This is a genomic window from Bradyrhizobium sp. i1.15.2, assembly GCF_040548425.1.
Lineage (GTDB): Bacteria > Pseudomonadota > Alphaproteobacteria > Rhizobiales > Xanthobacteraceae > Bradyrhizobium > Bradyrhizobium canariense.
The window spans coordinates 55,772-109,919 of sequence record NZ_JBEPRQ010000004.1 but is presented as its reverse complement, the minus strand read 5'-3'; the positions used below and the strand labels follow the sequence as shown (position 1 = coordinate 109,919).

Below are 54,148 nucleotides of genomic sequence, written 5' to 3'. Positions count from 1 at the left end.
ACGCCATCGCGGCAGCCGCGATCGAGATCGCCGATCTCATCGCGACGGGAGACCTTGCGGACGCATCGGGCCTGACCACCGGCCGTAACAGCGACGGTGACGTCCAGCGCGATCTCGACGTGCAGGCCGACGCGATCCTGCGCCGCTGCCTCGGCAAGCTGCCGATCGCGGCACTGGCATCAGAGGAGATGCGCGAACCTCAGATCGGCGACCGCGCGGCGAAGATCTGCGTCGCGATCGATCCGCTCGACGGCTCCTCCAACATCGACATCAACATGACCGTGGGCACGATCTTCTCGATCCTGCCCGCGCCCGATGATCTCACGCTCGCCTTCCATCAGCGCGGCTCGGCGCAGCTCGCGGCGGGGTTCGTCACCTATGGTCCGCAGACCTCGCTGGTGCTGACGCTTGGCGAGGGTGTCGACATCTTCACGCTTGACCGCAAGTCCGGTTGCTTCCGTCTCGCCCGCAGCGCCGTGCAGATCTCCGAGACCTGCGAGGAGTTCGCGATCAACGCCTCGAACCGCCGGCATTGGGAACAGCCGGTGCGCGCCTTCGTCGACGAATGCCTCGCCGGTGTGGAAGGGCAGGCCAATCACAATTTCAACATGCGCTGGGTCGGCTCGCTGGTTGCCGAGGCCTATCGCATCCTCACCCGCGGTGGCGTGTTCCTCTATCCCTCCGATGCACGGCCCGGTTATGGCGACGGCCGCCTGCGCCTCGTCTACGAGGCGCACCCGATGGCTTACATCATCGAGCAGGCCGGCGGCTCGGCTTCGACCGGGCGCGAGCGCATCCTCGAACTCTCGGCGCAGAGCCTGCACCAGCGCGTGCCGCTGATCATGGGCTCGAGCAACGAGGTGCAGCGCGTCGAGGAGCTGCATTGCGATCCCTTGCTGGTCGCCAGCGTCTCCGCACCGCTGTTCGCGCGGCGCGGCTTCTTCCGGCTGTGAGCGAGGCATCCTATGTCCAGGAAGTATCCGATCATCTCCATCACCGGCTCTTCCGGCGCCGGCACCACGTCGGTCAAGAAGACCTTTGAGCAGATCTTCTTCCGCGAGAAGGTCAACGCCGCCTACATCGAAGGCGACGCTTTCCATCGCTATGACCGCGCGGAAATGCGCACGCAGATGGCGAAGGAGGCCGATCGCGGCAACAGGCATTTCAGCCATTTCAGCCCCGAGACCAACCTGTTCGAGGAGCTGGAGCGGGCGTTCCGCGACTATGGCGAGACCGGCACGGCGATGACGCGGCACTACGTCCACGATGCCGAGGAATCCGCGCTGCATGGTGCCGCACCCGGCACCTTCACCGAATGGAAACGACTGCCGGAGAGCTCCGATCTGCTGTTCTACGAAGGCCTGCACGGCGCGGTCGTCACCGACAAGGTCAACGTCGCGCGCTATGCCGACCTCAAGATCGGCGTCGTGCCCGTCATCAATCTCGAATGGATCCAGAAGCTGCATCGCGACCGCAGTGCGCGAGGCTATTCGACCGAGGCCGTCACCGACACCGTTCTGCGGCGGATGCCCGACTACATCCACTACATCTGCCCGCAATTTTCCGAAACCGACATCAACTTCCAGCGCGTGCCCACGGTGGACACCTCCAATCCATTCATCGCGCGCTGGATCCCGACGCCGGATGAATCGATGGTCGTGATTCGCTTCAAGAATCCGCGCGGCATCGACTTCCCCTATCTGCTCTCGATGCTGCCGCAAAGCTGGATGTCCCGCGCCAATTCGATCGTCTGCCCCGGCGCGAAGCTCGATCTCGCCATGCAGCTCATCCTGACGCCGCTGATCATGCAGCTGATCGAGCGCAAGCGAAACCTGAAGTGAACGAGGGGAGGATCCGATGAACATCTCCGTCCACGCCGATGCCGACCTCACGGCGGTCACGCACAACGATCTCGCCAATGCCGTCCGCTTTCTCGCGGTCGATGCCATCGAGACCTCGCAGTCCGGCCATCCCGGCCTGCCCATGGGCATGGCCGATGTCGCGACCGTGCTGTTCTCGCGCTTCCTGAAATTCGACTCGGCTCACCCCAATTGGCCGGACCGCGACCGCTTCGTGCTGTCGGCGGGCCATGGCTCGATGCTGCTCTATGCATTGCTCCATCTCACCGGCGGCGACCTCAGCCTCGATGACATCAAGGCGTTCCGGCAATGGGGCTCGAAGACGCCGGGGCATCCGGAATATGGCCACACGCCGGGCGTCGAGACGACGACCGGTCCGCTGGGGCAGGGGATTGCGACCGCGGTGGGCATGGCCCTCGCCGAGCGCATGGCCAATGCGCGGCATGGCGATGGCCTCGTCGACCACTTTACGTATGTGATCGCCGGCGACGGCTGCCTGATGGAAGGCATCAGCCAGGAAGCGATCTCGCTCGCCGGCCATCTCGGGCTGGGCCGCCTGATCGTGCTGTTCGACGACAATGGCATCTCGATCGACGGCCCGACCTCGCTCGCGACCTCCGACGACCAGCTCGCGCGCTTCGCTGCCTCCGGCTGGTCGGTTCGCCGTGTCGACGGGCACGATCCCGAAGCAGTTGCGCAGGCGATCGCCGAGGAGCGTGAGAGCACAAGACCGTCATTGATCGCCTGCCGCACCATCATCGGCTATGGCGCGCCGGATCGTCAGGGCACCGAGAAGGCGCATGGCGCGCCGCTCGGCACCGAGCAGGCGGCAGCGGCGCGGCGAGCGCTCGGCTGGGACTATCAGCCCTTCGTGGTGCCAATCCCGATCCTGAAAGCATGGCGGATGATCGGGCAGCGCGGGCAGGTCGCGCGTCTCGCCTGGCTCGATCGCTATGAATGCGCGACGCCCGAGCAGCGCGATCTGTTTGTCGAGGGCAAGACGGTTGCCCTGCCGAACGCCTATGCCCAAGCCTCGGCGAAATTGCGCGAACGCTTTGCCACCGAGCGTCCGAAGCTTGCGACGCGGCAGGCGTCGCAACAGGTGCTCGACGGCATCGCAGGGACGATTCCCGGATTTGTCGGCGGCTCGGCGGACCTCACGCATTCGAACCTGACGCATGCCAAGGCGCAGACCCCGGTCAAGCGCGACGCGTTCGCCGGCGATTACATCCATTATGGCATCCGCGAGCACGGCATGGCGGCCGCGATGAACGGCCTCGCGCTGCACGGCGGCTTCATTCCCTATGGCGGCACCTTCCTCGCCTTCTCTGATTACAGCCGGCCGGCGATCCGCCTTGCGGCGTTGATGCGGATCCGCGTCATTCATGTGATGACCCATGACTCCATTGGTCTCGGTGAGGACGGCCCCACGCATCAACCAGTCGAGCATCTCGCAGCGCTTCGCGTCATTCCGAACCTGCTTGTGTTCCGGCCGGCCGACGCGGTTGAGACGCTGGAAGCCTGGGACTGCGCGCTCCAAGCTGAAAATCGTCCCTCCGTGCTGTGCCTGTCCCGTCAGGCCCTGCCGACCTTCCGCAGCGATGTCCGTGGAAGAAACCGCGTCGCACGCGGCGCCTATCTGATTGTTTCGCCGGACGGCGGCCGAGACGTGACGCTCATTGCAACAGGTTCGGAAGTCTCGACTGCGCTGGAAGCGGCTCGCCTGCTTGCCACCGAGCATATCCGCGCGGCCGTGGTCTCCGCACCCTGCTTCGCGTTGTTCGAGGAGCAGCCGGAGGACTACCGCGCTGCCGTGCTCGGCACTGTGCCCCGGGTGGGCATCGAGGCGGCAGTCGCCGGCGATTGGCATCGCTGGATCGGCACTGATGGCGAATTCGTCGGCATGCGCGGCTTCGGTGCCTCGGCGCCTGCACCCGTGCTCTACCGCGAATTCGGCATCACGCCGCAAAGCGTTGCGGAAGCCGCCCGGCGGGCGATGGCCCGCACAGGCAAGCAATAACAGGAGGAATTGTCGTGGCCCGTATCACCCTTCGCCAACTGCTCGACCACGCCGCCAGTCACGGTTACGCGGTGCCGGCGTTCAACATCAATAACATGGAGCAGGGTATCGCGATCATGCAGGCGGCGGCCGAGGTCGATGCGCCCGTCATCATCCAGGCTTCGCGCGGCGCGCGCAGCTATGCCGGCGACCTCATGCTCTCGCACATGATCGACGCGCTGGAGCGGACCTATCCGGACATCCCGCTCTGCATGCACCAGGACCACGGTAACGACGAGGCGACCTGCGCCTCCGCCATCGCGCATGGCTTCACCTCGGTGATGATGGACGGCTCGCTCAAGGCCGACGCCAAGACCGCGGCCGATTACGCCTACAATGTTGCGATCACCAGCCGCGTCGTCGATCTCGCGCATTGGGTCGGCGCTTCCGTTGAAGGCGAACTCGGCGTGCTCGGCTCGCTCGAGCATGGCGGCGGCGAGCAGGAGGATGGCCACGGCGTCGAAGGCACGGTCAGCCATGATCAGTTGCTGACGGATCCCGACCAGGCGGTCGACTTCGTCCGCGCCACCAAGGTCGATGCGCTCGCGATCGCGATGGGCACCTCGCACGGCGCCTACAAGTTCAGCCGCAAGCCGGACGGCGACATTCTGGCGATGCGGGTGGTCGAGGAGATTCATCGCCGGCTGCCGAACACGCATCTCGTGATGCACGGCTCGTCCTCGGTGCCGCAGCCGCTCCAGGACATGTTCAACCAGTTCGGCGGCGAGATGCCGCAGACCTGGGGCGTGCCGGTCGAGGAGATCGTCCGCGGCATCAAGAGCGGCGTGCGCAAGGTCAATATCGACACCGACTGTCGCCTCGCAATGACCGCGGTGTTCCGGAAGGTCGCGGCGCAAACGCGCTCCGAGTTCGATCCGCGCAAATTCCTCAAGCCGGCGATGGATGCGATGCGCGAGCTCTGCCGCGAGCGCTTCGAGCAGTTCGGGACCGCAGGACACGCCAGCCGGATCAAGGTCGTTCCCTTGAGCGAGATGGCGCGGCGCTACCGCGCCGGAGAACTCGATCCGAGCGTCGACGCCCGCGAGCCTGTCGCAGCCTAATCATTCAGAGAGAGAAGAGCAGGAGAGAGCCATGAACGCACACGCAGGAACCGTCCGCGGCAAGGAAAGATATCGATCGGGCGTGATGGAATACAAGCGCATGGGCTATTGGGAGCCTGACTATGTGCCAAAGGACACCGATGTCATCGCGCTGTTCCGCGTCACGCCGCAAGAGGGCGTCGATCCGATCGAGGCGTCGGCCGCTGTCGCCGGCGAATCCTCGACGGCGACCTGGACGGTGGTGTGGACCGATCGCCTGACCGCCGCGGAGAAGTATCGCGCAAAATGCTATCGCGTCGATCCGGTGCCGGGCACGCCGGGCTCGTATTTCGCCTACATCGCCTATGACCTCGACCTGTTCGAGCCGGGCTCGATCGCCAACCTCTCGGCCTCGATCATCGGCAACGTGTTCGGCTTCAAGCCGTTGAAAGCGCTGCGTCTGGAAGACATGCGCTTCCCCGTCGCTTATGTGAAGACGTTCCAGGGACCGGCAACCGGCATCGTGGTCGAGCGCGAGCGGCTCGACAAGTTCGGCAGGCCGCTGCTCGGCGCCACCGTCAAGCCCAAGCTCGGGCTTTCGGGCCGCAATTACGGCCGCGTGGTCTACGAGGCGCTGAAGGGCGGGCTCGACTTCACCAAGGATGACGAGAACATCAACTCGCAGCCGTTCATGCACTGGCGCGACCGCTTCCTCTATTGCATGGAGGCGGTGAACCGCGCGCAGGCGGCCTCCGGCGAGGCGAAGGGCACCTACCTGAACATCACCGCGGGAACGATGGAGGACATGTACGAGCGCGCCGAGTTCGCGAAGGAGCTCGGGTCGTGCATCGTCATGATCGACCTCGTGATCGGCTACACCGCGATCCAGTCGATGGCGAAATGGGCGCGTCGCAACGACATGATCCTGCATCTGCATCGCGCCGGTCACTCGACCTACACGCGGCAGAAGAGCCACGGCGTGTCGTTCCGTGTCATCGCCAAGTGGATGCGGCTTGCCGGCGTCGACCACATCCATGCCGGCACGGTGGTCGGCAAGCTCGAAGGTGATCCGAACACCACGCGCGGCTATTATGATGTTTGCCGCGAGGACTTCAACCCGACCAAACTCGAACACGGCCTGTTCTTCGACCAGTCCTGGGCGAGCCTGAACAAGATGATGCCGGTCGCCTCCGGCGGCATCCATGCCGGCCAGATGCACCAGCTGCTCGACCTGCTCGGCGAGGACGTCGTGCTGCAGTTCGGCGGCGGCACCATCGGCCATCCCATGGGCATCGCGGCCGGCGCGATCGCCAACCGCGTGGCGCTGGAGGCGATGATCCTCGCCCGCAACGAGGGGCGCGACTACGTCCACGAAGGTCCGGAGATCCTGGCCAGGGCGGCCGAGACCTGCACGCCGCTGAAAGCTGCGCTCGAGGTCTGGAAGGACGTGACCTTCAACTATGAATCCACCGACACGCCGGACTTCGTGCCGACCGCGCTCGAAACCGTTTGAGGAGATTTGACATGAAGCTGACCCAAGGCTGCTTCTCGTTCCTGCCCGATCTGACCGACGACCAGATCACCAAGCAGGTGCAGTATTGCCTGACCAACGGTTGGGCGGTGAACATCGAGTTCACCGACGATCCGCATCCCCGCAATACCTATTGGGAGATGTGGGGCCTGCCGATGTTCGATCTCCAGGACGCCGCCGGCGTGATGATGGAGCTCACCGAATGCCGCAGAGTGTATGGCGACCGCTACATCCGTCTCAGCGGCTTCGACTCCAGCCATGGCTGGGAATCGGTGCGGATCTCCTTCATCGTCAACCGCCCGCCGCAGGAGGCCGAGTTCGAGCTGGTGCGGCAGGAGGTGGGTGGACGCGCGATCCGCTACACCACCGTGCGTCGGCAGCCCGCGCACGCGCCAACCTAACTCATTCTCCTCCGCGCGGAGCACTCCCTGCTCCGTTTCCTTGGCGGACCACTGCTTCGCCGCTCCCCCGCGGCGAAGCCCTTTTCTTCGAGGTGCCGATGCTGGATGTTCCCCACGCAATGACCACTGAACCCGGCGAGACCAGTTTCGATCTCCGCAAGGAGGCCGAAGCGGCTGGAATCACCGGCACGCTGCAACAGCTCGAGCAGGAGCTGATCGGATTGAAGCCGGTGAAGAACCGCGTGCGCCAGATCGCGTCGCTCTTGCTGATCGAACGTATCCGGCAGCGTGCGGGACTGGCTTCGTCGCCGCCGACGCTGCACATGTCGTTCACCGGCAATCCCGGCACCGGCAAGACGACCGTCGCGTTGCGCATGGCAAAGATCCTGCACGGCCTCGGCTTCGTGCGGCGCGGGCAGGTGATCTCGGTGACGCGCGACGATCTCGTCGGCCAGTATATCGGCCACACCGCGCCGAAGACCAAGGAGATCCTGAAGAAGGCGATGGGCGGCGTGCTGTTCATCGACGAGGCCTATTATCTGCACCGTCCCGACAACGAGCGCGACTACGGCCAGGAGGCGATCGAGATTCTGCTCCAGGTGATGGAGAACCAGCGCGAAGACCTCGTCGTGATCCTTGCCGGCTATGGCGAGCGAATGACCAGCTTCTTCGCCTCCAATCCCGGCTTCCGCTCGCGCATCGCCCATCACATCGACTTTCCGGACTATGCGGAAGCCGAGCTGCTCGTCATCGCGGAGCTGATGCTGAAGGAACGGGGTTATCGCTTGTCGGCGGCGGCGCGCGAAGCTTTCGAGAAATACATTGCGCTACGCCGGACCCAGCCGTTCTTTTCGAATGCACGCTCGATCCGCAATGCCGTCGACCGCATCCGCCTGCGGCAGGCCGATCGCCTGGTATCCGATCTCGATCGCATGCTCGAGATCGCCGACCTCGAAACGATCGATCCCATGGACGTCCTGGCGAGCCGCGTGTTTAGCGGCGTTGCGGACGCGCAGGGGAGTGCGAAGCCATGACCAGAGAAATCCTCATCGCGCCGTCGATCCTGGCTGCGGATTTCGCCCGCCTCGGCGAGGAGATCGCGGCGATCGACGCTGCGGGTGCCGACTGGATTCATTGCGACGTCATGGATGGGCATTTCGTTCCGAACATCAGTTATGGCGCGGACGTCATCAAGGCGATCCGGCCGCTGACGAAGAAAATATTCGACGTGCATCTCATGATCGCGCCGGCCGATCCCTATCTCGAGGCGTTCGCGAAGGCCGGCGCGGATGTCATCACGGTGCATGCCGAAGCCGGTCCGCACCTCGATCGCTCGCTCCAGGCCATCCGCGCGCTCGGTAAGAAAGCCGGTGTCAGCCTGTGTCCCGCCACTCCCGAAAGCGCGATCGAATATGTGCTCGATCGTCTCGATCTCGTCCTGGTGATGACGGTCAATCCGGGCTTTGGCGGCCAGTCCTTCCTGGAGTCCCAGCTCGAGAAGATCGGGCGTATTCGAAGCATGATCGGCGACCGGTCGATTCGGCTCGAGGTGGACGGCGGCATCACGCGCGACAATGCCGCTGCCGTGGCCGCTGCGGGTGCCGATACGCTTGTGGCGGGCTCCGCCGTGTTTCGCGGCAAGAGCAGCGCAGACTATGCCGGCAACATCGCCGCCATCCGCGCTGCTGCGGAAGCCGGCAGGGTTCCGGAGCTGCAACATAGTTCGGCGCAGACGATCCGGACCGGTGAGCCCGCGCTCATCCGGTAGGCTACCGGATACAGGCGGAGCGAGCCGGTACCCGAATGGGCTGTGCCAGGGCCTGCCACTTTCCACCAGACATATTGAGTCTACGCTGATTGGAACTTTCGGCCCAACACGCGTTTGCCTAGAATCAAGCGGGTCAAGCGCGCGGCGGGCGCAGCAAATCTTTTGCACAACCGCCATCGCCCTGACGCAAATAAGGGCAATAAGCTCTATGAATGCGAGGGAGGGTCTCATGGACAACGTACGTCGCTACCGCGCGCTAGCGTCCCTCTGTCGTCAGCAGGCCGCCTACCGGCCGCTCCAGAGCTGGGAACTGCTCGGTCAGGCCGAACATTTCGAATATCTCGCCGAAGTCGAACTCAAGGCGCATTTCGACGCGTGCAATGCGCAACACGACGAGGACGGCGTCGAGGCCTCGGCGTGGGAGAGGCCCGCCGCGGCGTGACGGGCCAACTCGTTCGAAGACGACCTGAACTTGCCGGTGCCGGCACCGCTCAAGGACGCGGTTGTCAGCCCGAACGACAGGTCTTGTGACCGGCCCGACCTGGTCGTCCCTCGATTAATGCGACATCAGCGTCGGGACCGTCATGGCTTCCAGCATGGCGCGGGTGACGCCGCCGAGGAACCGCTCCTGCAATCGCGAATGGCCGTAGCCGCCCATGACCAGAAGATCGAGGTTCTCATCGGCTGCCAGCGACAGCATGGTCGGCTGAATGTCGGAGCGCGCCGCCGACAGGTTGACGGTGCGGGTCGACAGTCCGCGCCGGCCGAGATGCCTTGCCAGATTGCGCGTCGAGACTTCGTCGGGAACCATATCTGTTTCGTTGATCGCAATGATCACGATCTCCTCGGCGCGAGCCAGGAATGGTGCGGCGTCGCGCATGGCGCGCGCGGCGAGGCGGCTGCCATCCCAGCAGATGCCGATCCGTTTCGCCTTGAACGCTCCATGGAAGGTGTAGGGCAGGAAAAGCACCGGGCCGCCCGCCTGGAACAGGATCTCGCGGGGCACATCGTTGTCGAGTGAGCCTTGCGCCGGATCCGGCTGGAGCACGATGCTGAGATCGTGCAGCCGCGCCATCTCGCCAAGCAACCCGACCGCATCCCCCGGCATCGCCCCGAGTGGGTGGCATGTGTAGGAAATGCCGGCGTTCATCGCTTCGCTCTTGAACACCGCGAGCGCCGCCTCGGCCCGCTCCACTGCGCTTTCGCGCTCCATCTCGAACACCGCCGCCACCGCAGCGCCGCCCTCCATGACGTAGGCCGCACTGGTTGCCACATAACCAACCGCGACTGCGTCGAGATGGGCGTTGAGGCCCGCTGCGAGTGAGATCGAGCCATCGATCACCGGGCGCATCGGCCGCTCGGTAGGGATGTGGACGAGAATGTCTTTGTACATGACGCGCCTCCGATGGACATCATCCGGTAGCTGCAGTCTTTCACGGTGCGCAGCGCCCGCGTTGAGCTGCATCAAACGTGCAGTCTCGACTTTTGGCCGTGTCGCCGGCCTCGGCTACTTTGCCAAGATTTAATCGCGTGGACGGGACGCTGTAAGGTGGCGACCACCATGTTGGGTCCAAGGCGACTTACCCAACATGGACATATCGACATGAACGATCACGTCAATTCCGACACCACCGCGTCCCGCAAGATCCTGAGACCGCGCCGGCTCGCGCTGCTCGGCACCGTGGCCGCGCTTGGCCTGGCCGTGCTGGCGACTGCCCCCGGCTCTTCGCCGTTCAGCGCGAACTCCTTCATTGCGCCCGCCCAGGCCGCGGAGAGCGCCGCGACACCGCCGGGCTTCGGCGACCTCGTCAGCAAGGTCAAACCCGCCGTCATCTCGGTCCGGGTCAGGATCGACCAGGACAACGACAAGAGCGCGATGCTGCAACAGAACCGGATGGATTCGGACGAAGCATCGCCGTTCGACCAGTTCTCACGGCAATTCGGCTTCCGCGGCCCGGGTGGCATGGAAGGCATGCCGCGCCAGCACCGCCAGATGATCACGGGTGAGGGCTCCGGCTTCTTCATCTCCGCGGACGGCTACGCCGTGACCAACAACCACGTCGTCGATCACGCCGAGTCGGTGCAAGTGACGATGGACGACGGCACCATCTACAGCGCGAAAGTGGTCGGCACCGATCCGAAGACGGATCTCGCGCTGATCAAGGTCGAAGGCAAGAAGGATTTTCCGTTCGTCAAATTCTCCGACCAGAAGCCGCGTATCGGCGACTGGGTGGTCGCGGTCGGCAATCCCTTCGGCCTCGGTGGCACCGTGACCGCCGGCATCGTCTCGGCCAGCGGCCGCGACATCGGCAACGGTCCCTATGATGACTTCATCCAGATCGACGCGCCGATCAACAAGGGTAACTCCGGCGGCCCGGCCTTCGACATGAATGGCAACGTGATCGGCGTGAACACTGCGATCTTCTCGCCCTCCGGCGGCTCGGTCGGCATCGGCTTCGACATTCCGGCCTCGACCGCAAAGCTCGTCGTCGCACAGTTGAAGGACAAGGGCGCGGTCACACGCGGCTGGCTCGGCGTGCAGGTGCAGCCGGTGACGTCGGATATCGCCGACAGCCTCGGCCTCAAGGAGGCGCGCGGCGCGATCGTCGACAATCCGCAGGACGGCAGCCCGGCAGCGAAGGCGGGCATCGAGGCGGGCGACGTCATCACCGCCGTCAATGGCACCGCGATCAAGGATTCCCGCGATCTCGCCCGCACCATCGCCACCCTGGCGCCAGGCACGTCCGTGAAGCTCGATGTCGTCCACAAGGGCGACAACAAGACGGTGACACTGGCGCTCGGCGAGTTGCCGAACGAGCGACAGGCTAGAGCCGACGAGGGCAAGTCGCAGCCAGATGCCGGCATGCCGCCGCGTCTCGGCCTCAGCCTGGCTCCGGCCGGGGACGTCCAGGGCGCCGGCCAAAAGGGCGTCGTCGTCACCGAAGTCGATCCGCAAGGGCCGGCCGCGCAACGCGGCATCCAGACCGGCGACGTCATCCTCAATGTGGGCGGCAAGGCCGTCGCCAATATCGGCGATGTCCGTTCGGAGCTGGCGCAGGCGAAATCGTCCGGCAAGCGCAGCGTGCTGCTGCAAGTCAGAAGCGCGCAGGCGACCCGGTTCGTGGCGGTGCCGCTCGCATAAGTCGAACGTCGATCGGCGCAACTCCAAAAAGGCGGCCTACGGGCCGCCTTTCCTGTTCGCCGTCAGGATTTCGGATGCCCGCCGATAACATTCTCGTTAACGGCAGGGAGGATGACCCGGTTCGTCCGAAAAAGCCGTGTTCGTTCATCACAATTACGGATCTCGTATGGACTCGGCGGCAATGAAGCCGCCGACGATTGCAAGCGTGGAACTTCGAACTTGCCGCCGCTGAGCCGGCCGGCAATTCGTATTTGATCGGTGCCGACATGGATCGATTGAAGCTCTCGCTGACGGCTGCGCTGCTCGTGGCGCCGTTCGTGCTGTGGGGCGGAAACGCTCTCGGGCGTGACGACGGCCGCTACGCGGACTCACCTCTCAAGCCGTGGTTCGACGGCCTGCGCAGCCATCTCGGTCCGTGCTGCTCGGATGCGGACGGGTTTGCCGTCGCCGATCCCGATTGGGACTCGCACAATGGACATTATCGCGTGCGGCTCGACGGCGAATGGGTCGAGGTACCGGACGAAGCCGTGATCACCGAGCCGAACCGGGCCGGCCGCACCATGGTGTGGCCGGTGAAGACCGCGTTCGGTGTGTCGATCCGCTGCTTCATGCCGGGCAGCATGATCTGACGGAGGTCAGCGCGACCGTTTGGAGGATTTGCGCTTCGACGTTTTCTTCGAACTCTTCTTGGAAGTTTTCCGAGATGTCTTCTTTGATGTCTTCTTGGACGACTTCCGTTTTGCGGCTTTCTTCGGGACCTTCTTGCCCTTCTTGCGCGCTTTCGACAGGCCGATCGCGATCGCCTGCTTGCGGCTCTTCACGCGTCCGCCTCGACCGCCAGGTCCGCTTTTCGCGGTCCCCTTCTTGTAGCGCTTCATCTCGCCTTCGACATCGCTGCCGGAGCTGCGCGAGTAGCGGCGCTTCTTTGCCTTGCGTGCCATGCATGTTCTCCCTTGGCCTGGGAAAACAATCCGAGACAGGCATAGTTCCGAAAGCGCAAGCAACGTCCCGGATACGCGGCCTAGCCTAGAACGAATCCGCCAGCTCGATCTCCGCTTCCAGCACCTGAATGCGCCGCGCTGCCTCGCTGGAGGACAGATCCCGCGCATATTGCGCGGGTTGATACGCCTCTTCGCTCAGCCGTTTCAGCCGGAGGCCCTGCGCCCGCGTCATCTGCTCGGTGAGGAAAGCTTTGGCGTCGTATTTGCCCTGAACCTGCATATCGCTTCTCCCTTCTGAAATCGTGACTTGACTATATGTTCTTATTTTGTTCTAACAAGTCATGGACAATAGAATTAATGAAATTCGACGTAAAATCAGCGCCTTGAGGCTGGAAATGGCCGATATCGAGGTGTCCGTACGCGAGCTCGTCGAGCGCGATCGGGACTGCACAGAGAAGGCCCTGGCGCAGATGGATCTGCGCCGGAAAATCAATCTGCTGATCGGCGAATGGAAGGCTGCAGGTGGCGGCGATGTCCTGCCGAATGTCCGCGATAGGATGCGCCTTCGTTCCGCGAAGGCAGCAGGTAGTCCTCTGCGCGTGGTCGCGCGCCGCTGAGAGCTTTGGGAGCGCACGGTGGAGGAAGACCCGGATGTGTACCGGATTCTAAAGCTGCGCGCCGAGATTCTCGAACTGGGCTCTGCGATCCGGCAGCTGCAACGCGAGGGGCTCGACGACGCCGCGGCCCAGCTCTTGATCGCCCGCAAGCGGGCACGGCTCGATCATCTGGTGAAATCAGATCCTGCGGGCGTCCACCCTGACATCCTGGGCGGCCATCGTAGCTGAGCCTTGGCGTAACGCGCGTGCGGGGCTCGTCGATACCGCATGTCGACGAAGCGGCCCGAGAAAAAGTTCGTTTGAACACCAAAGCAAAAGGCCCCGCGATCGCGGGGCCTTCATGATTTCGGGGAACACCTACTTGGTGTTGCTCATGCCGCCCTTGTTGTTCGTCATGGTGCCGCCCTGGTCGGAGCCGGGGCCGGAGCCGCCCTGACCGGAGGGATCAGCACCCTTGGAAGACTTGGTGTTGGCGCCCGTGGTGGTCTGCGACGATGACATCGAGGATCCGTGTTTTGCCTTGTGCGACTTGGCCTGCACGGCGAACGGTGCGGCGGCGAGGCCGGTTGCCAACATCACGGCAAGAGCGAGCTTGGTGGTCTTCATATGCGGGAACTCCCTGAGTTGAATTGACGCAGGCAGCCAACTGCCATTGGTCGCAGGAGTTCCGAACAAAGAAGTTCCGGTAAAGCACGCATCCTTCAAGATTGCTTGTCCTCTTCGAGGATGAATACGACCCCGGTCAGTGTTGCGCCGATCGCGAACGTCGTCACCAATGTGAGGGCGAAAACGACAACGGCCTGCCTTCCGCCGTGACTCAGCAAATTGGCGACGCCGGGATTGGACAGCACGAGCAAGAGGCTGAAAGCGAGTCCCAAGGCTGCGCCCATCATCGCGTGCGTCATCAGCTTGACGAGCCCGCTGGGAGAGATCAGGTCCGACGACTTCTTCGCGCGCATGGAACTCTATCCCAATCTCGCAAGCAACGCCTGCGACACGCGCCGGTTCCATCCGCATGAAGGAATCGTTATCGCCCGCTTCATCCGACGTTCATGCCGGGTGGGCGAGAATGACCCTGCAACACGGGAACATTCGATATGGGTAAGGTGGTCTTTCTCTATCGCTCTCTGGCTTATCGCAACGCCGCTGCGGACATCCTCCGCAAAGCGCGCAAACTGCCCCGCGGCGCGGAGCGAAGCGCGGCGCGCCGCTATGCCAAGGCGCTGCGCGATCTCGCCCAAACGGAAGCCTGGCTCGAAGGGCGGGTCGCGCGCGAACCGCAAACGACGCAGCGCAGGAAGAGTGCGGCCTCCGGTTAACCGGACGCGCGCTGCAATTCGGCGGAGCTCGCGGCTTCGAAGTTGCCGGGCGTGGTCGTCGCGGCGGTCTTGCGGACCAGCGGCACCTCGAGCCGGCACAACAGACCCTCGGCGCGCCAATCGAATCGCGCCTGCCCGCCGAGCTGGGACTCGACGCTCGCAAGCAGGCTCCGCGTACCAAAGCCGCGGGATTTCGGCGTCATGACGAGCGGGCCGCCGGATTCCTCCCAGGTGAGCGTGAGCAGCTCGTCCTCGACCTGCCAGCCGATTGCGAGCCGTCCCGTCCGCGTCGAGAGCGCGCCATACTTCGCCGAGTTGGTGAAAAGCTCGTGCAGCGCCAGCGCCAGCGTCTGGGCGGTCGCCGGCAGCAACTGAACTTCGGACCCCGCCAATTTGATCTGGCCGCCGAGGGAATAGGGCGCAAGCTCCTCGTCGATCAGCTTCGAGAGTTCGGCACCCTGCCAGCTCGACAGTGACAGGATCGTATGCACGCGCGCCAGTGCATTGATGCGTCCCTCGACGGCGCTGACATAGGCTTTGACCTCGTCGGCGCGGGTGAGGCGCACGATCGATTGTGCCAGCGCCAGCGCATTCTTGGCGCGATGATCGACTTCCCGCGCCAGCAGAGTCTGCCGTTCCTCGGCGCGCTTGCGTTCGGTGATGTCCACCGTCACGCCGCTGACGCGCATGACCCGACCGCTATCGTCAACCGTGGCGGCGGCCGTGCCTACACACCAGCGCACATCGCCGTCGGGCCGGACAATGCGGAACTCCGTTTCATAGGAGCGTGTGCCCTTGTTGAATTCGGCGATCGCCTTGCGCAACTGATCGACGTCATCCGGATGCAATAGCGCCTGAACGTTGGCCGGGTTCACCTCGAAGCTCTCCGGGCCAACACCAAAGATGCGGTATTGTCCCTCGTCCCACATCCAGTCGCCGGTGATCCAGTCCCAGTCCCAGGAACCCATCTTGCCGGCGGCGATCGCCATGCTGCGCCGCTCTTCGCTCTCGCGCAGCTTTGCAGTGGAATTCTCCAGCTCGGCGGTGCGTGCACGCACGCGGTCCTCGAGATCCTGGTTCAGCCGTTCGAGTTCGCGCGTCTTGCGATAGAGCTCTGCAAACACCTTGACCTTGGCGCGCAGCACCTCCGGCACGACCGGCACCGGGACGTAGTCGACGGCGCCCATCTCGTAGCCGCGCAGGCGGTCGATGTCGCTGACTTGAATGGCCGAGATGAAAATCATTGCGGTCTTCTGGAAGCGCGGGTGCTCGCGGATCATCGCGGCGAGCTCGAAGCCGTCGAGCTCGGGCATGCAGACGTCGACCAGGATCACCGCGATCTCGGTCTTGAGCAGCACCTCCAGAGCCTCGCGACCGGACGAGGCGATCACGAGGTTCTGGCCGAGATCCTTCAGGATCACCTCATAGGCGAGCAGCTTGGCCGGCTGGTCGTCGACGAGGAGGATGTTGACCTTTTCGTGGTCCATACGGGCATCCAACTCAGCGGTGCAGCCACATGCGGATTGCAAGCAGCAATTGATCGGTGTTGACGGGTTTGGCGAGGTAGTCGGACGCGCCGGCCTCGAGGCATTTCTCGCGGTCGCCCTTCATGGCCTTGGCCGTCAACGCGATGATCGGAAGACGGGCGAAGGTCGGATTTTCACGAATGACGCCGATGGTCTGATAGCCATCCATCTGCGGCATCATGATGTCCATCAGCACGATGGCGATCTCCGGGTTGGATTCGACCAAGGTCACCGCCTCGTTGCCGGTCGTGGCCGTCAGCACCTTCATGCCGCGCCGCTCCAGCACGCTCGACAGCGCGAAGATGTTGCGGGCGTCGTCGTCGACGAGCAGGGCTGTCTTGCCGATCAGGTCTTCGTCGGAACTGTTCAGCTTCTCGAGCATGCGCTGCTTCTCGACCGGCAACTCCGTGATCACGCGATGCAGGAACAGCGCGGTCTCGTCAAGCAGGCGCTCCGGCGATTCCACGCCCTTGACCACGATGCTTCGCGCCATGGTGTGGAGCTCCGCATCTTCCTCGGCCGACAGCTCGCGGCCGGTGAAGACGACGACCGGAACGTTCGAGAGCGCCTCGTCGTTGCGGATCTGGTCCAGCACCTCGAAGCCGGTCATGTCGGGCAGGCGCAGGTCGAGCACGACGCAATCACAGGGGGTCTCACGCAGCATCGAGAGCGCGTCGGCACCGGTGCCGGTCGTCACGATCTCGATGTCGTCGTGATGCAGGAGCTCGCGGATCGAGAGCTGCTCGGCCTCGTTGTCTTCGACGATCAGCAGCCGCTTGCGCCGCGGTCGCGCATATTCCTTGATCTGCGTCAGCGCGGCCGAAACGCCCTCGGTCGTCGTCGGTTTGTTGACGAAGGAGAAGGCGCCGCGCGCCAGCGCATGCTGGCGGTCCTCGTCGAGCGTGATGATCTGCACGGGGATGTGGCGGGTCAGCGGATTGTGCTTGAGCTGGCTCAACACGGTCCAGCCGAGCATATCCGGCAGGAATACGTCGAGCGACACGGCCCTCGGCTGGTACTGCTTTGCTAGCTCCAGCGCCTCCGCGCCGCGTGCGGCGACCAGCACCTTGAATCCCTTGTCGCGCGCGAGGTCGACCAGCACACGTGCGTAGTGCGGGTCGTCCTCGACGATCAGGAGGATACTGTCGCCGGGTTCGAGGTTGAGCCGGTCGTCGGGAAGCTGCTCGATGACGCGCTGCGGTTCGGCTGTAGCGGGCTGCAGCGCCGGCGGCTGGCTCTGTTGGGGCGTCGCGCGGGGCGCGAGCGTCGGGCCGGAATATTTCAGCGGCAGGTAAAGCGTGAAGCACGAGCCCTTGCCCGGCAAGCTGCGCAGGTGGATCTCGCCGCCGAGCAGGCTTGCGAGCTCGCGGCTGATCGCAAGGCCGAGGCCGGTGCCGCCATATTTGCGGCTGGTGCCGGCATCCGCTTGCTGGAACGCCTCGAAGATCAGCTTCTGCTTCTCCAGGGGAATGCCGATGCCGGTGTCGGACACTTCGAATGCGATCACGGCCGGCGCCGAATTCAGCACCGGATGATCCGTGCCCCAGCCGCCGACCGCTGCGGCGACCTTCAGGCGCACCTCGCCTTCGGCGGTGAACTTGAAGGCGTTGGAGAGCAGGTTCTTCAAAACCTGCTGCAGGCGCTTGGAATCGGTGACGAGGCTGCGCGCGAGATTCGGATCGACGTCGATCTTGAACGACAAATTGCGGTTCTCCGCCTCGTGACGGAACGGCCGCCCGACCGTCTCGAGCAGGTTCGCGGTCAGGATTTCCTCGGCGTCGACCGTCACCGTACCGGACTCGATCTTGGAGAGATCGAGAATGTCGCTGATGAGATTGAGTAGGTCGGTGCCGGCGCCGTGGATGGTGCGGGCGAATTCGACCTGCTTGCCGGTAAGATTGCCGTCCGGATTGTCGGTGAGCTGCTGGCCGAGGATCAGGATCGAGTTCAGCGGCGTGCGCAGCTCGTGGCTCATATTGGCCAGGAATTCGGACTTGTACTTCGAGGTCAGCGCGAGCTCGGTCGCCTTTTCCTCCAGTGCGCGGCGGGCCTGCTCGATCTCCTGGTTCTTGCGCTCGACTTCGACGTTGCGCTCGGCGAGCTGCTGCGCCTTCTGTTCGAGCTGGTCATTGGTCTGCTGCAATTCGCGCTGCTGGGTCTGGAGTTCGCCGGCGAGCTGCTGCGACTGCTTGAGCAGGCCTTCGGTCTGCATCGTCGCTTCGATCGAGTTGAGCACGATGCCGATCGAGTCCGTGAGCTGCTCCAGGAAGGTCATCTGCGAGGTCGTGAAGGAGGTGAGCGAGGCGAGCTCGATGACCGCCTTGACCTGGCCTTCGAACAGCACCGGCAGCACCACGAGGTTCTTCGGCGCGACGCGAAGCAGCGCCGAATTGATCGGCACCACGTCGGGCGGAATGTCCGCAATTACGCGCGGGCGCCGGTCGAGCGCGCATTGGCCGATCAGGCCGTCGCCGAATGGCAGCACGCGCGGATACGGATAGACGCCGTCGCCGGCATAGGAGGCAAGCAGCAGGAGCCGCGGATTGTCTTCGTTCTCGACCTGATAGATCACGCCGGTATGCGCGTTCACCAGCGGCGACAATTCGGTCAACAGCAGGCGACCGACGGTGGTGAGGTCGCGCTGGCCCTGAAGCATGTTGGTGAATTTCGCCAGATTGGTCTTCAGCCAGTCCTGCTCGGTGTTCACGTCCGTCGTGAGACGGAGGTTGGTGATCATCGTGTTGATGTTGTCTTTCAGCTCCGCGACCTCGCCGCGGGCGTCGACCTGGATCGACCGCGTCAGGTCGCCCTTGGTCACGGCGGTCGCCACTTCCGCGATCGCGCGCACCTGCGAGGTGAGGTTGGCCGCCAGCAAATTGACGTTGCCGGTGAGATCCTTCCAGGTGCCGGCGGCGCCGGGCACGTCGGCCTGACCGCCCAGCCGGCCCTCGACACCGACCTCGCGCGCCACCGACGTCACCTGGTCGGCGAAGGTCGCGAGCGTCTCGGTCATGTTGTTGATGGTGTCGGCGAGTGCGGCGACCTCGCCTTTCGATTTCACGGTGAGGTTCTGCTTGAGGTCGCCGTTGGCGACCGCGGTCACCACCTTGACGATACCGCGGACCTGCTCGGTCAGGTTCGCCGCCATGAAGTTGACGGTGTCGGTGAGATCCTTCCAGGTGCCGGCGACGCCGGGCACCAGGGCCTGGCCGCCGAGTTCGCCTTCGGTGCCGACCTCGCGCGCAACGCGCGTGACTTCGCCGGCGAACGCATTCAGCTGGTCCACCATGGTGTTGATGGTGTTTTTGAGCTCGAGGATTTCGCCCTTCACGTCGACGGTGATCTTGCGCGACAGGTCGCCGCGCGCCACCGCGGTGGTGACTTCGGCGATGTTGCGGACCTGGGTGGTGAGGTTCGCGGCCAGCAGGTTGACGTTGTCGGTGAGGTCCTTCCAGGTGCCGCCTACGCCGGGCACGACGGCCTGGCCGCCGAGCCGCCCCTCGGTGCCGACCTCACGTGCGACGCGCGTCACTTCCGCGGCGAAGGAGCGAAGCTGCTCGACCATGGTGTTCAAGGTGTCCTTGAGCAGCAGAATTTCGCCGCGCACGTCCACCGTGATCTTCTTCGACAGGTCGCCGCCGGCGATCGCGGTCGCGACCTCGGCGATGTTGCGGACCTGCGCCGTCAAGTTCGAGGCCATGAAGTTGACGTTGTCGGTGAGATCCTTCCAGGTGCCGGCAACGCCGGGGACTTCGGCCTGGCCGCCGAGCTTGCCTTCGGTGCCGACCTCGCGCGCGACGCGCGTCACTTCACCGGCGAAGCCGTTGAGCTGGTCCACCATGGTGTTGATGGTGTTCTTCAGCTCCAAAATCTCACCACGGACGTCGACGGTAATCTTGCGCGAGAGGTCGCCGCGCGCCACGGCAGTGGTGACTTCGGCGATGTTGCGGACCTGGGCAGTGAGGTTGCCCGCCATCGAGTTGACGCTGTCGGTGAGGTCTTTCCAGGTGCCGGCGACGCCGGGCACGTTGGCCTGACCGCCGAGCCGGCCTTCGGTGCCGACCTCGCGCGCGACGCGCGTCACTTCACCGGCGAAGCGGTTGAGCTGGTCGACCATCGTGTTCAGCGTGTCCTTGAGCTGAAGGATCTCGCCGCGCACGTCCACGGTGATCTTGCGCGACAAGTCGCCGCCGGCGATCGCAGTCGCGACTTCGGCGATGTTGCGGACCTGGGCGGTGAGGTTGCCCGCCATCGAGTTGACGCTGTCGGTGAGGTCCTTCCAGGTGCCGGCGACGCCGGGCACTTCGGCCTGACCGCCGAGTTTGCCTTCGGTGCCAACTTCGCGCGCGACGCGCGTGACCTCGCCGGCGAAGGCGTTGAGCTGGTCCACCATGGTGTTGAGCGTTTCCTTCAGCTGAAGGATTTCGCCTGACACGTTGACGGTGATCTTCTTCGACAAATCGCCCTTGGCGACCGCGGTCGCGACTTCGGCGATGTTGCGGACCTGGCCGGTCAGGTTCGAGGCCATCGAGTTGACGCTGTCGGTGAGATCCTTCCAGGTACCGGCGACGCCGCGCACCTGGGCCTGGCCGCCGAGCTTGCCTTCGGTGCCGACCTCGCGGGCCACGCGCGTGACTTCACCGGCGAAGGCATTGAGCTGGTCCACCATGGTGTTGATGGTGTCTTTCAGCTCCAGGATTTCGCCGCGGACATCGACCGTGATCTTTTTCGACAGATCGCCGCCCGCGACCGCGGTCGTCACCTCGGCGATGTTGCGGACCTGCGCGGTGAGGTTCGAGGCCATCGAGTTGACGCTCTCGGTCAAGTCCTTCCAGGTGCCGGCGACGCCGAGCACGTTGGCTTGGCCGCCGAGCCGGCCCTCGGTGCCGACCTCGCGCGCGACGCGCGTGACTTCGCCTGCGAAGGCGTTGAGCTGGTCGACCATGGTGTTGAGCGTTTCCTTCAATTGAAGGATTTCGCCCGAGACGTTCACCGTGATCTTCTTCGACAGGTCGCCGCTCGCAATGGCGGTGGCGACATCGGCGATGTTGCGGACCTGCGCGGTGAGGTTCGACGCCATGAAATTGACGTTGTCGGTGAGGTCCTTCCAGGTACCGGCGACGCCCGGCACCTGGGCCTGGCCGCCGAGCTTGCCTTCGGTGCCGACCTCACGCGCTACGCGCGTCACTTCCGAGGCGAACGAGTTGAGCTGGTCCACCATGGTGTTGATGGTGTCCTTCAGCTCCAGGATCTCGCCGCGCACGTCGACCGTGATCTTGCGCGACAGGTCGCCGCGCGCCACGGCGGTGGTGACGTTGGCGATGTTGCGCACCTGTGCGGTGAGGTTGCCGCACATCGCATTGACGCTATCGGTGAGATCCTTCCAGGTGCCGGCGACGCCTGGCACGATGGCCTGCCCGCCAAGCTTGCCGTCGGTGCCGACCTCGCGCGCCACGCGCGTCACTTCCGAGGCAAAGGAACGGAGCTGGTCCACCATCGTGTTGATGGCTTCCTTGAGCTGAAGGATCTCGCCGCGGACGTCGACCGTGATTTTCTTCGAGAGGTCGCCGTTCGCAACTGCGATCGTCACCTCGGCGATGTTGCGAACCTGGTTCGTCAGGTTGTTCGCCATCGAGTTGACGCTCTCGGTCAGATCCTTCCAGACGCCGGTCACCTCAGGTACCTGGGCCTGGCCGCCGAGCTTGCCCTCGGTGCCGACCTCGCGCGCCACGCGCGTCACCTCGGAGGTGAACACGCCGAGCTGCTTGATCATGGTGTTGACGATCGTCGCCGACTGCAGGAATTCGCCGCGCAGGGGACGCCCATCGACGTCGAGCTTGACGGTCTGGAGCAGGTCGCCCTGCGCCACGGCCGCGACCGCGCGCGTCACCTCGCGCGTCGGCCACAGCAAATCGTCGATCAGCGTGTTGACCGAGCCTTCCATGTCGGCCCAGGAGCCGGAGGCCAGCCCAAACTTCACGCGCTGTCGCGTCTTGCCCTCGCGGCCCACGACCTGGCCGACCAGCTCGAGCTGCTGCGCCATGCGCTGATTGGCGGCGATGATGTCATTGAAAGTGTCGGCGAGCTTGCCGTCGATGCCGAGATAGTCGCCGCTCATGCGCACGGAGAAATCGCCGTTGCGCATGGCCTGCAGGGCGAGCAGCAATTCTGCCCGGGAATCGGGCTCCGACATGCCGTTGGTTTTTGGCTTTGGAACGCGACGACCGGAACGTGATGCAGATCCGGGATCGAGGTCGCTCATACTGATTCCCCCGCAGGCGTCGGCCGATTCCCTGGCGAGACGCGGTTTATCAAAATAGAGCGTCAGCCAAATTCGAAATCAAGCGCCAACGTGACGGCGCCAGGAAGTGGAACCTGCTTTGCTCAGCCCGATTAACCTAAGTGCGATCCCTCGGAATGGTTCCATCCAGTTCCAGTATTTCCGGGCCGGCCGTTTGTTTTCAGCGACTTGGTTATCTGCCTTCCGGAACGGAGCGCCGGGCGTGCCGTTAGCCCGCAGATGGAGGGAGAGCGCACATGAAAGCAGGATTTGCCGTCATCGGGACCGTGATGTTGTTGGCCGGATCGGCGTTCGCGCAGGGCGGGGCCCCCAGCGGCCGTGGGGCCGTCACCGGCGATCCCGCCGCAAGCTCCGCCACCCCACGTGCGGACACACCAACCACGGGTACGTCAACCCGGTCTAATCCCAGCGGTAGCGGCACGTCGAGTTCGGGCGGGAAGGATGACAATGGGGATGCCGGCCGCGACAGGATGCCGGAGAGCAACCGCACCGTGCGGCCGGAGAGCCAGCAAAGTCATCCCAGCGACAAGTGAACGGTCTATTTGTCTGCCATAGTGCGCTCGGCGTCCTTGACCTGCGAGCGCAACATCGGGAGTTGCGCGCGCGCGAACGCTGCAAGCGCGGCATTGTCGGGCGCCTTGAGATAGCGTTCGAGCAGGTCGATTACCGACTCATACTCGGGAATCTGTGCTGCATAGAAGCTTCTGACAAAACTCGGTCCGTCCGAAGTTTCGGGCTCGACCAGGCTCGCGCTCGCCGGCGTCGTCTTGGTGACGCGCGGTTCGGTGCCGATCGCTTCCTGAATTGGCTTCAGGGCCTTGTCGCGCCTGGCCGCTTCTTCGGCACGCAGGGCGGCGAGGTTCTTGACCTCGGCATTGCCCTTGAGGTCGGTGCTCTCCAGCAGACCCTGCTGGAAGCGGCTGAAAGTGTAGAGATCACTGATGGTCTCGGTTGCGGTCGGCGTGCGGCCGCCCGGCCTTCGCTCACCGGTGCTGTCGGCAAGCGCTGCCGTGCTGACGAATGCCAAAACGATCGCGAGAAGAATCCGCATGGGATATCCAAGGCGGACGGCGGTCGAAAGTTCCGCAGATGTTACGATCCGGTAAGGGCGGTTGCGACGCGACGGTTCCGTCCCCAATTCATACTGATGAAACAGTCCGAGATCTTCAGGAATAACGCCGACAACTGCCTCCAGCTCGCCGAGAGGGCCGAAGGGCAGCCGGCACACAATCGTTTTCTGCGCATGGCGAATGCGTGGACGGCACTTGCCGACGAGCAGGATTGGCTCGACGGCGAGGTGCCGCCCGTTCCGGCCCGCAGGCTTCAAAAGCAGGACGCGTAACGCTGTCGTTTTCGTGGATCTGCGTGTGAGACTGCTCACGGACAGCAAGCAGGGTCATTCGTAACAGTCGATCGCGTTGATTTCCTATTCCAGGAGGTTTTTGCAATGGCTCCACGTCTGGCTCTTCTTTCGCTCATCCTCGCCTTTGGCGTGTCGGTCGCGTTCGCCACCGTGACGACGGTGCGGCAGGTGCATCACGAAAATGCATCGGCCCCGGTGCACTTGACGCATAGTTAGCAGTCCGATCTCGCGGGCCGGAACCTTCGACGCTCCGGCGCGTAAGCGCTTCGAGACAGCAAAGAGGCGAGAGCTATCATGGCCCATTCCGACCAAGGCATCATCAGAGATCAGCGCGGTGAACAGCAGCCGCGGGACAAGCAGCGCGCGCAGACCGTGCACAAGTCGGAGCCAAAGGGCTCGCCCTCTCGTGAGGCTACGCGCGATCCCAAACTGAACGACAACAGCAAGACGCCCGGCTCCGGCATGGCGCCGGATGATTCCGGCGACGCCCCGAGCGGCTAATTCCATCAGGAACGAATTCGCACGCAAAGAGTCGAGGGATTGCTTCCGGCTGTCATGCCCCCGGTGATCCGGAAGCAATCTCCAAGGACGGCCCTGGCACCCCGTGCTGGGGCCGTTTGCTTGAGCATCAGGCTGGACTAATCCTCGGCGTCGCGCTGCGGATGCGGTTGCGTATGGCCGTCCGGGCCGCGCCCGAAAACCCCGAACCTGCTCGATTTGACATTAGGCCCTGCATCGACAGCGGCGGTGGCCAGGCCGAGCTTGAGGAGCTCGCGCACAGCCGCGGCTCGCGTCGGCATGCGATGTTTGAACCGGAAGTCGTCGACCGCGGCCAGTTCTTCCGGTGACAGCATGACCTGGAGCCGCTCGGCGCGAAGGTCGTTCATGATCAATCACCCAAAATGAGCAAGTTGAGTAGTTTACTCAACGAACTCATTCCACCGCGGTTCCACAAGATGCGGCTATGGCGCCAAGTTAGCCAAAAAATACAACAAAATCAATAAGTTATATGATGCAAGGGCCCTTTGGCAGGTGTATGCTCCCGGCAAATGGGAGAGACCTCATGACGAGCGAAGTCACATTGCCCCGCAAACATGTCGACGAGAGCGCGGCACCCAAGCCGGTGCGCCCCAGCCATCAGAAGGTCATCGAGCAGGTCGAGCGCTGGGCCAACAGTCCGGGCCTTCAACCGCCGAGATTGCAGCCGTCAACGCATGCCAAAGCGGGCTAGCGCTTCGCAAGGGGAGAGCCCTTTGACGATGGCGAATGGGCTGATCGGTGCGATTTGCGGGAGACGATGCGAAGCTTGCGCCTGAGCCACCAGGCCAAGACCGAAACGATGGTCCAGACTATCAACGCGGCAGCGAAAGCGCCCGGAGCGCTCGCGGCCACGGTGAAATGAAAGACGGCGGCGAATGCCAGGAGACCGATGCTTCCCCAGGCGGCGCCAGCCGCGTCGAGCGCGGCGGCCTCTTGCCCGCGGCGCGTGCCGCTGAGGCCGGCCTTCTCCTTGGTGCGGCGTTCATGGCTTTCGACCAGCGTGGCGCTCGCGCAGAAGATGGCGGGAAGCGCAAGGAAAAGTCCGCCGACGGACACACCGAAGCGCGCTCCCAGAACCCCCGTGAGCACGGTCGCCAGGCCACCGAGCAGGAAACGAATGCCGTATTCGTACCAGCGTGTCTGCTTGAGCGCGGAGAGCGACAGCTTGACCGGCATCAGGCCGTACCTCCGAAGCCGGCGAGCAGGCCGAAGGCGACCGCAAGCCACACGATAACAGCGAGGACGGTCGCGGGCAGCGCGGACACACGGTATCTGATCAGCAGATGGCAGACGACGACGCTGTAGCAGCCGAGCGCGACCGCGCCATAGATCATCGTCCAGCTTTCGGCCGCGGCATATCGCGGGCCGTGCTGGACGACGGCGATGCCGAGCGTCGCCAGTGCGACTGACGGTGCCGCGCCGAGCAACCCCGCAAAGCTTTTGGGTTTGAGCATATCGCCCAAGATCGCAAAGGCGGAGACGATGATGCCACCGGCGATGAAGCGCACGAGATATTCGGTCACGGCTTTTCCTGCCGATTGACTTGCTTGCGGAACGATTGCGTCAGTGTCCATGGCCGCAAGAGTCTCTCTACGGCCGCGCCAAGCGCAAAGCCTGCGACCACGTCGCTTGCCCAGTGCGCGAGCACCGCGATCCGTGTCAGCGACAGCGCGATCGCAACCGTGCGCAGCAATCGGCGCGGCGTCTTCGGCAGCAAGCCCGCCGCCGAGGCAAGAGCGCCCATATGGACCGCGTGACCGGACGGGAACGCGTCGCGCGCTCGTCCTGAGACGGGTACTCCATGCCCGTGCCCGCGTATGGTCAGCCGGTCTGGCCTGGTCTGATCGAACACGGATTTCAGGATATGCGGCAGGGCGGCCGTCGCGAGCGACACGGCCAGGACGTGGTTTGCCACGGGCCGCTGTTGCGGCTGCCGAATATGAGTATAGAGCCACCCTATTGCGGCCAGTGCGAGCAGCACGTGCTCGTCAGCGGCCCAGGTCAATGTCTGCGCCGTGTGCTCGACGCCTGAATTGGTGTGATCAGCGATCGTATCCGCGATCGCGGTATCGATCCGGCTGGGTTTGACCTCTACCAATGCCATCGGTCTGCAAGCGTGATGTCCTTTGTGACAGTTTTGTAAAGCCCGAAGACAAAGAAGGTTCCTGGACCCTACCTTGCGGCATCAGCCTGGGGCCGGGCCAAAAGCGCCGTTTACGGCTGTCCCGATCCACCAGCGGACCCATACACCTGGCCGGTCGCATAGCTCGCGTCGGCTGCGGCAAGCTGCACGTAAATGGAGGCCAGTTCGGCGGGCTGGCCGGGACGGCCGAGCGGCGTCATGCCGCCGAATTTTTCGAGCTTCTCCATCGTGGCGCCGCCGGAGACCTGCAGGGGGGTCCAGATCGGGCCCGGTGCGACGCCATTGACCCGGATGCCCTTCGAGGCGAGCTGCTTCGCCAGCGACTTCACGTAATTCATCGTCGCCGCCTTCGTTTGCGCGTAGTCATAGAGATCGGGCGAGGGATCGTAAGCCTGCTCCGATGTCGTGCCAATGATGCACGAGCCGGGCTTTAAATGCGGCAGCGCCGCCTTGATGATCCAGAACGGCGCGTAGATGTTGGTCTTCATGGTCGCGTCGAAGTCTTCCGAGGAGACGTCGAGAATGGACGCACGTGTCTGCTGCCGCGCCGCGTTGCAGACGACGATGTCGAGTCCGCCGAGATCTTGGACGGCCTGCTCGACCAGCTTCTTGCAGAAAGCCTCATCCTTAAGGTCGCCGGGAATCGCGAGACCGATACGCCCTTCCTTCTTGATCAGCGCGATGACGTCCTGCGCATCCGGTTCTTCCGCCGGTAGATAGTTGATGGCGACGTCGGCGCCTTCGCGTGCGTAGGCTATCGCAGCGGCGCGGCCCATACCGGAATCGCCGCCGGTGATCAGCGCTTTGCGGCCGGCGAGCCGGCCGGAGCCCTTGTAGCTGGTCTCGCCGTGATCCGGGGGCGGCTCCATCTTGCCGGCGAGGCCAGGCCAGGGCTGCGATTGCTTCTTGAACGGCGGCTTTGGAAAGCGGGTGACGGGATCGACCAGGTTCTGCTCGGCCATTTTCTGCTCGGCCATGGTCGTGTCTCCTTTCGCTGTGGAAGAGGCCAGCGAAGCGGCAGCAAGCGTTGCGCTCGCCGCTTGGACGACGTGCCGGCGGGATACTGAAGCCTTGTCGTGATGTGTCATGACGATCTCCGCGATCTCGCGATCTCAATGCGCGGAGAGAGGCATCGTTGCAAAACGAGAGGACGCCGACCCGCAAGCTGGCGTCCTCGGAAGATGTTTACTTGGTCTGGCCGACGCTTGGCGCCTTGCCGAGCTCCTTGGCCATGTCGAGATGGTGCTTGAGCGCCGGCAGCGTCTTGCCGGCCCAATCCTTCAGGTCGGAATTGTCGCCGCCCTTGGCGTAACGCTCGAACAGCGAGACCGCGTCCTCGTGGGCGCTGACCTGGTACGAATTGTAATCCGAGCTGAAGTCCCTGCCATTCGCGCTCTTGAGCTTGTCGAGCTTGCTCTGATGCGAGCTGTCGAGCGCTGTCGGAAGGGTCGCCTGCACCTTGCCGCCGGTGACGAGGCCCTTCAGTTCGCTGCTGGTCTTGGTGTGGTCGGTCACCATCTGTTGCGCAAATATCTTTTCCTGCGCGTTGCCTTTCTGCTCGGCAAGTTTGCTCGATTCGATCTCGAACATGTCGCTGATGGCGACTTCCTTGACGAAGTCGGCGGTGGCGGGCGCGACGCCGAGCGCCGAGTTGACGCCGGTTTTCTCGCCGAGCGACTGGGCGAGCGCGGGGCCTGCGAGCAGCACGCAAGCAGCTGCGATAATCATTCGTTTCATGGTCCGATCCCTCCGAATGGGCGCGCAGCCTCTCGCCGCGCGGCGTTGCGCCCACCAACACGCTGCAGCGGCCGGAGTTCCTAACGGCTAATCCGTCGGTCTCCTCCCGCTCCGTGGGTTGATGGGATCCGTCGGCTTGCGCCGAAGCCGTTCGGGCAGGAACGGCTCGGTCGGCGTGGCAGTGGCCTCGGCACGCACGTCTGCATGGCGTTGTGCCCGTTCATGCGGCGTCCGGTTGTCGTTGATCTGCCGCTTCACGTCGAGGCCATCCACGGGATCGTTGACGCCGTGCTGGATATCGCGGAAATCGCTCATGCTTCACCTCATTCACTTCCAGGCAGGATTTTTTCCAACACCTGCCGCGCCGCGCCCTTGATCACTCCGCTCTCGTTGGGATCGCCCTTCATCAGCGCAAGAGAGAAGTTCTTGGCCTGCTGCAAGGTGATGTGCGGCGGCAGCGGCGGCACTTCGGGGTCGGTCTTGACCTCCAGCACCACCGGCATCTCGCTCGCGAGCGCCTGGTCCCAGGCCGAGCCCAGCAGCTGCGGGCTGTCGACATAGATGCCGGAGAGGCCGATCAGCTCGGCAAAGCGCGAATAGGACACGTTCGGGATGCGCTGCGATGCCTCGAATTTCGGATCGCCGTTGATGACGCGCTGCTCCCAGGTCACCTGGTTGAGGTCTTCGTTGTTGAAGACGCAGACGATGAAGCGCGGATCCTTCCACTCGCGCCAATACTTCGCGGCGGTGATCAGTTCGGCCATGTTGTTCATTTGCATCGCGCCGTCGCCGACAAGGGCAATCACCGGGCGGTCGGAATGCGCGTATTTCGCGGCGAGCGCATAGGGCACCGCGGCACCCATCGAGGCGAGGCCGCCTGAGAGCGAGGCCGTCATGCCGCGGCGCATCTTCAGGTCGCGCGCGAACCAGTTGGCGCAGGAGCCGGAATCGCTGGTGACGATGGCGCGGTCGGGCAGGCGCGGAGACAGCTCCCAGGCGACGAGTTGCGGATTGACCGGTGCCGCGGGCTGATGTGCCCGATCATCCAGCGTCTTCCACCATTTCGCGACGTCGTCTTCGATGCCCTGGCGCCAGGCGCCATCGCTCTTGGGTTTCAGTCGCGGCAGCAGGGCGCGCAGCGTCTCGGCGGCGTCGCCGACCAGGCCGACCTCCATGGGAAAGCGGATCGACATCATGCTGGCGTCGATGTCGATCTGCACGCCGCACGCCGCGCCTTCCTTCGGCAGGAATTCGGCATAGGGGAACCCCGAGCCGACCATCAGCAGCGTGTCGCATTCCATCATCATGTTGTAGCTGGGTTCGGTGCCGAGCAGGCCGATCGAGCCGGTGACCCAGGGGAGATCGTCGGGGAGCGCCGCCTTGCCGAGCAGCGCTTTGGCGCAGCCGGCGGACAAGCGGTCGGCGACCGCGATCACCTCTTCAGTGGCGTGGAGCGCGCCGGCGCCGATGAGCATCGCGACCTTCTTGCCGGCGTTGAGCACCTCGGCGGCGCGGTCGAGGTCAGCGTCACGAGGCTTGATGCCTGGCGCGCTGTAGCCGACGCCAGAGTGCAGGGTGCCGTGAGCGCGCGGCGGATCCTCGTACGGCTCCTCCTGGATATCGTTGGGCAGGATGATCACCGTTGGCGTGCGCCGGGCCAACGCGATTCGGATCGACCGATCGATCAGATGCCGGATTTGCGCCGGCGAGGAGGCCTGCATGACGTAGGCGCCAGCCACATCCTTGAACATCGAGACGAGATCGAGTTCCTGCTGATAGTGTCCGCCCAGCGCATTGCGTGCCTGCTGACCGACGATCGCGAGCACGGGCTGGTGATCCAGCAGGGCATCGTAGAGCCCGGTGATCAGATGCGAGGCGCCGGGGCCCGAAGTGGCGATACACACCCCCAGTTGGCCAGAGAACTTCGCATAGGCGCTCGCCATGAAAGCGGCCATCTCCTCATGCCGCGCCTGGACAAAGCCGATCTTGCCCTCAGCACGCTGAAGCGCACCGAATACGCCGTTGATGCCATCGCCGGGATAGCCAAAGAGGTGGCGCACGCCCCATTGATGCAGACGTTGAACGATGAAGTCTGAGACGGTCTGGGACATCGAGGGCGCCCTTCGTTTTCCGGTATTTGGTTTCCGGGATTTGAAGCTGAGAGAACCGCCCGTTTCCGGCGATGTTCCTCAAGTCTGACGGAACATGCCGGAACGATCGCGCACCTCTTTGGGTTGTCTCCAGACTGGCTGAGTGGAGAATTGAGATGTTGAATCAGGGTGAACTGGACCAAAACGAGATGGGTCGGTTGATCGGCAGCGACAAGGTCGAGGGAACATCGGTCTACGGCGCCGATCGCAACAAAATCGGCTCGATCGAACGCGTGATGATCGACAAGATCAGCGGCAAGGTGTCCTACGCCGTGCTCGGCTTCGGCGGATTTCTGGGCCTCGGCAACGACCATTATCCGCTGCCCTGGCAGTCGCTGAAATACGACACGGAGCTCGGCGGTTACGTCACGGGCATCACCACCAAGGAACTGGAAGGCGCGCCGAAATATGGCGAGCGGAGTGATTGGAACTGGGGGGATGACGCCGCGGTTCGCGGCATCAACTCCTATTATGGCGTCCCCTTCGCGTAAGGTTTCCACCGAAAGGAAGCTCGATGAGCAAGGAACGGCCTAACGACGATCCCCGGCAGCAGAGCGACTGGGGTTCGCACAAGCAGACGGACAAGCCCTGGAAAGGCACTCCGGAAAAAGAGCAGGGATCGGACGAGGTGAAGCCCGATCTCGAGAAATGGCACGCGACGAAGACACACTGAGACAAGGTGCCGTTCCCATGAGTCATCGAGGCGAGCGCGGCATCCAGTGTGCCGCGCTCGCTTTTGGGCAGGGCGTTCACGAACGCGATGGTGCTCGCAACAAGGGGAACCATGATCAGGAGTTGCAGTTGGGCTCGCGTCGCGTGAGCCGGCTTTGGCGGCTCTGCCGCCAGTTTAATCCCGAGAAAGGTGTTTACCGTGGATGCTCAGACACGGGAGCGTGGACCGTCCGCGGAGCAGCCGCAGAGGGCGAAGGAAGCTCCGAAGACATCTCCTGATCAGGCCCACGACGCCAAGGATTCGAAGCCGGCGAAGGCGCCGTCGCTGCAAGATCGGCTTCGCGAGCATTGGCTGGTGGCAAGCGTTGGCGCCATCGTCTTGCTCGCAGCTCTGATCGGCGGATTGCTCTATTGGCTCCAGATACGCCACTATGAATCCACCGACGATGCCTTCGTCGCCGCGCGCAGCTTTTCCGTGGCCTCCAAGGTCGGCGGCTACGTGACCGACATCCCGGTGACGGACAACCAGCATGTCAACGCCGGGGACCTTCTCGCCAAGATCGACGAGCGCGACTATCGGATCGCCATCGATCAGGCCAATGCGCAAGTCGCGGTCGCCAAGGCGAACATCGCCAATGTCCAGGCGCAGATCGTTTCGCAGCAGGAGCAGATCAAGCAGGCGGAGGCGCAGCTCGAACAGGCCCAGGCCCAGCTTCAGTTCTCGCAGGAAGAATTCGCGCGCGCCCAGGATCTGGTCGAGAAGGGCGCCGGCACCGTGCAGCGCCAGCAGCAGACCCGCTCCGATCTTCAGGCGCAGCAGGCCAACACCGAGCGCGCGAAGACCGCGGTGACCGCCGCGCAAGTCGGCATCAAGACGCTGCAAGCGCAGCTTGAGGGCGCCCGGGCGCAGCTCGAGCAGTCGCAGGCGCAGGTCGATCAGGCCAAGCTGAACCTGCAATATACCAGCGTCGTTGCGGCGCAGTCCGGCCGCCTCGTCAAGCTCAGCGGCGCCAAGGGCACTTTAGTCACAGCGGGACAGAGCCTGATGATGTTCGTGCCTGACGAGGTCTGGATCGTCGCCAACTACAAGGAGACGCAGCTCAACGACATGCGGCCGGGCCAGCCGGTCGAGATCCGCATCGACGCCTATCCCGGGCGCAAGCTGACCGGCCATGTCGAGTCGGTGCAGCCGGGCTCCGGCACTGCGTTCAGCCTGTTGCCCGCGGAGAACGCCACCGGAAATTACGTCAAGGTGGTGCAGCGCGTGCCTGTGAAGATCGTGGTCGACAGCTGGCCGGCCGATTTGCCCGTCGGTCCCGGCATGTCGGTCGTTCCCTGGACCAGGGTGCGATGACCGACACGGCGCAAGGCGGCGCGTCCGCGGGCGGCTGGTCGCCGGAGCGCTCGGCGGCCGGCGGTCATAATCCTTATCTCATTGCGTTCGTCGTCTCGATCGCGACCTTCATGGAGGTGCTCGACACCACCATTGCCAATGTCGCCTTGCGCCACATCGCCGGTGGGCTTGCCGTCGGCATCGACGAGAGCACCTACGTCATCACCAGCTATCTCGTCGCCAACGCCATCGTGCTGTCGATCTCGGGCTGGCTGTCGACCGTGATCGGCCGCAAGCGCTTCTACATGATCTGCGTTGCGGTTTTCACAATCTCCTCGCTCTTGTGCGGCTTTGCCTGGAATTTGCAGGCGCTGGTGCTGTTTCGAATCCTTCAGGGCCTTGGCGGCGGCGGCATGGCGACCAGCGAGCAGGCGATCCTCGCCGACTCCTTCCCGCCGCACAAGCGCGGCCAGGCTTTCGCAATCTATGGCGTCGCCGTCGTGGTCGCGCCCGTGGTCGGTCCGACGCTCGGCGGCTGGATCACCGACACCTACACCTGGCACTGGGTGTTCCTGATCAACGTCCCCATGGGATTGCTGTCGCTGTTCCTGGTCGGCACGCTGGTCAAGGAGCCCTCGGGGGCGGAGGAGGAGAGGGAGAAGCTGCTGAGCAAGGGCCTGCGGGTCGACTATGTCGGCTTCCTGCTGGTCGCGATCGGGCTCGGCTCGCTCGAATACGTGCTCGACGAAGGCCAGCGCAACGACTGGTTCGGCTCGAACATGATCGTGTTCTTCGCGGTGCTTTCGGCCGTGTCACTGCTTGCGCTGATCCCGTGGGAGCTGACGCGCGAGGATCCCATCGTCGATCTCCGCCTGCTCGGCCGCCGCCAGTTCGCCGCCTGCTTCCTGGTCATGCTTGCGACCGGCGCGGTGCTGATCTCGACGACCCAGCTTTTGCCGCAACTGCTCCAGAGCGATTTGAACTACACCGCCATGCTGGCGGGTCTTGCGTTGTCACCGGGCGGAATCGCGACCCTGGTGCTGATGCCGGTGGTGGGCCGTCTCGTCAGCAGCGTGCAGCCGAAATACCTCATCATGCTCGGCGCCACCATCGTCGCGTTCTCGATGTGGCATCTCACGGGCCTCACCGGCGACATCACCTACGGCTACGCCGCGATGTCGCGCATCTTCCTGGCGCTCGGTCTGCCTTTCCTGTTCCTGCCGGTCACGACCGCGTCCTATGACGGCGTGCCGCCGGACAAGACCAACCAGGCCTCGGCGCTGATCAACGTCGCCCGCAATATCGGCGGCTCCATGGGCGTTGCGCTGGCGCAGACAATCCTGGCGCAGCGCCAGCAATTCCATCAGAGCCGTCTGATCGAGCACGCCGCGCCGTCGGACCTCGGCTACCAGCAAGCTATCGAGACGATGACCCGCTTCTTCCAGGCTCAGGGCTCGAATGCGAGCGATGCGGCTGCGCAGGCGGTCGCCTGGGTCGGCCGCACCTTGCAGCAGCAGGTCGATTTGCTCGCTTATATCGACGTGTTCTGGACGCTCGCGGTCATCGCGGTGCTGATGATCCCGACCGCCGCGGTGCTGCGCCCGATCAAGCTGGGCGCCCCCGCGCGGGGGCATTGAGCCAACAGCCGCTCGGCGAGAAATGGCGAGAGAGAGAAGGGTGACCGCGGCGCAAAAGTCCGGCTAGACTGGTCCGAACGTCAAGCAAAAGCCCGGGAGGTAATTTAAGTGAAGACCGCGATCACCGAACTGTTCGGCATCGAGCACCCCATCATTCAGGGCGGCATGCATTTCGTCGGCTTTGCCGAGCTGGCGGCTGCCGTCTCCAATGCCGGCGGGCTCGGCATCATCACCGGTCTCACGCAGAAGACGCCGGAGCTGCTGGCAAAAGAGATCGCGCGTTGCCGCGACATGACCGACAAGCCGTTCGGCGTGAACCTCACTTTCCTGCCGACCTTCGCCGCGCCGCCTTATCCGGAATACATTGCCGCCATCGTCGAAGGCGGCATCAAGTCCGTGGAGACCGCCGGCCGCAGCCCGGAAGCCTACATGCCCGCGCTGAAGGCCGCCGGGATCAAGGTCATCCACAAATGCACGTCGGTGCGCCACTCGCTGAAGGCCGAGCGCATCGGATGCGACGCCGTCAGCGTCGACGGCTTTGAGTGCGGCGGCCATCCCGGCGAGGACGACATTCCCAACATGATCCTGTTGCCGCGCGCGGCGGAGGAATTGAAGATTCCGTTCGTCGCGTCCGGCGGCATGGCCGACGGCCGCAGCCTCGTCGCGGCGCTGTCGCTGGGGGCGGCCGGCATGAACATGGGCACGCGCTTCATCGCCACCAAGGAAGCGCCGGTGCATCAGAACGTCAAGAACGCGCTGGTCGCCGCGACCGAACTCGACACCCGCCTGATCATGCGGAGCCTGCGCAACACCGAGCGCGTGCTGAAGAACGCCAATGTCGACCGCCTGCTCGAGATCGAACGCGAGAAGGGCGACAAGCTGAAGATCGACGACATCCACGACCAGGTCGCGGGCGTTTATCCCAGGATCATGTTGGACGGGCAGATGGACGCGGGCGCGTGGAGCTGCGGCATGGTCGCAGGCCTCATCCACGACATCCCCACTTGCAAGGAACTCGTCGACAGGATCATGGCTGAGGCGGAAACCATCATCCGTACCCGTCTAATGGGGTTTCTTGAAGAGACGGGTGCACCGCGAAAGGTCGCCTGACACCGCCAAACTTCTTAACCACGGCGGCAGTTGACCGCTGGAATTGCGCGCGACGCCTCCTAAATAGAGGTAAATTACCTCTTAACAATCGATTTCAGGAGGCGTCCGTGATTATGAAGAGCGCTCCTTTTGCAATGGCCGTTGTCCTCGTGCTCGCATGGGCCGGCGTCGCGCGCGCTGACGACTACAAGCCCGACGAATATCTCGGCCTCGATCTTTCGAAGGCGGTGTTGTCGCCGAAGCGGCTGGGGCCCGAAACCCAGTTCGCGCCGGTCGCGCTGGAGGCGCGCGGCGGCAACGAGGCGCAGGCGCGCGCCGAGCCGGTCGACGTGCCGAAGAGGGTCGCCGCCGAACGCGTGCGCGTGTCGGAGCCGAAGGTTGCGCACGCCAAGCCCGCGCACCCGCGCGGCGCGGCGCGCACCAAGCTCGCGCATCGTCACGGCAATCCGCTCGACGCGCAGGCGATGGACACCCGCATCCAGACCTGGCCGTGCCGCAGCGGCGGCATCTGCAACTGGAAGCATTAGGTCAGTTCCGAGCGTCATCCGCACGTCGTAAAACCGTAGGCCCGCGGTCAAGAAACCGTAAGCCGGGGGTCAAACGACGCAGGCACCTTCCGTCGCTAGTCGACGAAGGTTTCCTGAATGGTAGCGCTCCGCGCCTCGCGCGCCTGGACCCGGCGGCAATTCCTGGTCCGTTCCACCTCGAGCCTCACCGTTGCCGCGCTCGCAACGCCACATCTCAGCCGCGCCGCTGATCGTCCGCAGCTCGCAGGCGGCATCCAGTCCGGCGACGTCTCGGATGGCTCCGCGGTGATCTGGGCGCGCGCCGACCGGCCGGCGCGGATGCGGGTGGACTATTCGACCGTGGAGAGCTTCAAGACGATCATTGCGTCGGCTTCGCGCGATGCGTCGCCCGATGCTGACTTCACCTCGAAAGTGCTGCTGAACGATCTGCCGCCCGGGCAGGACATCTTCTATCGTGTGCGCTTCGACGACATCGCGACCGGCATCGCCGGCGAAAGCCGCGTCGGCCACTTCCGCACTGCGCCGGCTGCCGGCCGGTCGATCTCGTTCCTGTGGTCCGGCGACACCGCGGGGCAGGGCTGGGGCATCGACACATCGCGCGGCGGCTATCGCAGCTATCGCACCATGCTCGACAATCGCCCGGACTTCTTCATCCACTCCGGCGATCACATCTACGCCGACTGCACGATCCCCTCCGAGCAGAAGCTGCCGAACGGCGAGATATGGCGCAACGTCGTGACCGAGGAGAAATCCGAGGTCGCGCACACGCTGGCGCAGTTCCGCGGCAATTACAAATACAACCATCTCGACGAGCACTTCCGCGCCTTCCATGCCGAAGTGCCGATGTTCGCGCAGTGGGACGATCACGAAGTCACCAACGACTGGTCGCCGACCGGCAGCTACGACGAGGCCGGTCATGAGGATGACGGCACCCCGCGCCTGGTCGCGCGTGCCCGCCGCGCCTTCTTCGACTTCATGCCGATCCGCGACATCGGCGCGCGAAAGGGGCGGGTCTATCGCAAGATCGCCTATGGTCCGCTGCTCGACGTCTTCATGATCGACATGCGCAGCTATCGCGACGAGAGCTGGAACAAGGGTGATGATCACCGCGGCTGGATCCTGGGCGCCGAACAGCTCGCCTGGCTGAAGCGTGAGCTCGCGGCCTCGCGCGCGACCTGGAAGGTGATCGCGGCCGACCTGCCGATCGGCCTGGTCAGCCTCGATGCGGTCGCGCTGGGGAGTGGGCCGCCCGACCGGCGCGAGCACGAGATCGCCGATCTTCTTGCGTCCATCAAGCGCGCCGGAATTCGCAACATCGTCTGGCTCACCGCCGACATGCATTACACCGCCGCGCATTACTACGATCCGAACAGGGCGCAATTCCAGGAGTTCGAACCGTTCTGGGAGTTCGTCTCGGGACCCTTGCATGCCGGCACCTGGGGCCCGGGCAAACTCGACGATACCTTTGGTCCGGTCGCGATGTACCAGAACGGGTGCAGTGAGGCGCAGGGCGAAAACCTCGCGCCCTGTTTCGGACTGCAGTTCTTCGGCAAGGTCGACATCGATGGCCGGACCGGCGTCATGACCGTAACGCTGAAGGACATCGAGAACCGGGACCTCTGGTCGGTCGATATCGTGCCGCAGCCGCAGGCGCGTCCAGCCGTGGTGGCGCAGCATTCCTAGGTCGCTAACCCGATCTTGATTGGCCGCCGTGCGCCTCCCGCGCTATGCTGTCCGTTCCCGCCACCTCTTTTCCATCCCCGAAGAGTCTGCTCACGCAGCATCGCTGCTGGCCTCCGGCGGGCTGAACGATGTCAGGAGCCTTTTCATGGATAATCTCAAGACCCAGGGCATCAGCATGCCCAAGCTCGGCCTCGGGACTTTCCGCATGCAGGGCGATGCCTGCCGTGCGGCGGTCGAGAGCGCGCTGTCGATCGGCTATCGCCATATCGATACCGCCGAGATGTACGGCAACGAAGAGCCGATCGGCGCGGCGCTCGCCGCGGCCCGGCTGCCGCGCGGCGAGCTGCACGTCACGACAAAGGTCTGGCACGAGAACCTCAGCCCCGACGCCATCCGCCGCGCCTTCGACACCAGCCTGACCAAGCTCGGGCTCGACCATGTCGACCTTTATCTCGTGCACTGGCCGTCGAAAGCCGCGAACTGGGGCGCGGTGTTCGAGACCCTGATGAAGCTGAAGGAGGAGGGGCGCACGCGGGCGATCGGCGTCGCCAATTTCACCACGGCGCTGCTCAAGATCGTGGTCGAGGACATCAAGGCGCCGATCGCCTGCAATCAGATCGAATATCACGCCATGCTCGATCAATCGAAGGTGCTGGCTTATCTCAACGCCAAATCGATCCCGCTGGTCGCCTATTGCCCGTTGGCACAGGGGCGCGTCGCGTCAGATGAGGTGCTGGCCGAGATCGGCGCCAGGCACAATGCAACTGCAGCTCAGATCGCGCTGAAATGGCTGCTCGATCAGGACGGCGTCGCCGCGATCCCGAAGGCGTCGCGCCGAGAGAGCCAGCAGGCCAATCTCGACGCGCTGAAGATCACGCTCGACGATGCCGACCGCAACAAGATCGCCGCGCTGCCGAAGGACAGACGCTGCGTCAATCCCGGTTTCGCACCGGCGTGGGACTGAGAGTCGTCGCTGAGCGCACCGTCTCTCTCCGCGTGCACATTTGTCAGTTTGAATTCGCCGAGGAATACCCCTCATCCGGCGCTTCGCGCCACCTTCTCCCACAAGGGGAGAAGGAAGAAAGAACGCAAAGAAATGGCCCCGTGAGGGGCCATTTCCATATTGCGTTGCGCATTAGTCCCAATGGTGACGGTGGCCACGCTTGATCACGACGACGCGGTCGCGATTGTGCCAGCCGCGATGCCAACCGTGATCGCGATGCATGCCGTATTCGGCGCGGGCGCCATACATGCCGTGATGATGACCTCCGCGCTTGATCACCACCGTCTCCGCGCTGGCGAGCGTCGGCAATGCAACAGCGAGCGCGCCGACAGCGGCAAGCACACAACCAAACTTCTTCATGATGTCCTCCTCCAATGGAATGCAAATCTAAACGGCGCATTCGCGGGAACGTTCCGGAGGAATCGCAGGAGAATTCTGAACGCCTGTTCAGGTGGGTTAATCGCAGCGCTGTTGTGCAGGCGTTGGCGCGCCGGTGGCGACGTATTTGCCGTCCCTGATCGTGTACTCGCCGCGTTGGCTGCGATTGTAGATTGCGCGCAAGCTGCCTTGCTTCGAGAGGAGCAGGCCAAACTCGCGGGTCTGCTGCAGCAAGGGGAAGTACACCATCACATTGAGCAGGCCGTCGGCGCTGATCATCGCCGATACCACTTCGTTTTCGTCCTTGGCCTCGCCGAAATTGCGCCGGTACATCACCCTTCCGTCCTTCCGGATCTCGTAAATCAAGAGCGCGCCCTTGTCGCGGTCGGGCCGGGCCGCGCAGTCGACCGCCCATGAGCCGAGCAGGCCCCATTGCTCGACGGTCGTCGCAAGCGATTCGGCACCGGCCGCGGGCGTGAACGCAACCCACAGCACTGCTGCCGCAATCCAGCGGCTCAAACAACTCGTCATGTCCTGATGAGCCCCACCTCCGAATAATTCCGAAGTGTAGCATCCCACGCGCGATCGTCCACGCTGACCGCCATTCGCGCGCGAATTTGATCCGCGTCAATGAGGCCGGCCGCTTCCGGAGTAGGATGGCGTTCCCGAAGGCGAAATTGGATAGACCGATGCTGAATCAAGTCAGGGATTTCGCAGGCGAGGTGCTGCCGGGGAGCTGTGCCGTGCCGCCTTATTCCGAGACCGCGTTTCTGGCCGAGCTGGGCGACCGCTTGAAGTCCTCACGCATGCGCTGCGTCCTGTCGCGCCGGGAGCTGGCCCGCCGCTCCGGGATTTCCGAGCGCTACATCGCCCAGATCGAGGCCGGCAAGGGCAACGTCTCGATCGTGCTGCTGCTGCGGCTGGCCTCCGCGATCCACGGCAGCCAGCCCCAGATCGTCTGAAGGCTCAGGCCCGCTTCTCCACATTGGCGCTGCGGGCCGGCACGCCGAACTCCTTGCGGCAGATCTCGGCCAGCACGGCGACGCCCTCGCGGATCTGCTGATGCGAGGGGCTCGCAAAGCACAGCCGCAGTCGCGATCTGGAGTGGTTTTTGTCAGTCGACCATTCCGGCCCCGGATTGATCGATACGCCGGCGGCAAGCGCGGCCTGATACAGCTTCAGCGTATCGACCTGATCGGGCAGCTTCACCCAAAGGAAGATGCCGCCCTTCGGCTCCTCGAATTCGGCGGCCGTCCCGAACTGCTCGTTGACGGCCTCCATCAGCGTGTCGAGCTTGGTGCGCAGTGCCTTCGTCAGCGCCGGCACGTGGGTCGAGAAATGCGGCTTGCAATAGGCGGCGAGCACCATCTGCTCCAGTGCGCCGGAGCCGGCGTCCGTCTTCAGCGCCAGCATCCGCGACATCACATCCCAGGGCGCGACGATGAAGCCGACGCGCAGCGCGGGCGCGATCGACTTCGAGAACGAGCCGATATGGATCACGCCGCCGTTCCGGCTCATCGCATGGATCGCCGGCGGCCGCTGTCCTGACCAGACCAGATCGGCATAGCAATCGTCTTCGAAGATGGGCACGCCGTAGTCTGCCGACAGCCGCAACAGCTCCGTGCGGCGGCCCTCCGGCATGATGCTGCCGGTCGGGTTCTGCACGGTCGGAATGGTGTAGATGTACTTCGGCCGGATGCCGCGGCCCTTGAGGTCGGCAAGCATCGTGGCCAGCACGTCCATGCGCATGCCGTCCTTGTCGAGGGGGATGCCAACCACATTGACCCCGAGCCGCGCCAAACGGGTCAGCGAGCCCTGATAGCTATCCTGCTCGAAGATCACGGTATCGCCGCGCGTCAGCAGCGTGGCGTTGACGAGGTCGAGCGCCTGCAGCGAGCCGGAGACGATCAGGAGATCGTCGACCGTGCAGTTGATGCCGGCATCGCGCTTGAGTTTCGTCACCAGGAATTCGCGCAAGGGCAGATAGCCCTGGGGGCCATGTGCCAGCCCGTAAGTGGCGAGCGAGCGGCCTTCGCGTTGCAGAGCCATGTTGGCCGCCTCGATCAGATGATCGAGCGGCAGCTGCTCGGAATCGTTGTTGCCGCCGACAAAACTGTATTTGGCGAGACCCGTCCAGCGCGCAGAGGGGGCCGGCAGCCCTGCGGGAAACAGGGGCGCAAAATCGAAGCTGGACGTCATGGGAGCGTTCCTCATTCTATTCTTGTCAGGCTGCCGGCTTTGCGCAGGTCAGTCGTGCTTCTTACTTATTTCTTGCCGACCGTCCGGGTCGGACGACCCTGGCTGATGAAAGCGTAATGCGCATTGGCGACGCCGCCAACCATCAAGGCCTCGACGGCAGGCTCGGCGATCTCGCTTGTTGCGGCCCAGTCGACGAGGAAATTGGCTCCCGTCCCGCCGCGTACGTCGTCGGTCGGAATGAAGATCGAGACGGTGGCGAGGGGCTTCAACGCGACGGGCGCCTTCAGATAGCTCTCGACCTGCCTGCCTGCGGTGTCGAAATAGGCGATGCGTTTGACCACCAGTGCTTGCGTCTCGGAGGCGTTGTGCACGCTCAGGGTCACCGAGAAGTCGACGCGCAGCTTGCCCTGGCTCATTGCGACGCTGGAATAGGCGGGCACATAGAACCCGCCGGAGACGACGAGTTCTTCTTTCGGCAGTGCGGTGAGGGAATCGGCAAAGCTTTGTTCGATATTCACCTTGGATTGAGCGTCTGCGGGGATGGAGGAGGCGAGGGGACATAGCAGCATTGCAATGGCGAGCCCCATCCGCATGTGACGAATTGCTCGCTTGCCGCGCCGCACTCGATCACTAGGGTGCGGCAAAACGGACCAATCTGGCATGCACGAGCTCATTCGCGACATCACTCTCTGTATCCTGTTTGCCTGGATGTTGGGCTTGCTTGCCCACTTCTCCAGGCAACCGTTGATCCTGGCCTATCTTATCGCCGGCTTCTGCATTGGTCCATTTGGCGCCGGCTGGGTCAAGTCGCAGGAATCGATCAGCGTCATCTCCGAGCTCGGCCTGATCTTCATGCTGTTCATGATCGGCCTGGAGATCGACCTGAAGAAGATCGTGCGGGCCGGAAAGGTCATCCTGTTCGCGGCGGGCGGACAGCTCCTCGGCGGCTGTCTGCTCGGGGTGCTGTTCTTCGTCGGCATCGGCCTGTCGCTCGGTGGGGGCCAGTTCGACGCGGTTTATCTCTGTGTCGCCTGCGCGCTGTCGAGCACCGTCATCATCGTCAAAGTGCTCTACGAGAAGCGCGAGCTCGACACGCTGCCGGGCCGCATCACCCTCGGCGTGTTGGTGCTCCAGGACATCTTCGCCATCCTGTTCCTGGCGGTGCAGCCGAGCCTTGCCAATCTGGAAATCAGCGTCATCCTGCTCTCGATCGGCCGCGTCGCGGTATTGGTCGCCGCCGCCCTGCTGGTGAGCCGCTACGTGCTGCCGCGCCTGTTTCACCAGATCGCCCGCCGCCCCGAGCTGATCCTGCTCGGCGCGCTCGCCTGGTGCTTCCTGGTCGCCGAGACTGCCGAGCGGCTGTCGCTGTCGCGCGAGATGGGCGCCCTGATCGCCGGCGTCTCGCTCTCGACCTTTCCCTACGCGCTCGACGTCACGGCTAAGGTCACGACGCTACGCGATTTCTTCATCACGCTGTTCTTCGTCGCGCTCGGCATGACCATTCCCGTGCCCGGGCTCTCCGTGATCGGGCTTGCCCTGATGATCGCGGCGTTCACGGTGGTGAGCCGCCTCGTCACCACTTTCGCCCCGCTCTATCTGATGAAGCAGGGCCTGCGCGCTAGCCTGTTGCCGGCCCTGAATCTCGCGCAGATCTCCGAGTTCTCGCTGGTGGTGATCCAGACCGGCGTCGCCGACCACCACATCGCAGCCCAGACGGCGAATGCGGCCTCCTTCGCCTTCGTGGTGCTGGCCGTGCTCTCGACCTTCGTGATGACCCGCAGCGACGAGATCACCCGCTGGGCGATCGGCCCCCTCAAGCGGATCGGCCTGCGCGATCTCGACCACGGCAACGGCCATGGCGAGGAAGGGCACGAAGGCCATGGCGAGGCGCGCCGCATCGTCATCCTCGGCTTTTTCCGTGCGGCGAGCGCGCTGCTGGCCGAGATCGAACGGCAGGCCCCGGTGCTGCTCGAGCAGATCACCGTGATCGACTTCAACCCCAATGTGTACCAGACGCTGCTTTCGCGCGGCCTGCACGTGATCTATGGCGATATCAGCAGCGCCGACACGCTGCTCCATGCTGGCGTCGGCAAGTCCGAGATGATCATCCTCAGCGTACCGGATGCGCTTCTGAAGGGTGCCAGCAACGAGAAGCTGGTCCGCCACGTTCGCACCCTCAACCCGACCGCCATGATCGTTGCCACGGCCGATCTGTTGTCGGATGTAGGCGAACTCTACGCGGCCGGCGCCAGCTATGTCACCGTGACCCGGCTCAGCGACGCTCATGAGTTGTTCACGGTGATCGAGGCCGCCCAAGCCGGCCTGTTGGCCGACAAGCGTGCCGAGCTCGATCAGCGGCTCGGCGAGCGGCGCGAAGTGCTGCCCTGACCGCGCCCGGCCGGCTTCTCACCGGGCTTTTCCGCGCCCATATCCCTGGTATGCCCGTGCAAGCCGCCCGCCGGGCAGGGCTGCGGTCCGGCATATGTGGTTGCGCCGGGGACACTAGCGCCCCGGGCCAAGTCCGGCTAAGCCTCCGGGCCATAACCGATAGAGATTGGGAAATGCCGGATAACGTCCAGGAAGTCTTGCAGGCCTTTGCCCGGGGTGAGCTCGTGGTCGTCACCGACGACGATGACCGCGAGGGTGAGGGCGATCTGATCGTCGCCGCCTCGTTCTGCACCGCGGAGAAGATGGCGTTCATCATCCGCCACACCTCCGGCATCGTTTGCGCGCCGATCACCACCGAAGATGCGCGCCGCCTGCGGCTCGATCCGATGGTGGCCCACAACGATTCCGCGCACACCACCGCATTTACGGTTTCGATCGACTACAAGCCCGACGGCGGCACCGGCATCTCGGCCGAGGAGCGCGCCTCGTGCTGCCGCGCGCTGTCCAATCCCAACGCCGGCGCCAACGATTTCGCCCGTCCCGGCCATATCTTCCCGCTGATCGCCAAGGATGGCGGCGTGCTGCTGCGCTCCGGCCATACCGAGGCCGCGGTCGATCTGTGCAAGCTCTCCGGCCTGCCGCCGGTCGGCGTCATCAGCGAGTTGATGAACGACGACGGCAGCGTGATGAAGGGCGAGCAGGTCGCCCGCTTCGCCGCCCAGCACAAGCTCAAGCACGTCACCATCGCCGACATGATCGCCTACCGCCAGGTTCGCGAGAAGCTGATCGAGCGGGTCTCGACCTTCGTCACCGAGAGCCCGATCGGGCCGCTGCAGGGCTATGCCTACCGCTCGCCGTTCGATTCCATCGCCCACGTCGCCTTCGTCTACAACGGCGTCGGCGACGGCAAGAACGTCCTGACACGCTTCCACAAGCCGAACATCGTCAAGGACATCTTCACCGGCCACAAGCGCATGGCGGCGGTGCTCGAGCACTTCAAGAAATCCGGCCGTGGCGTTCTGGTCTATCTGCGCGACGGTGCGGCCGGTGTCCCCGTGGCGCCGCTGCCCGATGAGAGCGCGACCGAGGCCGACCGCAACCGCCAGTGGCGTGAAGTCGGCGTCGGTGCGCAGATCCTGCGCGATCTCGGCGTCACCTCGATCCGGCATCTCACCTCCTCGGTGCACGACTACAAGGGCCTTTCGGGCTTCGGCATCGAGATCGTCGCCAACGAGCTGCTCGAAAGCTAGCGCTGTCATCTCAGGGTGCGCGAAGCGCATCCCCCGAGGTGAGCCTCGCTCGTCCCCGGGATTCACGCAGACCCGATCATCTGCAACGCAATTGCACTTGTTGCCGCGGCGCTTTACGTTGTCGGGCAAATTTTGACGGAACCAGACGAAAGGACGTTTCATGACCGCGCGCCCTCAGGCCAAGGACAAGCCGGCTTCGGCTTCTTTCCAATGGGACGATCCGTTCCTGCTCGACGAGCAGCTCACCGAAGACGAGCGCATGGTGCGCGACACCGCGCGCGCCTACGCCCAGGACAAGCTGCTGCCGCGCGTTGCCAAGGCCTATCTCGAAGAGAAGACGGATCGCGAGATCTTCAACGAGATGGGCGAGCTCGGCCTGATCGGCATCACGTTGCCGGAGGAATATGGCTGCGCCAATGCAGGCTATGTCGCCTATGGTCTGGTCGCGCGCGAGATCGAGCGGGTCGATTCCGGCTACCGCTCGATGAACTCGGTACAGTCCTCGCTGGTGATGTATCCGATCTACGCCTATGGCGACGAGAACCAGCGCAAGAAGTACCTGCCGAAGCTCGCCAGCGGCGAGTGGGTCGGCTGCTTCGGGCTGACCGAGCCTGACGCCGGCTCCGATCCGGCCGGCATGAAAACCCGCGCCGAGAAAGTTTCGGACGGCTATCGCCTGACCGGCAGCAAGATGTGGATCTCGAACGCGCCGATCGCCGACGTGTTCGTGGTCTGGGCCAAGTCGGCCGCGCACGACAACCAGATCCGCGGCTTCGTGCTGGAGAAGGGCATGAAGGGCCTGTCGGCACCGAAGATCGGCGGCAAGCTGTCGCTTCGCGCCTCCATCACCGGCGAGGTCGTGATGGACGGCGTCGTGGTTCCGGAAGACGCGCTGCTGCCCAACGTCTCCGGCCTGAAGGGCCCGTTCGGCTGCCTCAACCGCGCCCGCTACGGCATTTCCTGGGGCGTGCTCGGCGCGGCCGAGGACTGCATGCACCGCGCCCGCCAGTACACGCTCGACCGCAAGCAGTTCGGCAAGCCGCTGGCTGCGACCCAGCTCGTGCAGAAGAAGCTCGCGGACATGCAGACCGAGATCGCGCTGGGCCTTCAGGGCTCGCTTCGCGTCGGCCGCCTGATGGACGAGGGCAAGTTCGCGCCCGAGATGATCTCGATCATGAAGCGCAACAATTGCGGCAAGGCGCTCGACATCGCCCGCGTCGCGCGCGACATGCACGGCGGCAACGGCATCTCGATCGAGTATCACGTGATGCGCCACGTCCATAACCTCGAGACCGTCAACACATACGAGGGCACCCACGACGTCCACGCCCTGATCCTGGGCCGCGCGATCACGGGTATTCAGGCGTTTTTCTGATTGCCATGTATTCCATGGCAGTTGCCTTGCTCCGCTGTCATCGTCCGCCTCGTGCGCATTGCGCACTGGGGCGGACGATCCAGTATCCCAGAGACCTCGCCTTCGTCTCGACCGCCGCGGCGTACTGGATACCCCGCTTTCGCGGGGTATGACGGCAGAGAGTTTGGCTACAGGAAGTCCCATGTCCGACAATGACGACGTCCCGTTCAACCGCGACTTTCCGCTGAAGCCCGGCATCGTCGAGGAAGTCCGTCCTGGCGTGCGGCGGGTGCTCTGTAACAATCCGAGCCCGTTCACTTTCACCGGCACCGTCAGCTACATCGTGGGCCGAGGCAACGTCGCGATCATCGATCCCGGTCCGGACGACGAGGCGCATGCGGCGGCCCTTCTCGATGCTGTCAGCGGCGAGACGGTGAGCCATATCTTCGTCACCCACACCCACCGCGACCATTCGCCGAACACCGCGCGGATCAAGCAAGCGACCGGCGCGCCTGTTTACGCCGAAGGCCCGCACCGCGCCTCGCGCCCGCGTTTCGAGAGCGAGAAGCACAACCCGGAATCCGGCGCCGACCGCGACTTCGCACCCGATATCAGGATCGGCCATGGCGACGTCGTCGAAGGAGACGGCTGGCGGCTCGAGGCCGTGGCGACACCCGGCCATACCGCCAATCACCTCGCGTTCGCCTGGCCCGAGCGGAAGTTCAACTTCGTCGGCGATCATGTGATGGGATGGTCGACCTCGATCGTGGCGCCGCCCGACGGCTCGATGATCGACTACATGGAATCGCTGGATCGCCTCGCCGCGCGCGAGGAGGATGTGTATTTCTCCGGTCACGGTCCCGAAATTCCCGACGGTCCGCGCTTCGTGCGTTTCCTGATCCGTCACCGCAAGGCGCGCGAGGCCTCTATCCTGCACCGCCTTGCCAAGGGCGAGACCGACATCCCGACCATGGTCCGGGCGATCTATATCGGCATCGATCCGAGGCTCACCACGGCAGCGGGTTATTCCGTGCTGGCGCATCTGGAGGATCTGGTCGCCCGCGGCGTGGTGGCGACGGACGGCGATCCCGTGATTGGCGGGACCTATCGGATGGCGAACTAGTCCCTCGTCATTCCGGGGCGCGCGTTAGCGCGAACCCGGAATGACAGAATCCTACTTCTTCACCGTCTTCGCCGGCGCTTTGGGCGGCGCCACCGGCGTCTTCTTCACCGGCTTGAGTGCGTCGGCATCGGCGGCGGTGTTGAGATCGTCGATGAATTTCTTCACGCGCGCGGCGTTGCTGCCGAGGTCACTCTCGAAATAGCGCGAGGCGGAGCGGATATCGACGCGGGAATCCTCGCCGTCGGGCACGACGCGGATTGCGATGTCCTCGCGGAACCCCATGATCGGCGAGCGCGCCACCGCCTCGATGCGGCCGATGCGGCGCGGCGGCTGCGGCGCGCGCTCGTCGATCACCAGCCATTTGCGCTTGTTGACGAGCTGAAGCGCGATCGCATAGGCGCGGTCGACTGAAATCTCGAGTTCGATCGGCTCGATATCGGGATAGAACTGACGCTGCTGCTCGGCCGAATAGAGGCCGGCATACACCGCGGGGTTGGCACCATCGCCGGTGCGCAGGCGGGCCAGTGCGTCGAAGCGCGGCGGGTCGATCGGGTCAGTCGTGATGTCGTGGATCGCCGGCAGCTTGCGGTATTGCAGGCCGAGATAAGCTGGATAGGCGAGGATCGCGCCGTCGATCAGGAAGGCAAGCAGGATGCGCGCCATGCCGCGCGAGCCGTTCTGCCAGATCGCAGCGAAGCCGGCGAGCCCGAACAGGATCGAGAGCGCCGCAATCCCGAGCCCGCCGAAGAAGGTCGCGAGTGCCGGCTTCATCTCCAGGAAGCCGAACCGGACGATGATGATCGAGACCACCACCGCCACCACTGCGAACACGGCCAGATTGCGCGCCCAGCTCGCGAGGCTGGACACGGGCTCCGACTGATAGGGAGCGGAAAACCTGCGGGCCATCGGGTGAGCTCTGCCGGGGTCTTAGGGACGGTGCCGGCCGATCTGGCACGACGATGGGCCGTTGAGACCACGGCCCGCGGGCAAATTCAAGCGTTCCGCAGAAGGCTGCATCGTCATGGCCGAGCTTGACCCGGCCATGACGGTGGTGGCCGCCTACGCCGCCGCGTTCGGGAAGCGGTACTCCCTAAACTGGTCGCGCAGCGCGGTCTTCAGGATCTTGCCCGTCGCCGTATGCGGGATGCCTTCGACGAAGGCAACGTCGTCGGGCATCCACCATTTGGCGATCTTGCCGTCCATGAACTTCAGGATGTCCTCGCGGCTGGCCTGCTGGCCCTGCTTCAGCTGCACGATCAGCAGCGGACGCTCGTCCCATTTGGGATGGAATACCCCGATCACGGCGGCTTCCGCCACGGCTGGATGGCCGACGGCGAGGTTTTCCAGCTCGATCGAGGAGATCCATTCGCCGCCGGACTTGATCACGTCCTTGGAACGGTCGGTGATCCGCATGTAGCCGGCCTCGTCGATGGTCGCGACGTCGCCGGTGTCGAAGAAGCCGTCCTCGTCGAGGATGTCAGTGTCGACCCGGTAATAGGCCTTGGCGACGGCCGGGCCGGCGACCTTGAGGCGGCCGAAGGTCGTGCCGTCCCACGGCAGTTCCTTGCCGGCATCGTCGGTGATCTTCATCTCGACGGCGAACGGCGCGTAGCCCTGCATCTGCAGCACGTCGAGCCGTGCCTCGCCCGTCGCATTCTGGAACGGCGGCTTCAGCGCCGCGACGCTGCCGATCGGGCTCATCTCGGTCATGCCCCAGGCGTGGCGGACGTTCGAGCCCATGTCGAGGAAGGCCTTGATCATCGAGCGCGGCATCGCCGAGCCGCCGCAGATCACCATCTTCAGGTCCGGCAGTTTCAGATTGTTCGCGGTCATGTGCTGGAGCAGCATCAGCCACACCGTGGGCACGCCGGCGGTATGCGTCACCCTCTCGGTCGAGAGCAGCTCATACACCGAGGCGCCGTCGAGCTTGGCGCCGGGCATCACGAGCTTGGTGCCCTGCGAAGGCGCGGAGAAGGCGATGCCCCAGCTGTTGGCGTGGAAGAGCGGCACCACGGGAAGCATGGTCTCGGAGGCGCTGGTGCCGAGCGCATCGACATTGTTGGCCATCAGCGCATGCAGCACGTTGGAGCGATGCGAATACAGCACGCCCTTGGGATCGCCGGTGGTGCCCGATGTGTAGCACATCGCGGCCGCCGTGTTCTCGTCAAAGTCCTTCCATTTAAACTTGCCGTCGGCCTCCGCAATCCAGTCCTCGTAGGCGACCACGTTCTTCAGCGTCGTCTGCGGCATGTGCGCCTTGTCGGTCAGTACGACGTAGCGTTCCACGCTTGTCAGCTTGTCGGCGATCTTCTCCAGGACGGGAATGAACGTGATGTCGGTCATCACGATGCGGTCCTGCGCATGGTTGATGATCCAGGCGATCTGCTCGGGGAAAAGGCGGGGATTGACGGTATGGCAGATGGCGCCGATCCCCATGATGCCGTACCAGACTTCAAGATGGCGCCAGGTGTTCCAGGCGATCGTTGCGACACGGTCGCCGAGCTTGATGCCGTCGCGCTCCAGCACCTGCGAGACCTTGAGCGCGCGCTTGTGGATATCGGCATAGGTGGTGCGATGGATCGGTCCCTCGACCGAGCGCGTCACAACCTCCTGCTTGCCATGAATCTTGGCGGCGTGTTCGATGATCCGGTGGCAGAGCAGGGGCCAGTCTTGCATCAAACCAAGCATTCGGTCGTTCCTCCGAGAAGCCGCTGGGCGGATTGTCGCTCTCAGCGTTGGGCCAAAGAATTGTCATGAGTTTTAGCCTGCCCGCCTTTCGCCGCAAATGGTCTTGTCGCGGCTATATGTCCATCGGCGCGGCAATGGTTACCGTCGTGCTCGGGCTCGCGGATCGGGCGGAGGCGCGCAAATATGGGTCCCCGCTGGACATCTTTGGTATTGCTGCACCACGGCCGCGCGCGGCGGCTCATTCTGCCAATATCTCCGGCAAGATCCCGCTCCCGCGGCCTCGCCCCGAGGAGGCCCCCAAGGCATCGGCCAAGGCGTCGGACGAGGCTCCTCCGGAGACCGGCGGCAAGCCTTCCCCGGACAAACCTGGCAGCACCAAGCCCGCCGAGGAGGCCCCCCCGCCCGAGAAGCAGGCCTCGGCGTGCCGCCTCGGGCTGACCGAGGAGATCGCGATCGCGCCCTCGATCCCGGATATCCGCGGCCCGGGCGCCTGCGGCGGTGAGGATCTGGTGCGGCTCGAAGCCATCGTGCTGCCGGACAAGCGCAAGGTGGCGGTCAAGCCCGCGGCGATCCTCCGCTGCACCATGGCGTCCGCAATCGCCGATTGGGTGCGCAAGGACGTGGTGCCGCTGGCCGCGAGCCTCGGCTCGACCATCAGCGATCTCGACAATTTTGACAGCTTCGAGTGCCGCGGCCGCAACCGCGTTGCCGGCGCCATGCTGTCCGAGCACGGCAAGGCCAACGCGATCGATGTGCGCGCCATCAAGCTCGCTAACGGGCAGTCGATCGGCCTGACCGACCGCACCATGCCACGCGAGGTGCGCGAGCGCGTGCTGCATTCGGTCTGCTCGCGCTTTTCGACCGTGCTCGGCCCCGGCTCGGACTGGTACCATGAGGACCATATCCATCTCGACCTCGCGCAGCGGCGCAACGACTACCGGATCTGCCAGTGGAACGTCTGGGATCCCCTGCCGCAGGTTGCGCCGCTCCTGCCGCCGGAACGGCCCGAGGAGGCCCCGCCGCGTGAGGTCGCGGCCAAACCTGAAGAAAAGCCCGAGACGAAGCAAGGAGTTGACGACGAGGCGGAGAAATCTCCTACGCCTGCGGACAAGTCGGGGGCCGAGGGCCACAAAGCCCAGCCGCACAAGCCGGCAACAAAAAAGCGCCGGTGAAACCGGCGCTTTTGAATGTCAGAGATCAGGAGGCAATCAGTAGCTGCCCGCCTGGCCAGTTCCGCCGCCGCCGAGCGCAAGGCGCGAATTGTACGGCGAGTCGCCATGCTTCGGTTCGAGCACCACGACGATGGTGCCGACCTTGACCCGGCCATAGAGGTCGATCGCGTCCTCGTTGGTCAGGCGGATGCAGCCCGACGAGATTGAGGCGCCGATATATTCCGGCTGATTTGTGCCGTGAATGCGGAACAATGTGTCCTTGCCGCCCGAATACAGATACATCGCCCGCGAACCCATCGGATTGTCCGGACCGGGGGCGACGAAGGTGGGCACGCCCAGGCGCGAAATCTCGCCGGGGGTCGGGTGCCAGGCCGGCCATTCGGTCATGCTGCCGACCTTGGCAATGCCGGACCAGGCCATGGCTTCTTCACCGACGGTGATGCCGTAGCGGATCGCCTTGCCGCCATCCAGGACGTAGTAGAGGTAATGGTTGTCGGAATCGACCACGATCGAGCCGGGCGATTCCTTGCGGTGGTACTCGACGATGGCGCGGCGGAACGGCTCTGCGACCGGGGTGTTCTCGTACCGAACCTTGGCAAGGAGTTCCTTGTCCTTCGGCTTGAATGCCTTGGTGTCGGTCGCTTCAAAATGCGTGGCCTGCATGCAGCCCGACAGCATCAGGCCAGCGGCCAAAATACCCAGCGTAACTTTCAGCAACGACATGATTTGGTTCCAATCGACAACAACAAGCTTTCGTGGGGCTTGAGCAGGCCCAATTCCACGATTCCGTTGGCCCCATTATCGTTGAAATCTGCCACAATTCCAGCCTTACGAAGCTTCTCCCGCGCTGCAAGACCTTACCTGTGGCTTTTCTGCCGCAAGTTTTGCGGGCCCGAGTCGGTTTCTGGGCAAAACGGGCACATGTGTCGATTCCGTGCCACAGTTGGGCCACGGCGCCGCCACAAATGCAAACGCTCCGTTAATGTGCTTGTCATCATCAACTTGTCAGAATCGCGCTAAGGGCTGTCAGTCTGTCGCAGGCCCCTCCTGGAGTTGTGCATGTTTTCTGTGTTTGTTCCCTCCGATTCCTCCCTCAAGAAGGCCATCGTCGAGGATCTCGCGGCAGTACCGGAGCATGCGGTCTGGATCGACCTGGTCAACCCGACCGCGGCCGAGGACAAAGCCGTCGAGAAGCTCTCGGGGATCGCAATCCCGACCCGGGAGGACATGCAGGAGATCGAGATCTCGAGCCGCCTCTATATGGAGAACGGCGCGCGCTACATGACCGCGACGCTGATGTGCCACTCCGATACCGACATGCCCCGAACCACGGCGGTGACCTTCATTCTCGGCGACCACCGCCTGGTGACGGTGCGCTATGACCAGCCCAAGCCCTTTGCGCTGGTCGAGGCCAAGCTGGCCCGTTCCTGCACGCCGGCCATCACCGGCGAGATGGTGCTGATGGAACTGCTCGATGCCGTGATCGACCGCTGCGCCGACATCCTGGAGCGCTGCGGCGCCGAGATCGACCAGGTCTCGCATGACATCTTCGAGCCGGAGAGCGAGCGCCACGGTCATGCCAAGCAATATTCGCAAATCCTGATCTCGATCGGCCGCAAGGGCGACCTGACCTCCAAGGTTCGCGAGAGCCTGGTCTCGATCGGCCGTGTCGTCGCCTTCCTCTCGGCGGTGGTGGAGGGCGTGAAATGGTCGAAGGACATGCGCGAGCAGCTCAAGACCATGCAGCGCGACGTCGTCTCGCTGACCGATCATGCCTCCTATCTTTCCAGCAAGATCACCTTCGTGCTCGACGCCATGCTCGGCGTCGTCAATCTCGAGCAGAACAACATCATCAAGCTGTTTTCGGTCATGGCGGTTGTCCTGATGCCACCGACGCTGATCGCTTCGATCTACGGCATGAACTTCAAGTCGATGCCGGAACTCGAATGGGCGCACGGCTATCCGTTCGCGCTGGTGCTGATGCTGATTGCGGCGATCGTTCCGTACTGGATCTTCAAGTGGAAGAAGTGGCTGTAATAGCTACCGAGACCTTACGCGGGACGCAGAGACACAGTGTCTGGTGTCGCAGAATAGAGCGGGATTGCGGCCGCACGGCGATGTGTGCTCGCCGCCCCAATTCCTCCGGTAAAATTTGAGCGGTGGGCTGAACGTTTACGCGAAACTTGTCTGCGATAAGGAGCAGGTAAGCCGCGAGGAACAGCCATGGTTGAAAAACACATAACGACGCCCCCCAACGTCATCGATCTGGCGAGCTATCGCCACGTCGTGACGAGCGGCAAGGCGTCGTCGATGTCGGCACGCATGTGCCGACACTGTGGTGCTCCGCTGCTCGACGGTGAGAACGACGACGATTGTTCGACTGCAATCAGCACGGCCGCTCCGCAGCCACGCGAGAGGTCACGTCGGATTCGACTCGATTGAGGAACGGAAGCCAAGGGCGATCCAGGTCTTGCGGCGGCGTTGTCTGGATCGCCTTGCTCCCGCCCTTCGGCAAATCAGCTAGCGCTTCACGATCTGCGCCGTCGAGACGATGGTCTCGGCCACGACCCCGTTGCCGCTGAAAGAAGCCAGGTGCTCCCGGACGTCGCGTAGCATCGCCTCGACATTGTCGCCCAGCGCATCTGGTGATGACGACGAATAGGTCAGCGTGCGCCGCGTCAGGTCCTCCACGCCAACTACGTGGCTGGTCTCGACCGTGACGAGTTCGGTGGGCCGACCCATGCTTCGCCTACACGTGCTGGCCGCCGTTGATGTGGATCTCGGCGCCGTTGACGTAAGAACTGGTGTCCGTACACAGCACGTAGATGATCTTGGCGACCTCGTCGGGCGTGCCGAGCCGGTGCATCGGGATCTGCTGGTCGACGATCTTCTCGGTGCCCGGCGACAGGATCGAGGTGTCGATCTCGCCCGGCGCGATCGCATTGACGCGCACGCCGACGCGGCCGAAGTCGGAGGCCATCTCGCGCGTCAGGGATGCCAGCGCGGCCTTCGAGGTGGCGTAGGCGGCGCCTGCGAAGGGATGCACGCGCGAGCCCGCGATCGAAGTGACGTTCACGACAGAGCCCTTGGCCGTCTTCAGTTCCTCGAGCAGCCCGCGCGCCATCATGATCGGCGCGAAGAAGTTGACGTTGAACACATGCGTCCAGGTGTCGAGGTCGGTGTCGATCGAGCCG

General features: G+C 64.0%; 59 protein-coding genes (2 of these 59 cut by a window edge). 34 read left to right on the top strand and 25 right to left on the bottom strand.

What is annotated here, in order from left to right:
• The 9 genes from ABIB80_RS10380 to ABIB80_RS10340 all read left to right on the top strand — a co-directional run.
• Positions 1-953: the 3' portion of a class 1 fructose-bisphosphatase gene (locus ABIB80_RS10380; RefSeq protein WP_007594848.1), read on the top strand. 85 nt of this gene lie to the left of the window's left edge; only the last 953 of its 1,038 coding nucleotides appear in the window; the start codon falls outside the window, past its left edge; its stop codon occupies positions 951-953.
• Between the two features lie 12 nt (positions 954-965).
• On the top strand, positions 966-1,841 hold the full coding sequence (locus tag ABIB80_RS10375; protein WP_354127344.1) for a phosphoribulokinase: 876 nt from the start codon (positions 966-968) through the stop codon (positions 1,839-1,841).
• Positions 1,842-1,857: 16 nt separating this feature from the next.
• Positions 1,858-3,879: a transketolase gene (tkt, locus tag ABIB80_RS10370; protein WP_354127343.1), complete on the top strand. Its 2,022-nt coding sequence runs from the start codon at positions 1,858-1,860 to the stop codon at positions 3,877-3,879.
• Between the two features lie 14 nt (positions 3,880-3,893).
• Positions 3,894-4,979 carry a class II fructose-bisphosphate aldolase gene (gene fba, locus ABIB80_RS10365; RefSeq protein ID WP_007594838.1) on the top strand — a complete coding sequence of 362 codons (1,086 nt, stop codon included), beginning with the start codon at positions 3,894-3,896 and terminating at the stop codon, positions 4,977-4,979.
• A gap of 31 nt (positions 4,980-5,010) precedes the next feature.
• A complete protein-coding gene (locus ABIB80_RS10360) occupies positions 5,011-6,471 on the top strand; it encodes a form I ribulose bisphosphate carboxylase large subunit (RefSeq protein ID WP_007594836.1) in 1,461 nt (486 codons plus the stop codon).
• Positions 6,472-6,482: 11 nt separating this feature from the next.
• A complete protein-coding gene (locus tag ABIB80_RS10355) occupies positions 6,483-6,890 on the top strand; it encodes a ribulose bisphosphate carboxylase small subunit (protein ID WP_354127342.1) in 408 nt (135 codons plus the stop codon).
• Positions 6,891-6,988: 98 nt separating this feature from the next.
• The gene (gene cbbX, locus ABIB80_RS10350) at positions 6,989-7,924 is read left to right on the top strand and encodes a CbbX protein (RefSeq protein ID WP_007594831.1); all 936 of its coding nucleotides are present in this window, start codon (positions 6,989-6,991) and stop codon (positions 7,922-7,924) included.
• The gene (gene rpe / locus ABIB80_RS10345; RefSeq protein ID WP_354127341.1) at positions 7,921-8,658 is read left to right on the top strand and encodes a ribulose-phosphate 3-epimerase; all 738 of its coding nucleotides are present in this window, start codon (positions 7,921-7,923) and stop codon (positions 8,656-8,658) included. Before cbbX ends, rpe begins: the two co-directional genes overlap by 4 nt.
• A 229-nt stretch (positions 8,659-8,887) precedes the next feature.
• Positions 8,888-9,100 carry a hypothetical protein gene (locus tag ABIB80_RS10340; RefSeq protein WP_354127340.1) on the top strand — a complete coding sequence of 71 codons (213 nt, stop codon included), beginning with the start codon at positions 8,888-8,890 and terminating at the stop codon, positions 9,098-9,100.
• 114 nt (positions 9,101-9,214) lie between these two features.
• Here the strand turns inward: ABIB80_RS10340 and ABIB80_RS10335 are convergent, their stop codons facing one another.
• Entirely contained in the window at positions 9,215-10,051 is an 837-nt protein-coding gene (locus ABIB80_RS10335) for a universal stress protein (protein ID WP_007594814.1), read from the bottom strand.
• Between the two features lie 210 nt (positions 10,052-10,261).
• On the opposite strand from ABIB80_RS10335, the gene ABIB80_RS10330 reads away from it, so the two are divergent.
• Both ABIB80_RS10330 and ABIB80_RS10325 read left to right on the top strand, forming a co-directional pair.
• The gene (locus ABIB80_RS10330; protein WP_354127339.1) at positions 10,262-11,800 is read left to right on the top strand and encodes a Do family serine endopeptidase; all 1,539 of its coding nucleotides are present in this window, start codon (positions 10,262-10,264) and stop codon (positions 11,798-11,800) included.
• A gap of 266 nt (positions 11,801-12,066) precedes the next feature.
• Positions 12,067-12,429 carry a hypothetical protein gene (locus ABIB80_RS10325; protein WP_007594801.1) on the top strand — a complete coding sequence of 121 codons (363 nt, stop codon included), beginning with the start codon at positions 12,067-12,069 and terminating at the stop codon, positions 12,427-12,429.
• A gap of 6 nt (positions 12,430-12,435) precedes the next feature.
• On the opposite strand, the gene ABIB80_RS10320 is transcribed toward ABIB80_RS10325, so the two are convergent.
• Together ABIB80_RS10320 and ABIB80_RS10315 are read right to left on the bottom strand one after the other, a co-directional pair.
• Positions 12,436-12,741, bottom strand: coding sequence for a DUF6496 domain-containing protein (locus tag ABIB80_RS10320; protein WP_354127338.1), 306 nt, complete (start codon positions 12,739-12,741; stop codon positions 12,436-12,438).
• Between the two features lie 85 nt (positions 12,742-12,826).
• The gene (locus tag ABIB80_RS10315; RefSeq protein WP_211397231.1) at positions 12,827-13,021 is read right to left on the bottom strand and encodes a DUF3072 domain-containing protein; all 195 of its coding nucleotides are present in this window, start codon (positions 13,019-13,021) and stop codon (positions 12,827-12,829) included.
• 115 nt (positions 13,022-13,136) lie between these two features.
• On the opposite strand from ABIB80_RS10315, the gene ABIB80_RS10310 reads away from it, so the two are divergent.
• Positions 13,137-13,358 (top strand): hypothetical protein, encoded by a 222-nt coding sequence (locus ABIB80_RS10310; RefSeq protein WP_007594795.1) that lies wholly within the window; start codon positions 13,137-13,139, stop codon positions 13,356-13,358.
• Positions 13,359-13,376: 18 nt separating this feature from the next.
• Positions 13,377-13,586 (top strand): hypothetical protein, encoded by a 210-nt coding sequence (locus tag ABIB80_RS10305; protein WP_219678625.1) that lies wholly within the window; start codon positions 13,377-13,379, stop codon positions 13,584-13,586.
• A 129-nt stretch (positions 13,587-13,715) separates the two neighbouring features.
• On the opposite strand, the gene ABIB80_RS10300 is transcribed toward ABIB80_RS10305, so the two are convergent.
• Positions 13,716-13,964: a hypothetical protein gene (locus tag ABIB80_RS10300; RefSeq protein WP_007594791.1), complete on the bottom strand. Its 249-nt coding sequence runs from the start codon at positions 13,962-13,964 to the stop codon at positions 13,716-13,718.
• Between the two features lie 95 nt (positions 13,965-14,059).
• Positions 14,060-14,317: a hypothetical protein gene (locus ABIB80_RS10295; protein ID WP_007594789.1), complete on the bottom strand. Its 258-nt coding sequence runs from the start codon at positions 14,315-14,317 to the stop codon at positions 14,060-14,062.
• Between the two features lie 138 nt (positions 14,318-14,455).
• On the opposite strand from ABIB80_RS10295, the gene ABIB80_RS10290 reads away from it, so the two are divergent.
• Positions 14,456-14,677 (top strand): hypothetical protein, encoded by a 222-nt coding sequence (locus tag ABIB80_RS10290; protein ID WP_007594788.1) that lies wholly within the window; start codon positions 14,456-14,458, stop codon positions 14,675-14,677.
• On the opposite strand, the gene ABIB80_RS10285 is transcribed toward ABIB80_RS10290, so the two are convergent.
• The 3 genes from ABIB80_RS10285 to ABIB80_RS10275 all read right to left on the bottom strand — a co-directional run bounded on the left by ABIB80_RS10285 (position 14,674) and on the right by ABIB80_RS10275 (position 23,555).
• Positions 14,674-16,164: an HWE histidine kinase domain-containing protein gene (locus tag ABIB80_RS10285; RefSeq protein ID WP_219678622.1), complete on the bottom strand. Its 1,491-nt coding sequence runs from the start codon at positions 16,162-16,164 to the stop codon at positions 14,674-14,676. The two genes, ABIB80_RS10290 and ABIB80_RS10285, sit on opposite strands and share 4 nt — an antisense overlap.
• A gap of 13 nt (positions 16,165-16,177) precedes the next feature.
• The gene (locus ABIB80_RS10280) at positions 16,178-22,465 is read right to left on the bottom strand and encodes a HAMP domain-containing protein (RefSeq protein WP_354127337.1); all 6,288 of its coding nucleotides are present in this window, start codon (positions 22,463-22,465) and stop codon (positions 16,178-16,180) included.
• Positions 22,466-23,042: 577 nt separating this feature from the next.
• Positions 23,043-23,555: a DUF4142 domain-containing protein gene (locus ABIB80_RS10275; protein WP_354127336.1), complete on the bottom strand. Its 513-nt coding sequence runs from the start codon at positions 23,553-23,555 to the stop codon at positions 23,043-23,045.
• Between the two features lie 96 nt (positions 23,556-23,651).
• Between ABIB80_RS10275 and ABIB80_RS10270 the strand changes: the two genes are divergently transcribed.
• From ABIB80_RS10270 to ABIB80_RS10260, 3 genes are all read left to right on the top strand, one after another.
• Positions 23,652-23,846, top strand: a complete 195-nt coding sequence (locus ABIB80_RS10270; RefSeq protein ID WP_007594779.1) for a hypothetical protein — start codon at positions 23,652-23,654, stop codon at positions 23,844-23,846.
• A gap of 105 nt (positions 23,847-23,951) precedes the next feature.
• Complete coding sequence (locus tag ABIB80_RS10265) at positions 23,952-24,083, top strand: hypothetical protein (protein WP_354127335.1); 132 nt, start codon at positions 23,952-23,954, stop codon at positions 24,081-24,083.
• Positions 24,084-24,161: 78 nt separating this feature from the next.
• A complete protein-coding gene (locus ABIB80_RS10260; RefSeq protein ID WP_007594775.1) occupies positions 24,162-24,368 on the top strand; it encodes a hypothetical protein in 207 nt (68 codons plus the stop codon).
• 137 nt (positions 24,369-24,505) lie between these two features.
• Here the strand turns inward: ABIB80_RS10260 and ABIB80_RS10255 are convergent, their stop codons facing one another.
• Entirely contained in the window at positions 24,506-24,754 is a 249-nt protein-coding gene (locus ABIB80_RS10255) for a hypothetical protein (RefSeq protein ID WP_007594773.1), read from the bottom strand.
• 176 nt (positions 24,755-24,930) lie between these two features.
• On the opposite strand from ABIB80_RS10255, the gene ABIB80_RS10250 reads away from it, so the two are divergent.
• Positions 24,931-25,098, top strand: coding sequence for a hypothetical protein (locus ABIB80_RS10250; protein ID WP_007594771.1), 168 nt, complete (start codon positions 24,931-24,933; stop codon positions 25,096-25,098).
• Here the strand turns inward: ABIB80_RS10250 and ABIB80_RS10245 are convergent.
• From ABIB80_RS10245 to ABIB80_RS10215, 7 genes are all read right to left on the bottom strand, one after another.
• Positions 25,095-25,583 carry a DUF3147 family protein gene (locus tag ABIB80_RS10245; protein ID WP_219678618.1) on the bottom strand — a complete coding sequence of 163 codons (489 nt, stop codon included), beginning with the start codon at positions 25,581-25,583 and terminating at the stop codon, positions 25,095-25,097. The genes ABIB80_RS10250 and ABIB80_RS10245 overlap by 4 nt on opposite strands.
• On the bottom strand, positions 25,583-25,930 hold the full coding sequence (locus tag ABIB80_RS10240) for a DUF3147 family protein (protein ID WP_354127334.1): 348 nt from the start codon (positions 25,928-25,930) through the stop codon (positions 25,583-25,585). Before ABIB80_RS10240 ends, ABIB80_RS10245 begins: the two co-directional genes overlap by 1 nt.
• Positions 25,927-26,511, bottom strand: coding sequence for a phosphatase PAP2 family protein (locus tag ABIB80_RS10235; RefSeq protein ID WP_354127333.1), 585 nt, complete (start codon positions 26,509-26,511; stop codon positions 25,927-25,929). The genes ABIB80_RS10240 and ABIB80_RS10235 overlap by 4 nt, the downstream gene beginning before the upstream one ends.
• 110 nt (positions 26,512-26,621) lie before the next feature.
• Positions 26,622-27,512: an SDR family oxidoreductase gene (locus ABIB80_RS10230; protein WP_198288303.1), complete on the bottom strand. Its 891-nt coding sequence runs from the start codon at positions 27,510-27,512 to the stop codon at positions 26,622-26,624.
• Between the two features lie 223 nt (positions 27,513-27,735).
• A complete protein-coding gene (locus tag ABIB80_RS10225; protein WP_354127332.1) occupies positions 27,736-28,287 on the bottom strand; it encodes a DUF4142 domain-containing protein in 552 nt (183 codons plus the stop codon).
• An 87-nt stretch (positions 28,288-28,374) separates the two neighbouring features.
• A complete protein-coding gene (locus ABIB80_RS10220; protein ID WP_007594757.1) occupies positions 28,375-28,602 on the bottom strand; it encodes a hypothetical protein in 228 nt (75 codons plus the stop codon).
• Positions 28,603-28,610: 8 nt separating this feature from the next.
• Positions 28,611-30,398, bottom strand: coding sequence for a thiamine pyrophosphate-requiring protein (locus ABIB80_RS10215; RefSeq protein WP_354127331.1), 1,788 nt, complete (start codon positions 30,396-30,398; stop codon positions 28,611-28,613).
• Positions 30,399-30,553: 155 nt separating this feature from the next.
• On the opposite strand from ABIB80_RS10215, the gene ABIB80_RS10210 reads away from it, so the two are divergent.
• The 8 genes from ABIB80_RS10210 to ABIB80_RS10175 all read left to right on the top strand — a co-directional run bounded on the left by ABIB80_RS10210 (position 30,554) and on the right by ABIB80_RS10175 (position 38,363).
• Positions 30,554-30,928 (top strand): PRC-barrel domain-containing protein, encoded by a 375-nt coding sequence (locus tag ABIB80_RS10210; protein WP_007594753.1) that lies wholly within the window; start codon positions 30,554-30,556, stop codon positions 30,926-30,928.
• Positions 30,929-30,951: 23 nt separating this feature from the next.
• The gene (locus ABIB80_RS10205; RefSeq protein ID WP_007594751.1) at positions 30,952-31,110 is read left to right on the top strand and encodes a hypothetical protein; all 159 of its coding nucleotides are present in this window, start codon (positions 30,952-30,954) and stop codon (positions 31,108-31,110) included.
• Between the two features lie 198 nt (positions 31,111-31,308).
• Complete coding sequence (locus ABIB80_RS10200) at positions 31,309-32,463, top strand: HlyD family secretion protein (RefSeq protein ID WP_354127330.1); 1,155 nt, start codon at positions 31,309-31,311, stop codon at positions 32,461-32,463.
• Complete coding sequence (locus ABIB80_RS10195; RefSeq protein ID WP_354127329.1) at positions 32,460-34,079, top strand: DHA2 family efflux MFS transporter permease subunit; 1,620 nt, start codon at positions 32,460-32,462, stop codon at positions 34,077-34,079. The genes ABIB80_RS10200 and ABIB80_RS10195 overlap by 4 nt, the downstream gene beginning before the upstream one ends.
• Before the next feature lie 108 nt (positions 34,080-34,187).
• Complete coding sequence (locus ABIB80_RS10190; protein WP_027568692.1) at positions 34,188-35,189, top strand: NAD(P)H-dependent flavin oxidoreductase; 1,002 nt, start codon at positions 34,188-34,190, stop codon at positions 35,187-35,189.
• Positions 35,190-35,323: 134 nt separating this feature from the next.
• The gene (locus ABIB80_RS10185) at positions 35,324-35,716 is read left to right on the top strand and encodes a hypothetical protein (protein WP_246648483.1); all 393 of its coding nucleotides are present in this window, start codon (positions 35,324-35,326) and stop codon (positions 35,714-35,716) included.
• Between the two features lie 117 nt (positions 35,717-35,833).
• Positions 35,834-37,399, top strand: a complete 1,566-nt coding sequence (locus tag ABIB80_RS10180; protein ID WP_354127328.1) for an alkaline phosphatase D family protein — start codon at positions 35,834-35,836, stop codon at positions 37,397-37,399.
• A gap of 145 nt (positions 37,400-37,544) precedes the next feature.
• Positions 37,545-38,363 carry an aldo/keto reductase gene (locus ABIB80_RS10175; RefSeq protein WP_354127327.1) on the top strand — a complete coding sequence of 273 codons (819 nt, stop codon included), beginning with the start codon at positions 37,545-37,547 and terminating at the stop codon, positions 38,361-38,363.
• A 171-nt stretch (positions 38,364-38,534) separates the two neighbouring features.
• On the opposite strand, the gene ABIB80_RS10170 is transcribed toward ABIB80_RS10175, so the two are convergent.
• A complete protein-coding gene (locus tag ABIB80_RS10170) occupies positions 38,535-38,762 on the bottom strand; it encodes a hypothetical protein (RefSeq protein ID WP_354127326.1) in 228 nt (75 codons plus the stop codon).
• A gap of 96 nt (positions 38,763-38,858) precedes the next feature.
• Positions 38,859-39,311 carry a hypothetical protein gene (locus ABIB80_RS10165; RefSeq protein WP_354127325.1) on the bottom strand — a complete coding sequence of 151 codons (453 nt, stop codon included), beginning with the start codon at positions 39,309-39,311 and terminating at the stop codon, positions 38,859-38,861.
• A 158-nt stretch (positions 39,312-39,469) separates the two neighbouring features.
• On the opposite strand from ABIB80_RS10165, the gene ABIB80_RS10160 reads away from it, so the two are divergent.
• Positions 39,470-39,742, top strand: coding sequence for a helix-turn-helix domain-containing protein (locus tag ABIB80_RS10160; RefSeq protein ID WP_219678604.1), 273 nt, complete (start codon positions 39,470-39,472; stop codon positions 39,740-39,742).
• A 4-nt stretch (positions 39,743-39,746) separates the two neighbouring features.
• Here ABIB80_RS10160 and ABIB80_RS10155 read toward each other — a convergent pair whose 3' ends face one another.
• On the bottom strand, positions 39,747-40,979 hold the full coding sequence (locus ABIB80_RS10155; protein ID WP_354127324.1) for an aminotransferase-like domain-containing protein: 1,233 nt from the start codon (positions 40,977-40,979) through the stop codon (positions 39,747-39,749).
• Between the two features lie 65 nt (positions 40,980-41,044).
• The gene (locus ABIB80_RS10150; protein WP_354127323.1) at positions 41,045-41,572 is read right to left on the bottom strand and encodes a DUF3124 domain-containing protein; all 528 of its coding nucleotides are present in this window, start codon (positions 41,570-41,572) and stop codon (positions 41,045-41,047) included.
• A gap of 67 nt (positions 41,573-41,639) precedes the next feature.
• Between ABIB80_RS10150 and ABIB80_RS10145 the strand changes: the two genes are divergently transcribed.
• The 4 genes from ABIB80_RS10145 (at position 41,640) to ABIB80_RS10130 (ending at position 47,094) form a co-directional block, all read left to right on the top strand.
• On the top strand, positions 41,640-43,367 hold the full coding sequence (locus tag ABIB80_RS10145; protein ID WP_354127322.1) for a cation:proton antiporter domain-containing protein: 1,728 nt from the start codon (positions 41,640-41,642) through the stop codon (positions 43,365-43,367).
• Positions 43,368-43,540: 173 nt separating this feature from the next.
• Positions 43,541-44,617, top strand: coding sequence for a 3,4-dihydroxy-2-butanone-4-phosphate synthase (gene ribB, locus ABIB80_RS10140; RefSeq protein ID WP_007607359.1), 1,077 nt, complete (start codon positions 43,541-43,543; stop codon positions 44,615-44,617).
• 160 nt (positions 44,618-44,777) lie between these two features.
• On the top strand, positions 44,778-45,992 hold the full coding sequence (locus ABIB80_RS10135; protein WP_007594720.1) for an acyl-CoA dehydrogenase: 1,215 nt from the start codon (positions 44,778-44,780) through the stop codon (positions 45,990-45,992).
• Positions 45,993-46,173: 181 nt separating this feature from the next.
• Positions 46,174-47,094, top strand: a complete 921-nt coding sequence (locus ABIB80_RS10130; RefSeq protein WP_354127321.1) for an MBL fold metallo-hydrolase — start codon at positions 46,174-46,176, stop codon at positions 47,092-47,094.
• Between the two features lie 51 nt (positions 47,095-47,145).
• Here ABIB80_RS10130 and ABIB80_RS10125 read toward each other — a convergent pair whose 3' ends face one another.
• Both ABIB80_RS10125 and ABIB80_RS10120 read right to left on the bottom strand, forming a co-directional pair.
• Positions 47,146-48,000, bottom strand: a complete 855-nt coding sequence (locus ABIB80_RS10125; protein ID WP_354127320.1) for a DUF1499 domain-containing protein — start codon at positions 47,998-48,000, stop codon at positions 47,146-47,148.
• 153 nt (positions 48,001-48,153) lie between these two features.
• Complete coding sequence (locus tag ABIB80_RS10120; RefSeq protein WP_354127319.1) at positions 48,154-49,782, bottom strand: fatty-acid--CoA ligase; 1,629 nt, start codon at positions 49,780-49,782, stop codon at positions 48,154-48,156.
• Positions 49,783-49,847: 65 nt separating this feature from the next.
• On the opposite strand from ABIB80_RS10120, the gene ABIB80_RS10115 reads away from it, so the two are divergent.
• The gene (locus ABIB80_RS10115; protein WP_354127318.1) at positions 49,848-50,954 is read left to right on the top strand and encodes an extensin family protein; all 1,107 of its coding nucleotides are present in this window, start codon (positions 49,848-49,850) and stop codon (positions 50,952-50,954) included.
• Between the two features lie 36 nt (positions 50,955-50,990).
• On the opposite strand, the gene ABIB80_RS10110 is transcribed toward ABIB80_RS10115, so the two are convergent.
• Positions 50,991-51,677, bottom strand: coding sequence for a L,D-transpeptidase (locus tag ABIB80_RS10110; protein ID WP_007594711.1), 687 nt, complete (start codon positions 51,675-51,677; stop codon positions 50,991-50,993).
• A gap of 336 nt (positions 51,678-52,013) precedes the next feature.
• Between ABIB80_RS10110 and ABIB80_RS10105 the strand changes: the two genes are divergently transcribed.
• Together ABIB80_RS10105 and ABIB80_RS10100 are read left to right on the top strand one after the other, a co-directional pair.
• Positions 52,014-52,991 (top strand): magnesium transporter CorA family protein, encoded by a 978-nt coding sequence (locus tag ABIB80_RS10105; RefSeq protein ID WP_354127317.1) that lies wholly within the window; start codon positions 52,014-52,016, stop codon positions 52,989-52,991.
• A gap of 186 nt (positions 52,992-53,177) precedes the next feature.
• Complete coding sequence (locus ABIB80_RS10100; RefSeq protein WP_106942821.1) at positions 53,178-53,396, top strand: hypothetical protein; 219 nt, start codon at positions 53,178-53,180, stop codon at positions 53,394-53,396.
• A 78-nt stretch (positions 53,397-53,474) separates the two neighbouring features.
• Here the strand turns inward: ABIB80_RS10100 and ABIB80_RS10095 are convergent, their stop codons facing one another.
• Entirely contained in the window at positions 53,475-53,696 is a 222-nt protein-coding gene (locus tag ABIB80_RS10095) for a hypothetical protein (RefSeq protein WP_246648481.1), read from the bottom strand.
• 7 nt (positions 53,697-53,703) lie between these two features.
• Positions 53,704-54,148, bottom strand: partial view of an SDR family NAD(P)-dependent oxidoreductase gene (locus ABIB80_RS10090; protein ID WP_219678590.1) — the 3' portion only. Its footprint extends 308 nt past the window's final position; the window shows 445 of its 753 coding nt (coding positions 309-753); its start codon lies beyond the right edge, outside the window; it ends in the stop codon at positions 53,704-53,706.

Coding starts and splice junctions, on each gene's coding strand:
- ABIB80_RS10150 (WP_354127323.1), bottom strand. CDS start 41,572: ATGCGGATGGGGCTCGCCATTGCAATGCTGCTATGTCCCCTCGCCTCC.
- ABIB80_RS10275 (WP_354127336.1), bottom strand. CDS start 23,555: ATGCGGATTCTTCTCGCGATCGTTTTGGCATTCGTCAGCACGGCAGCG.
- ABIB80_RS10285 (WP_219678622.1), bottom strand. CDS start 16,164: ATGGACCACGAAAAGGTCAACATCCTCCTCGTCGACGACCAGCCGGCC.
- ABIB80_RS10215 (WP_354127331.1), bottom strand. CDS start 30,398: ATGTCCCAGACCGTCTCAGACTTCATCGTTCAACGTCTGCATCAATGG.
- ABIB80_RS10325 (WP_007594801.1), top strand. CDS start 12,067: ATGGATCGATTGAAGCTCTCGCTGACGGCTGCGCTGCTCGTGGCGCCG.
- ABIB80_RS10250 (WP_007594771.1), top strand. CDS start 24,931: ATGACGAGCGAAGTCACATTGCCCCGCAAACATGTCGACGAGAGCGCG.
- ABIB80_RS10225 (WP_354127332.1), bottom strand. CDS start 28,287: ATGAAACGAATGATTATCGCAGCTGCTTGCGTGCTGCTCGCAGGCCCC.
- ABIB80_RS10245 (WP_219678618.1), bottom strand. CDS start 25,583: ATGCCGGTCAAGCTGTCGCTCTCCGCGCTCAAGCAGACACGCTGGTAC.
- ABIB80_RS10300 (WP_007594791.1), bottom strand. CDS start 13,964: ATGAAGACCACCAAGCTCGCTCTTGCCGTGATGTTGGCAACCGGCCTC.
- ABIB80_RS10170 (WP_354127326.1), bottom strand. CDS start 38,762: ATGAAGAAGTTTGGTTGTGTGCTTGCCGCTGTCGGCGCGCTCGCTGTT.
- ABIB80_RS10230 (WP_198288303.1), bottom strand. CDS start 27,512: ATGGCCGAGCAGAACCTGGTCGATCCCGTCACCCGCTTTCCAAAGCCG.
- ABIB80_RS10205 (WP_007594751.1), top strand. CDS start 30,952: ATGAGCAAGGAACGGCCTAACGACGATCCCCGGCAGCAGAGCGACTGG.
- ABIB80_RS10310 (WP_007594795.1), top strand. CDS start 13,137: ATGGCCGATATCGAGGTGTCCGTACGCGAGCTCGTCGAGCGCGATCGG.
- ABIB80_RS10125 (WP_354127320.1), bottom strand. CDS start 48,000: ATGGCCCGCAGGTTTTCCGCTCCCTATCAGTCGGAGCCCGTGTCCAGC.
- ABIB80_RS10375 (WP_354127344.1), top strand. CDS start 966: ATGTCCAGGAAGTATCCGATCATCTCCATCACCGGCTCTTCCGGCGCC.
- ABIB80_RS10280 (WP_354127337.1), bottom strand. CDS start 22,465: ATGAGCGACCTCGATCCCGGATCTGCATCACGTTCCGGTCGTCGCGTT.
- ABIB80_RS10155 (WP_354127324.1), bottom strand. CDS start 40,979: ATGACGTCCAGCTTCGATTTTGCGCCCCTGTTTCCCGCAGGGCTGCCG.
- ABIB80_RS10255 (WP_007594773.1), bottom strand. CDS start 24,754: ATGAACGACCTTCGCGCCGAGCGGCTCCAGGTCATGCTGTCACCGGAA.
- ABIB80_RS10160 (WP_219678604.1), top strand. CDS start 39,470: ATGCTGAATCAAGTCAGGGATTTCGCAGGCGAGGTGCTGCCGGGGAGC.
- ABIB80_RS10235 (WP_354127333.1), bottom strand. CDS start 26,511: ATGGCATTGGTAGAGGTCAAACCCAGCCGGATCGATACCGCGATCGCG.
- ABIB80_RS10185 (WP_246648483.1), top strand. CDS start 35,324: ATGGCCGTTGTCCTCGTGCTCGCATGGGCCGGCGTCGCGCGCGCTGAC.
- ABIB80_RS10180 (WP_354127328.1), top strand. CDS start 35,834: ATGGTAGCGCTCCGCGCCTCGCGCGCCTGGACCCGGCGGCAATTCCTG.
- ABIB80_RS10210 (WP_007594753.1), top strand. CDS start 30,554: ATGTTGAATCAGGGTGAACTGGACCAAAACGAGATGGGTCGGTTGATC.
- ABIB80_RS10110 (WP_007594711.1), bottom strand. CDS start 51,677: ATGTCGTTGCTGAAAGTTACGCTGGGTATTTTGGCCGCTGGCCTGATG.
- cbbX (WP_007594831.1), top strand. CDS start 6,989: ATGCTGGATGTTCCCCACGCAATGACCACTGAACCCGGCGAGACCAGT.
- ABIB80_RS10115 (WP_354127318.1), top strand. CDS start 49,848: ATGAGTTTTAGCCTGCCCGCCTTTCGCCGCAAATGGTCTTGTCGCGGC.
- ABIB80_RS10315 (WP_211397231.1), bottom strand. CDS start 13,021: ATGCAGGTTCAGGGCAAATACGACGCCAAAGCTTTCCTCACCGAGCAG.
- ABIB80_RS10290 (WP_007594788.1), top strand. CDS start 14,456: ATGGGTAAGGTGGTCTTTCTCTATCGCTCTCTGGCTTATCGCAACGCC.
- ABIB80_RS10195 (WP_354127329.1), top strand. CDS start 32,460: ATGACCGACACGGCGCAAGGCGGCGCGTCCGCGGGCGGCTGGTCGCCG.
- ABIB80_RS10120 (WP_354127319.1), bottom strand. CDS start 49,782: ATGCTTGGTTTGATGCAAGACTGGCCCCTGCTCTGCCACCGGATCATC.
- ABIB80_RS10260 (WP_007594775.1), top strand. CDS start 24,162: ATGGCCCATTCCGACCAAGGCATCATCAGAGATCAGCGCGGTGAACAG.
- tkt (WP_354127343.1), top strand. CDS start 1,858: ATGAACATCTCCGTCCACGCCGATGCCGACCTCACGGCGGTCACGCAC.
- ABIB80_RS10265 (WP_354127335.1), top strand. CDS start 23,952: ATGGCTCCACGTCTGGCTCTTCTTTCGCTCATCCTCGCCTTTGGCGTG.
- ABIB80_RS10220 (WP_007594757.1), bottom strand. CDS start 28,602: ATGAGCGATTTCCGCGATATCCAGCACGGCGTCAACGATCCCGTGGAT.
- ABIB80_RS10270 (WP_007594779.1), top strand. CDS start 23,652: ATGAAACAGTCCGAGATCTTCAGGAATAACGCCGACAACTGCCTCCAG.
- ABIB80_RS10320 (WP_354127338.1), bottom strand. CDS start 12,741: ATGGCACGCAAGGCAAAGAAGCGCCGCTACTCGCGCAGCTCCGGCAGC.
- ABIB80_RS10355 (WP_354127342.1), top strand. CDS start 6,483: ATGAAGCTGACCCAAGGCTGCTTCTCGTTCCTGCCCGATCTGACCGAC.
- ABIB80_RS10295 (WP_007594789.1), bottom strand. CDS start 14,317: ATGCGCGCGAAGAAGTCGTCGGACCTGATCTCTCCCAGCGGGCTCGTC.
- ABIB80_RS10130 (WP_354127321.1), top strand. CDS start 46,174: ATGTCCGACAATGACGACGTCCCGTTCAACCGCGACTTTCCGCTGAAG.
- ABIB80_RS10340 (WP_354127340.1), top strand. CDS start 8,888: ATGGACAACGTACGTCGCTACCGCGCGCTAGCGTCCCTCTGTCGTCAG.
- ABIB80_RS10095 (WP_246648481.1), bottom strand. CDS start 53,696: ATGGGTCGGCCCACCGAACTCGTCACGGTCGAGACCAGCCACGTAGTT.
- ABIB80_RS10135 (WP_007594720.1), top strand. CDS start 44,778: ATGACCGCGCGCCCTCAGGCCAAGGACAAGCCGGCTTCGGCTTCTTTC.
- rpe (WP_354127341.1), top strand. CDS start 7,921: ATGACCAGAGAAATCCTCATCGCGCCGTCGATCCTGGCTGCGGATTTC.
- ABIB80_RS10335 (WP_007594814.1), bottom strand. CDS start 10,051: ATGTACAAAGACATTCTCGTCCACATCCCTACCGAGCGGCCGATGCGC.
- ABIB80_RS10145 (WP_354127322.1), top strand. CDS start 41,640: ATGCACGAGCTCATTCGCGACATCACTCTCTGTATCCTGTTTGCCTGG.
- ABIB80_RS10105 (WP_354127317.1), top strand. CDS start 52,014: ATGTTTTCTGTGTTTGTTCCCTCCGATTCCTCCCTCAAGAAGGCCATC.
- ABIB80_RS10165 (WP_354127325.1), bottom strand. CDS start 39,311: ATGACGAGTTGTTTGAGCCGCTGGATTGCGGCAGCAGTGCTGTGGGTT.
- ABIB80_RS10360 (WP_007594836.1), top strand. CDS start 5,011: ATGAACGCACACGCAGGAACCGTCCGCGGCAAGGAAAGATATCGATCG.
- ABIB80_RS10175 (WP_354127327.1), top strand. CDS start 37,545: ATGGATAATCTCAAGACCCAGGGCATCAGCATGCCCAAGCTCGGCCTC.
- ABIB80_RS10100 (WP_106942821.1), top strand. CDS start 53,178: ATGGTTGAAAAACACATAACGACGCCCCCCAACGTCATCGATCTGGCG.
- ABIB80_RS10330 (WP_354127339.1), top strand. CDS start 10,262: ATGAACGATCACGTCAATTCCGACACCACCGCGTCCCGCAAGATCCTG.
- ribB (WP_007607359.1), top strand. CDS start 43,541: ATGCCGGATAACGTCCAGGAAGTCTTGCAGGCCTTTGCCCGGGGTGAG.